Source organism: Humitalea sp. 24SJ18S-53, assembly GCF_050632385.1.
GTDB lineage: Bacteria > Pseudomonadota > Alphaproteobacteria > Acetobacterales > Acetobacteraceae > Humitalea.
This window is the reverse complement of record NZ_CP192599.1, coordinates 951,806-1,007,360: the sequence shown is the minus strand read 5'-3', so window position 1 is coordinate 1,007,360 and position 55,555 is coordinate 951,806. Positions and strand designations below refer to the sequence as shown.

The 55,555-nt window shown below is 68.5% G+C and carries 52 protein-coding genes (1 of these 52 only partly in view); 25 read left to right on the top strand and 27 right to left on the bottom strand.

Annotated elements, in window-relative coordinates:
• The 6 genes from ACQW02_RS04910 to ACQW02_RS04885 all read left to right on the top strand — a co-directional run.
• Positions 1-220, top strand: the 3' end of a protein-coding gene (locus tag ACQW02_RS04910) for a DUF983 domain-containing protein (RefSeq protein WP_431284153.1). It extends 242 nt beyond the left edge of the window; 220 of the gene's 462 nt are visible here — the last part of the coding sequence; the start codon falls outside the window, past its left edge; it ends in the stop codon at positions 218-220.
• Between the two features lie 7 nt (positions 221-227).
• Complete coding sequence (locus tag ACQW02_RS04905; RefSeq protein WP_431284152.1) at positions 228-698, top strand: UPF0262 family protein; 471 nt, start codon at positions 228-230, stop codon at positions 696-698.
• 14 nt (positions 699-712) lie between these two features.
• Positions 713-1,798, top strand: a complete 1,086-nt coding sequence (gene mtnA / locus ACQW02_RS04900; protein WP_431284151.1) for an S-methyl-5-thioribose-1-phosphate isomerase — start codon at positions 713-715, stop codon at positions 1,796-1,798.
• 24 nt (positions 1,799-1,822) lie between these two features.
• Complete coding sequence (locus tag ACQW02_RS04895; RefSeq protein WP_431284150.1) at positions 1,823-2,782, top strand: hydroxymethylglutaryl-CoA lyase; 960 nt, start codon at positions 1,823-1,825, stop codon at positions 2,780-2,782.
• Between the two features lie 49 nt (positions 2,783-2,831).
• Entirely contained in the window at positions 2,832-3,716 is an 885-nt protein-coding gene (locus tag ACQW02_RS04890; protein ID WP_431284149.1) for an alpha/beta fold hydrolase, read from the top strand.
• Positions 3,717-3,828: 112 nt separating this feature from the next.
• The gene (locus ACQW02_RS04885; protein ID WP_431284148.1) at positions 3,829-4,464 is read left to right on the top strand and encodes a hypothetical protein; all 636 of its coding nucleotides are present in this window, start codon (positions 3,829-3,831) and stop codon (positions 4,462-4,464) included.
• Between the two features lie 18 nt (positions 4,465-4,482).
• Here the strand turns inward: ACQW02_RS04885 and ACQW02_RS04880 are convergent, their stop codons facing one another.
• From ACQW02_RS04880 to ACQW02_RS04855, 6 genes are all read right to left on the bottom strand, one after another.
• Positions 4,483-5,754: a hypothetical protein gene (locus tag ACQW02_RS04880; RefSeq protein WP_431284147.1), complete on the bottom strand. Its 1,272-nt coding sequence runs from the start codon at positions 5,752-5,754 to the stop codon at positions 4,483-4,485.
• A gap of 183 nt (positions 5,755-5,937) precedes the next feature.
• The gene (locus ACQW02_RS04875; RefSeq protein ID WP_431284146.1) at positions 5,938-6,549 is read right to left on the bottom strand and encodes an EF-hand domain-containing protein; all 612 of its coding nucleotides are present in this window, start codon (positions 6,547-6,549) and stop codon (positions 5,938-5,940) included.
• 155 nt (positions 6,550-6,704) lie between these two features.
• Positions 6,705-8,105: a M20/M25/M40 family metallo-hydrolase gene (locus ACQW02_RS04870; protein ID WP_431284145.1), complete on the bottom strand. Its 1,401-nt coding sequence runs from the start codon at positions 8,103-8,105 to the stop codon at positions 6,705-6,707.
• A 73-nt stretch (positions 8,106-8,178) separates the two neighbouring features.
• Positions 8,179-8,535, bottom strand: a complete 357-nt coding sequence (locus ACQW02_RS04865; RefSeq protein ID WP_431284144.1) for a hypothetical protein — start codon at positions 8,533-8,535, stop codon at positions 8,179-8,181.
• A 59-nt stretch (positions 8,536-8,594) separates the two neighbouring features.
• Positions 8,595-9,221: a maleylacetoacetate isomerase gene (gene maiA / locus ACQW02_RS04860; protein ID WP_431284143.1), complete on the bottom strand. Its 627-nt coding sequence runs from the start codon at positions 9,219-9,221 to the stop codon at positions 8,595-8,597.
• On the bottom strand, positions 9,218-10,372 hold the full coding sequence (locus tag ACQW02_RS04855; protein WP_431284142.1) for an acyl-CoA dehydrogenase family protein: 1,155 nt from the start codon (positions 10,370-10,372) through the stop codon (positions 9,218-9,220). The genes maiA and ACQW02_RS04855 overlap by 4 nt, the downstream gene beginning before the upstream one ends.
• Positions 10,373-10,501: 129 nt before the next feature.
• Between ACQW02_RS04855 and pdxA the strand changes: the two genes are divergently transcribed.
• Both pdxA and ACQW02_RS04845 read left to right on the top strand, forming a co-directional pair.
• Positions 10,502-11,488 (top strand): 4-hydroxythreonine-4-phosphate dehydrogenase PdxA, encoded by a 987-nt coding sequence (gene pdxA, locus ACQW02_RS04850; RefSeq protein ID WP_431284141.1) that lies wholly within the window; start codon positions 10,502-10,504, stop codon positions 11,486-11,488.
• Complete coding sequence (locus tag ACQW02_RS04845; protein WP_431284140.1) at positions 11,488-12,213, top strand: pyridoxine 5'-phosphate synthase; 726 nt, start codon at positions 11,488-11,490, stop codon at positions 12,211-12,213. Before pdxA ends, ACQW02_RS04845 begins: the two co-directional genes overlap by 1 nt.
• A 264-nt stretch (positions 12,214-12,477) precedes the next feature.
• On the opposite strand, the gene ACQW02_RS04840 is transcribed toward ACQW02_RS04845, so the two are convergent.
• Positions 12,478-12,852 carry a hypothetical protein gene (locus tag ACQW02_RS04840; protein WP_431284139.1) on the bottom strand — a complete coding sequence of 125 codons (375 nt, stop codon included), beginning with the start codon at positions 12,850-12,852 and terminating at the stop codon, positions 12,478-12,480.
• A 317-nt stretch (positions 12,853-13,169) separates the two neighbouring features.
• Between ACQW02_RS04840 and ACQW02_RS04835 the strand changes: the two genes are divergently transcribed.
• The 3 genes from ACQW02_RS04835 (at position 13,170) to ACQW02_RS04825 (ending at position 19,981) form a co-directional block, all read left to right on the top strand.
• Complete coding sequence (locus ACQW02_RS04835; RefSeq protein WP_431284138.1) at positions 13,170-15,032, top strand: autotransporter assembly complex protein TamA; 1,863 nt, start codon at positions 13,170-13,172, stop codon at positions 15,030-15,032.
• A 23-nt stretch (positions 15,033-15,055) separates the two neighbouring features.
• Positions 15,056-18,673, top strand: coding sequence for a translocation/assembly module TamB domain-containing protein (locus ACQW02_RS04830; protein WP_431284137.1), 3,618 nt, complete (start codon positions 15,056-15,058; stop codon positions 18,671-18,673).
• Between the two features lie 192 nt (positions 18,674-18,865).
• On the top strand, positions 18,866-19,981 hold the full coding sequence (locus ACQW02_RS04825) for a glycosyltransferase family 61 protein (RefSeq protein ID WP_431284136.1): 1,116 nt from the start codon (positions 18,866-18,868) through the stop codon (positions 19,979-19,981).
• A 77-nt stretch (positions 19,982-20,058) separates the two neighbouring features.
• Here the strand turns inward: ACQW02_RS04825 and ACQW02_RS04820 are convergent, their stop codons facing one another.
• Complete coding sequence (locus ACQW02_RS04820) at positions 20,059-21,288, bottom strand: polysaccharide pyruvyl transferase family protein (protein ID WP_431284135.1); 1,230 nt, start codon at positions 21,286-21,288, stop codon at positions 20,059-20,061.
• Positions 21,289-21,754: 466 nt separating this feature from the next.
• On the opposite strand from ACQW02_RS04820, the gene ACQW02_RS04815 reads away from it, so the two are divergent.
• Positions 21,755-22,960, top strand: coding sequence for a polysaccharide pyruvyl transferase family protein (locus tag ACQW02_RS04815; RefSeq protein WP_431284134.1), 1,206 nt, complete (start codon positions 21,755-21,757; stop codon positions 22,958-22,960).
• A 250-nt stretch (positions 22,961-23,210) separates the two neighbouring features.
• Positions 23,211-25,340 (top strand): sodium-translocating pyrophosphatase, encoded by a 2,130-nt coding sequence (locus ACQW02_RS04810; RefSeq protein ID WP_431284133.1) that lies wholly within the window; start codon positions 23,211-23,213, stop codon positions 25,338-25,340.
• Positions 25,341-25,342: 2 nt separating this feature from the next.
• Here ACQW02_RS04810 and ACQW02_RS04805 read toward each other — a convergent pair whose 3' ends face one another.
• The 6 genes from ACQW02_RS04805 to ACQW02_RS04780 all read right to left on the bottom strand — a co-directional run bounded on the left by ACQW02_RS04805 (position 25,343) and on the right by ACQW02_RS04780 (position 31,988).
• Entirely contained in the window at positions 25,343-27,577 is a 2,235-nt protein-coding gene (locus tag ACQW02_RS04805) for a putative bifunctional diguanylate cyclase/phosphodiesterase (RefSeq protein WP_431284132.1), read from the bottom strand.
• Between the two features lie 194 nt (positions 27,578-27,771).
• Positions 27,772-28,374, bottom strand: coding sequence for a protocatechuate 3,4-dioxygenase subunit alpha (gene pcaG, locus ACQW02_RS04800; RefSeq protein ID WP_431284131.1), 603 nt, complete (start codon positions 28,372-28,374; stop codon positions 27,772-27,774).
• On the bottom strand, positions 28,371-29,084 hold the full coding sequence (locus ACQW02_RS04795) for a protocatechuate 3,4-dioxygenase subunit beta (protein WP_431284130.1): 714 nt from the start codon (positions 29,082-29,084) through the stop codon (positions 28,371-28,373). Before ACQW02_RS04795 ends, pcaG begins: the two co-directional genes overlap by 4 nt.
• Positions 29,081-30,523, bottom strand: a complete 1,443-nt coding sequence (locus ACQW02_RS04790; protein ID WP_431284129.1) for a mandelate racemase/muconate lactonizing enzyme family protein — start codon at positions 30,521-30,523, stop codon at positions 29,081-29,083. Before ACQW02_RS04790 ends, ACQW02_RS04795 begins: the two co-directional genes overlap by 4 nt.
• Positions 30,520-31,122, bottom strand: a complete 603-nt coding sequence (locus ACQW02_RS04785; protein WP_431284128.1) for a fumarate hydratase C-terminal domain-containing protein — start codon at positions 31,120-31,122, stop codon at positions 30,520-30,522. The genes ACQW02_RS04790 and ACQW02_RS04785 overlap by 4 nt, the downstream gene beginning before the upstream one ends.
• A complete protein-coding gene (locus ACQW02_RS04780) occupies positions 31,119-31,988 on the bottom strand; it encodes a fumarate hydratase (protein ID WP_431284127.1) in 870 nt (289 codons plus the stop codon). The genes ACQW02_RS04785 and ACQW02_RS04780 overlap by 4 nt, the downstream gene beginning before the upstream one ends.
• Positions 31,989-32,052: 64 nt before the next feature.
• On the opposite strand from ACQW02_RS04780, the gene ACQW02_RS04775 reads away from it, so the two are divergent.
• Genes ACQW02_RS04775 through ACQW02_RS04740 form a run of 8 tightly spaced genes read left to right on the top strand, consistent with a single transcriptional unit; the run spans position 32,053 to position 38,896 of the window.
• The gene (locus tag ACQW02_RS04775; protein WP_431284126.1) at positions 32,053-32,796 is read left to right on the top strand and encodes a GntR family transcriptional regulator; all 744 of its coding nucleotides are present in this window, start codon (positions 32,053-32,055) and stop codon (positions 32,794-32,796) included.
• 53 nt (positions 32,797-32,849) lie between these two features.
• Complete coding sequence (locus ACQW02_RS04770) at positions 32,850-33,455, top strand: glutathione S-transferase (RefSeq protein ID WP_431284125.1); 606 nt, start codon at positions 32,850-32,852, stop codon at positions 33,453-33,455.
• Positions 33,448-34,662 (top strand): CaiB/BaiF CoA transferase family protein, encoded by a 1,215-nt coding sequence (locus tag ACQW02_RS04765; protein ID WP_431284124.1) that lies wholly within the window; start codon positions 33,448-33,450, stop codon positions 34,660-34,662. Before ACQW02_RS04770 ends, ACQW02_RS04765 begins: the two co-directional genes overlap by 8 nt.
• Positions 34,662-35,252, top strand: a complete 591-nt coding sequence (locus tag ACQW02_RS04760; protein WP_431284123.1) for a carboxymuconolactone decarboxylase family protein — start codon at positions 34,662-34,664, stop codon at positions 35,250-35,252. Before ACQW02_RS04765 ends, ACQW02_RS04760 begins: the two co-directional genes overlap by 1 nt.
• Positions 35,249-36,214, top strand: a complete 966-nt coding sequence (locus ACQW02_RS04755; RefSeq protein ID WP_431284122.1) for a Bug family tripartite tricarboxylate transporter substrate binding protein — start codon at positions 35,249-35,251, stop codon at positions 36,212-36,214. The genes ACQW02_RS04760 and ACQW02_RS04755 overlap by 4 nt, the downstream gene beginning before the upstream one ends.
• Positions 36,211-37,170, top strand: coding sequence for a Bug family tripartite tricarboxylate transporter substrate binding protein (locus ACQW02_RS04750; protein ID WP_431284121.1), 960 nt, complete (start codon positions 36,211-36,213; stop codon positions 37,168-37,170). The genes ACQW02_RS04755 and ACQW02_RS04750 overlap by 4 nt, the downstream gene beginning before the upstream one ends.
• Positions 37,167-38,126: a Bug family tripartite tricarboxylate transporter substrate binding protein gene (locus tag ACQW02_RS04745; RefSeq protein ID WP_431284120.1), complete on the top strand. Its 960-nt coding sequence runs from the start codon at positions 37,167-37,169 to the stop codon at positions 38,124-38,126. Before ACQW02_RS04750 ends, ACQW02_RS04745 begins: the two co-directional genes overlap by 4 nt.
• Positions 38,123-38,896, top strand: coding sequence for an enoyl-CoA hydratase/isomerase family protein (locus tag ACQW02_RS04740; RefSeq protein WP_431284119.1), 774 nt, complete (start codon positions 38,123-38,125; stop codon positions 38,894-38,896). Before ACQW02_RS04745 ends, ACQW02_RS04740 begins: the two co-directional genes overlap by 4 nt.
• A gap of 3 nt (positions 38,897-38,899) precedes the next feature.
• Here ACQW02_RS04740 and ACQW02_RS04735 read toward each other — a convergent pair whose 3' ends face one another.
• Positions 38,900-39,886, bottom strand: coding sequence for a Bug family tripartite tricarboxylate transporter substrate binding protein (locus ACQW02_RS04735; protein ID WP_431284118.1), 987 nt, complete (start codon positions 39,884-39,886; stop codon positions 38,900-38,902).
• Positions 39,887-40,072: 186 nt separating this feature from the next.
• On the opposite strand from ACQW02_RS04735, the gene ACQW02_RS04730 reads away from it, so the two are divergent.
• Positions 40,073-40,948 carry a YihY/virulence factor BrkB family protein gene (locus ACQW02_RS04730; RefSeq protein WP_431284117.1) on the top strand — a complete coding sequence of 292 codons (876 nt, stop codon included), beginning with the start codon at positions 40,073-40,075 and terminating at the stop codon, positions 40,946-40,948.
• A 3-nt stretch (positions 40,949-40,951) separates the two neighbouring features.
• On the opposite strand, the gene ACQW02_RS04725 is transcribed toward ACQW02_RS04730, so the two are convergent.
• The 6 genes from ACQW02_RS04725 to argC all read right to left on the bottom strand — a co-directional run bounded on the left by ACQW02_RS04725 (position 40,952) and on the right by argC (position 44,998).
• On the bottom strand, positions 40,952-41,578 hold the full coding sequence (locus tag ACQW02_RS04725) for a hypothetical protein (protein WP_431284116.1): 627 nt from the start codon (positions 41,576-41,578) through the stop codon (positions 40,952-40,954).
• Positions 41,579-41,626: 48 nt separating this feature from the next.
• Positions 41,627-42,193 (bottom strand): hypothetical protein, encoded by a 567-nt coding sequence (locus ACQW02_RS04720; protein ID WP_431284115.1) that lies wholly within the window; start codon positions 42,191-42,193, stop codon positions 41,627-41,629.
• A 25-nt stretch (positions 42,194-42,218) separates the two neighbouring features.
• Positions 42,219-42,812: a hypothetical protein gene (locus ACQW02_RS04715; RefSeq protein ID WP_431284114.1), complete on the bottom strand. Its 594-nt coding sequence runs from the start codon at positions 42,810-42,812 to the stop codon at positions 42,219-42,221.
• 106 nt (positions 42,813-42,918) lie between these two features.
• Entirely contained in the window at positions 42,919-43,479 is a 561-nt protein-coding gene (locus tag ACQW02_RS04710; protein ID WP_431284113.1) for a hypothetical protein, read from the bottom strand.
• A 29-nt stretch (positions 43,480-43,508) separates the two neighbouring features.
• Complete coding sequence (locus ACQW02_RS04705) at positions 43,509-44,033, bottom strand: gamma carbonic anhydrase family protein (protein ID WP_431284112.1); 525 nt, start codon at positions 44,031-44,033, stop codon at positions 43,509-43,511.
• Entirely contained in the window at positions 44,030-44,998 is a 969-nt protein-coding gene (gene argC, locus ACQW02_RS04700; protein ID WP_431284111.1) for an N-acetyl-gamma-glutamyl-phosphate reductase, read from the bottom strand. Before argC ends, ACQW02_RS04705 begins: the two co-directional genes overlap by 4 nt.
• Positions 44,999-45,239: 241 nt before the next feature.
• On the opposite strand from argC, the gene ACQW02_RS04695 reads away from it, so the two are divergent.
• Positions 45,240-45,767 (top strand): Spy/CpxP family protein refolding chaperone, encoded by a 528-nt coding sequence (locus tag ACQW02_RS04695; RefSeq protein ID WP_431284110.1) that lies wholly within the window; start codon positions 45,240-45,242, stop codon positions 45,765-45,767.
• 100 nt (positions 45,768-45,867) lie between these two features.
• Here ACQW02_RS04695 and ACQW02_RS04690 read toward each other — a convergent pair whose 3' ends face one another.
• The 3 genes from ACQW02_RS04690 to rplM all read right to left on the bottom strand — a co-directional run bounded on the left by ACQW02_RS04690 (position 45,868) and on the right by rplM (position 48,501).
• Complete coding sequence (locus tag ACQW02_RS04690) at positions 45,868-47,427, bottom strand: alkaline phosphatase D family protein (protein ID WP_431284109.1); 1,560 nt, start codon at positions 47,425-47,427, stop codon at positions 45,868-45,870.
• 70 nt (positions 47,428-47,497) lie between these two features.
• Complete coding sequence (rpsI, locus tag ACQW02_RS04685) at positions 47,498-48,004, bottom strand: 30S ribosomal protein S9 (protein ID WP_431284108.1); 507 nt, start codon at positions 48,002-48,004, stop codon at positions 47,498-47,500.
• Between the two features lie 2 nt (positions 48,005-48,006).
• Entirely contained in the window at positions 48,007-48,501 is a 495-nt protein-coding gene (gene rplM, locus ACQW02_RS04680) for a 50S ribosomal protein L13 (protein WP_431284107.1), read from the bottom strand.
• A 171-nt stretch (positions 48,502-48,672) separates the two neighbouring features.
• On the opposite strand from rplM, the gene ACQW02_RS04675 reads away from it, so the two are divergent.
• Both ACQW02_RS04675 and ACQW02_RS04670 read left to right on the top strand, forming a co-directional pair.
• On the top strand, positions 48,673-49,851 hold the full coding sequence (locus tag ACQW02_RS04675) for a M20 aminoacylase family protein (RefSeq protein ID WP_431284106.1): 1,179 nt from the start codon (positions 48,673-48,675) through the stop codon (positions 49,849-49,851).
• A 2-nt stretch (positions 49,852-49,853) separates the two neighbouring features.
• A complete protein-coding gene (locus ACQW02_RS04670) occupies positions 49,854-50,030 on the top strand; it encodes a hypothetical protein (RefSeq protein WP_431284105.1) in 177 nt (58 codons plus the stop codon).
• 118 nt (positions 50,031-50,148) lie between these two features.
• Here ACQW02_RS04670 and ACQW02_RS04665 read toward each other — a convergent pair whose 3' ends face one another.
• From ACQW02_RS04665 to ACQW02_RS04655, 3 genes are all read right to left on the bottom strand, one after another.
• Positions 50,149-52,521: a sensor histidine kinase gene (locus ACQW02_RS04665; RefSeq protein ID WP_431284104.1), complete on the bottom strand. Its 2,373-nt coding sequence runs from the start codon at positions 52,519-52,521 to the stop codon at positions 50,149-50,151.
• A gap of 291 nt (positions 52,522-52,812) precedes the next feature.
• Entirely contained in the window at positions 52,813-54,006 is a 1,194-nt protein-coding gene (locus ACQW02_RS04660; protein WP_431284103.1) for an amidase, read from the bottom strand.
• Positions 54,007-54,170: 164 nt separating this feature from the next.
• The gene (locus ACQW02_RS04655; RefSeq protein WP_431284102.1) at positions 54,171-55,544 is read right to left on the bottom strand and encodes an esterase-like activity of phytase family protein; all 1,374 of its coding nucleotides are present in this window, start codon (positions 55,542-55,544) and stop codon (positions 54,171-54,173) included.
• Positions 55,545-55,555 lie beyond the last annotated feature (11 nt).

Sequence of the window (55,555 nt, the reverse complement as noted above, 5' to 3'; positions counted from 1 at the left end):
CATCGTGCTGTGGATCGAAAAGAACCATCCGATGCCGATGTGGCTGAATATGGTGATCTGGCTGCCGGCCTTCACCATCATCTGCATGGCCCTGCTGCGCCCGGTGAAGGGCGCGGTCGTCGGCTGGATGATGAAGCTCGGCATGACCGGCACCGAGCACGGGCCGGAGGTGCCGGCGCACCCGTCCCTCGCCCCCGCCGCGGCCAGGCCCGATCGCTGACCTGGTCATGACGCAGCAGGTCCTGGTCAGGCTGGTCTTGCCGGACAGCGCGCCGCTGCCATCCGCCTATGCCGAGGCGGATCGCAGCCAGGCGGTGGCCGACCTGCTGGCGGGCAATCGCTTCGACCCACCGGGGCTGGAGCCAGGCCCTTATGCGCTGCACCTGTGCCTGCGCGACGGGCGCCTGGTCTTCGACATCCGCACCCCGGACGACATTCCCCTGCACGCGCTGGTCCTGGCGCTCGGCCCGTTTCGGCGGTTGATCAAGGACTACGCGATGGTCGTGCAAAGCCATGAACAGGCGGTACGCGAGGGGGCCGCCGAGGCACGCATCCAGGCGATCGACATGGGCCGGCGCGGGCTGCACAACGAAGGTGCAACGCTGCTGAGCGAGCGGTTGGATGGGCGCATCGTGCTGGACTTCGAAACCGCGCGACGATTGTTCACGCTGGTCTGCGCGATGCACCAGCGTATCTGAAGGGTGTTTGACCGATGAAGATCGAGGGCATCGCCTATCGCTCGATACGCCATGACGGCGACAGCATCCTGATCCTGGACCAGACACGGTTGCCCTGGCGGATCGACTGGCTGCGGCTGACGGATGCGGCGGGTGCCGCGCATGCGATCAAGACCATGCAAGTGCGCGGCGCACCGCTGATTGGCGCGGTCGCGGCCTATGGGCTGGCGATGGAATTGCGCGCCGATCCCGCCGGGCTGGAGTCGGTCGCGGCGATGCTGGGCGACACGCGCCCGACCGCGATCAACCTGCGCTGGGCGCTGAACCGGATGCTGCTGCGGCTACGCCCGCTGCCGGTGGCGCAACGCGCCGCTGCCGCCTGGGACGAAGCCGTGGCCATCGCCGAGGATGACGTCGAAACCTGCCGCGCCATCGGCGCGCATGGCCTGCCGCTGATCCAGGCCATCGCGGCCAAGAACCCGGGGCGCCCGGTCAATATCCTGACCCATTGCAACACCGGCTGGATCGCGACGGTCGATTACGGCACCGCCTTGTCGGTGGTCTACCAGGCGCATGACGCCGGGATTCCCGTGCATGTCTGGGTGGATGAAACCCGCCCGCGCAACCAGGGCGCCTTGCTGACGGCCTGGGAATTGGGCGCGCATGGCGTGCCGCATACGGTGATCGCCGACAACGCCGGCGGGCACATGATGCAGCATGGCCAAGTGGACATCGTGCTGGTCGGCACCGACCGCGTGACCCGGCGCGGCGATGTCGCCAACAAGATCGGCACCTACCTCAAGGCGCTGGCGGCGCAGGACAATGGCGTGCCCTTCTGGGTCGCCTGCCCGCATTCGACGCTGGATTGGTCGGTGGATGACGGCGTCGCCGAAATCCCCATCGAGGACCGGGACGAGGCCGAGGTCACCCATACCACCGGACTGCTGCCCGATGGCACGCCTGGCGCCATCCGCACCGCGGCCCCCGGCAGCCGTGCGGCCAACCCGGCCTTCGACGTGACGCCGGCGCGGTTGGTGACGGGGTTGATCACCGAACGCGGGCGCTGTGCCGCGTCGATCGATGGGCTGCGCACCCTGTATCCGGAACGCGACGCGGCCTAACCTCTCGACTGGAGGAACCAACCGATGACCGACCTGCCGACCCGCGTCGAAATCGCCGAGGAAGGCCCGCGCGAGGGATTCCAGATCGAGCCCGGCCCCATCGCCACCGCCGAAAAGGTCAAGTTGATCGATGCGCTGTCGGCCACGGGGCTGACGCATATCCAGGTCTGTTCCTTCGTGAACCCCAAGCTGGTGCCCGGCTGGGCGGATGCGGAGGCCACCGTCGCCGGGTTCACGCCGCGCGCGGGGGTGCATTACACGGCGCTCTGGTTCAACGCCGCCGGGCTGGACCGGGCGCTGGTATTCCACGACCGGCTGCATCTGTTCGGCTCCATCTCGCTGGCGGCGTCGGAGGCGTTTTCGAAAAAGAACCTGAACCGCGACCGACAGGGCCAGATCGACGCCATGCGCAAGGTGACCGCGGCGCATCTGGCGGCCGGCGTACCGGTGACGCGGATCGGCGTGCAGGCCGGTTTTGGTTGCAACTACCAGGGCGATATCTCGGCCGAGCAGGTCGTCGCCACCGTGGCGGATGGCATGGCCGTCGCGGCTGAAGTGGGGGCCAACATCACCGACGTGACCTTGGCCGATACCATGGGCTGGGCCACGCCGCCGCGCATCGAACGCACCGTGGGTGCGGTGCGCGCGCGTTGGCCGGATGTGCGGCTGACCTTGCATCTGCATGACACTCGGGGCCTCGGCATTGCCAATGCCCATGCCGGGCTGCGCATGGGTGTCGCGCGCTACGACGCGACCGTGGGTGGCTTGGGCGGTTGCCCCTTTGCCGGCCAGCCCGGCGCGCCGGGGAATATCGCCAGCGAGGAACTGGCCCTGCTCTGCCAGGAAATGGGCATCGAGACGGGCATCGACCTGGACGCGCTGATCGAGGCGGGGCGCCTGGCCGAAACCATCATCGGCCGGCGGCTGCCGTCGGCCGTGCTGCGCGGCGGCGCGCTGTCGGGGTTCCGCGCCAAGGCGGCCTGACCGACGGCCGGGAGCATCCAACAAGAGCGCGAAAAGGGCCGGAGCCAGCATGTTCGAAGGTTTTGAATCGAAGACCATCGCCACCTCCGGCGGTGCCAGCATCTTCTGTCGTCATGCGGGCAGCGGCCCGCCGCTGCTGCTGCTGCACGGCAATCCGCAGACCCATGCGATCTGGCACCTGATCGCGCCGCGCCTGGCGGAAAAGTTCCACGTCATCGCCGCCGATCTGCGCGGCTATGGCGACAGCACCGGGCCGGGCGACCCGACCCGGGCGGTTTACCCGACCGAGGACTACACCTTCCGCGCCATGGGCCAGGATATGGTGGAGGTGATGTCCGCCTTCGGCCATGAACGCTTCAACATCTGCGGCCACGACCGCGGCGGGCGCACGACGCATCGCCTCTGCCTTGATCAACCGGAGCGGCTGATCAAGGCCGCGATCCTGGACATCCTGCCGACGCGGCATGTGTGGGAAAACGTGAACGCCGCCTGGGCCGCGAAATCCTGGCACTGGATCTTCATGCCGCAGGAAGGCGGCTTGCCGGAGGCGATGATCGAGGGCGTGCCTGCTGCCTTCTACATGGAACGCAAGATCGGCAAGCCCGGCATGGGCATGGGGATCTTTGCCCCCGAAGCCTTGGCCGAATACGTGCGCTGCTTCACGCCAAAAACCATCCGCGCGTCCTGCGCCGATTACCGCGCGGCGGCGACCCTGGACCTGGAGATGGACCGCGCCGACACGGGGCGGCTTTCGACCGTGCCGACCCTGGTGCTCTGGGGGGCGAAAAGCCACACGCAGGCGATGTTCGCGGCGCCGCTGGATATCTGGCGCAACTACGTCGCCGACGTGCAGGGGCAGGGCATCGTCAGCGGCCACTACATGGCCGAACACGCGCCGGAGGAAGTCCTGGCGGCGCTGCTGGGGTTTTACTAGGCGCGCCAGGATGCGCGGTCACGCGCCGCGCCTCCCATCGGATTGATGGTCGTGCATTGCTCATTCACGAAAGTTACAATTAAATAGGAGAAACGGTCGAGGACGCGCGCTCGTGATCAATGCTGGCCTCAAGAAATCTGATCTGCACGCGGACTTCCGGCCCTTCTTCGCCGACAGCAAGTACCAGGTCGTGATCATTCCGCGTGGCATGCGACTGTGGAAGCTGACGGCCTATTCGATCCCGAAGGTCGGCGAAACGAATTGGAAGGGCGAGAAAGCCACCGTCTCGCCGTGGTGGGCGAATGTCTACCCGTTCCAGCAGGACCGGAAGGGCATCCATGCGCGGATCGAGGAAGCCAAGCTCAACAAGGTCGGGTTCAAGGACTACATGCGTTTCGTCGCCGCCGTGCGGATCGACTGGAACATGCTGTCGAACTATCAAGAAATCACGTTGAACGATGAGTGCCTGGCGTTCTGGGGCCTTTTCGGGCCGACCGGCGTATTGAGCGCGGCCAGCGAGGTCGCGGACCGTGGCAGGGCGAGTTGGGAAAATGCGCGCGACGTGCAGCTTCCGGCCGTGCAGAAACGCATCGAACTCCCATCGCTGCTCGGCGGCCTGGACGATGCCTTTCAATTGTACATTCCCGGCATCTATCCGGAGATGCTGACCCAGGCCTTCTCGAAGAACCTGCACGACAAGGGGACCATTCAGATCTCAGCCTTTGGCGCGCACGTCGTCGGCGGCTGAGCGCAGGGCCATACTGCTCTATCGCATCATCGCCCCGACCGGGGCCGGGACATTCGGCCGGCCGTTCACCCCGCCCACGCGCCCCAGGGCGGGGTTGGTGACCGACGGCAGCATGTCGAAGCTCCGGGCGGTCAGCTTGTCGATCCCGCCCGCGGCATTGATGGCGGCGATCATGTTTGGCCAGAGATGCTGGCGCGACTGGCATTCGCGGCAGCGGTCCTTTCCGGCATGCCCATGCGCCGGCATGCCCTTGCTGCGCGGCTGCCAATGGCTTGCGAGGAAGCGGTAGTCCGGCGCATTCGTCCGCGCCGCCGCATTGCCGCCGAGCGTGGTCGCGACCTCATGGCGCCCCAGCGGCGTATCGCCCGGTCGCGCCGGCCGGTTGAAGCCGAAGACGCCCTGGCCGCCGAAACTGTTGAGCCGGTCGAGGAACTGCCGGCCGCTCTGCGGGAATATGTTGAAGCCTGAAACGATCAGCCGCTTCATGTCGACGCCAAGCAGGGCGAGGGTTTCGACCGCCAGGGCCAGGTTGTTGGCGCCCGGCTGGAAATGCCCGCTGTTGTTGTTGATCTGGACGACGACACCCTGCTCCATCTTGATCTCGCCGGCGCAACGCACCGCGTCCCCCGCCAGGTAGGAGGAATGGAAGCGACCGTTCTTCTGCAGGTTGGTGCCCGCCCAATGCGGGCCGGAGTAGAAATCCCCGCCCTGGCTGACGACGTAGCCGGAAAACCCGGCGGCGATCACGGCCGCCTGCCGCGCATCGCGTTCGATGCTGTCGGCCAGGACCAGTTCCGTGCTGTTGGCCCACCATTTCTGCCGGAAGGCGAGGCCGCGCACGAAGACCAGCCTGTAGATCGCGGCCTTTTTCGGCTCCATGTACTCGCCGGCGCGATCGCGCAGGTCGACATCCGCGCCATGCGCGCCCATCGCCCGGCCGAAGGTCGCCTCCAGCCAATTCGGCAGCAGGTTGACGGGGACGCGGGTTTCCTCGGTCAACCGGGCCACCAGCTTCTTGTAGAATTCGTAGACGGAGGAACGGCGGCGGGTGTTGATCTCGGCCGAACCGCGATCGCAGAGCTTCAGCCAGGTGTCGGTGGCGAAGTACAGCCGCCCCAGCACGATCACCCGGTTGGCGTCGTTCCTGGTGCGGTGGAAAATATCCAGCAGCCCGTCGATGACATTGATGGCCGTGTCCCCGGCGCGGCGTCCGCTGGTCACCATGGTCAGGTCGGTGGCGGATTTGAATTGCGCGGCGGTGGGCAGCGGCGTGAAGACGAGCGCTGGCATGAAACCTCCGGTCTTTTTCGTTCGACCTCGGGGTACGAGCCAAAGGTAAAGAAACCTTACACCGCGCCCGGCGTTCAGCAATTCTTACACTTGGCTTTAGATGAGGCGCGGCCTCAATAGTCGGTGATCGATCGTAAAAATGCAGGACGCCGGAGGGCCCTGAAGGCCCTCCGGCTGCCGGCTTCAGCCAGGGCGCGGCGCGTCGGGCGCCGGCGGACGACCACCCGGGCCGCCCGGACCACCAGGGCCGCGGGGGCCGTGGTGATGCATGCCGCGCCCGCCGCGCGGCATCACCTCGGCCACCGCCAACTGGCCGCTGGAGTCGCGGTCCATCGCGCGGAACATGGCCCCCGCGATGACCTGCAATTCGGCCAGGGTTACCTTGCCGTCGCCATCGGCATCCACGGCGCGGAAGATCGCCTCACCACGCTGCTGCATGCGCTCCGGCATCGGGCGGTCGCGGCCCGGCATATTGGCGGGGCGATAGACGCGGAATTCCTCGATCGTCACGCTGCCGTCGCGGTTCACGTCGATTTCGGCGAAGCGCGCGGCGACGGCGGCCTGGAATTCCTCACGGCTGAGCTGGCCGTCGTTGTTGCGGTCGGCCATGGCGAACATGCGCCCGGCCTCAAAGGCCATGGCACCGCGCTGTGGTCCGCCGGCACCAGGTGCAGCCGGTGCGCCGGGTACGGCGGCTTGCGGCGCGCTGGGGGCTTGGGCCGCCGGCTGGGCCATGGCGGCACCGGTGCCGGCAAGCCAGGTCGCCGCCATCAGGGTCCAGATCGTGTTACGCATATGTCGATACTCCGTGAAGGGATCGCGATGCGGGCAACCGGGGCTGCCCGTGGACGCAATATGATCCCCGCCGGTAACGCGTTGGTGTCGGTCGCGCCGGTTTTGCGTAAGAAAATGTCACCCAATCATGGCGCGACTGCCCAAAAGTGGCGCGGCTACGCCCGCTTCGGCACCCCCGCCTCGCCCAGGTCCCAATACATGCCGGTGAAGGCCGCGATCCCTTCCCGCGCCACGCCGGGCAAAAGATGCTCGTCCGGGCCGTGCTGCTTGCAGCCGTTGTAGGAGTGCGGCACCCAGATCAGCGGCACGCCCAGGTGGTCGACAAACACATCCCCCGGTAGCCCGCCCGAGGAATTGGGGATGATCTGCACGCGCTTGCCCAGGGTCTGGGCCATGCTGGCCTGCGCCCAGCGCACCCAAGGGTGGTCGGTGTCGGTGCGGCTGGCGGGCATGCGCAGGCCGGGGTTTTCGATCACGACTTCAGGGAAGCCGGCGGCGTCCAGGTGAGCGCGGATCGCGGCCTCGAAACCGGCGGTGTCGGTATCGACCGTGTAGCGGATCTGGCAATGCGCGACGGCATCGGGTGCCACGGCATTCACCGGGTTTTCCGGCCGGCCCGAGAGCATCGCCAACACGATGAAGCTGTTCCAGCCGTAGATTTTTTCCGCCGCCGACAGGCCGGGTTCGCCCCAGTCGGCATCGATGGTCGCCCCTTCTCCGCCACCATCGACCGGGCAGCCGGCCAGCACGGCACGGACGCGGTTCGGCACCACGCGGCCCGCCGGCAGCAGCCCATCGACCATGATGCGGCCGTGGCGGTCCATGATGCTGGCGATGGCATGGGCCAGAACGACCGCCGGGTCGGTGGTCAGCCCGCCCCAATGGCCGGAATGGACCCCGCCCTGGCGAAGCCGCACCGCCAGGGTGCAATGCCAGGTGCCGCGGGTGCCGGTGGCGATGGTCGGGACCTCAGGCGCCACGCGTGGCCCGTCGGAGGCGATCAGCACATCGGACTTCAGCAGGTCCTTGTTGGCCGCGACGAAGGCGCGCAGCCCCTTGCTGCCGCGTTCCTCGCACATCTCGATCAGCAGTTTCACGTTGAAGCCGATGGTGCCGCCGCGTTCGGCGATCACCGCCTCCAGCGCCGACAGGTTCAGCGCGTGCTGGCCCTTGTTGTCGGCGGTGCCGCGGCCATACCAGCGGCCGTCGCGTTCGGTCAGCACCCAGGGGGCCAGGCCTTCCGACCATTGGTCCGCCAACCCGCGCACCGTATCGCCGTGGCCGTAGAGCAGCACGGTCGGCAGGGCCGGGTCTTCCATCCGCACCCCGGTCAGGATCGGCGGGAAGTCGGGGTCGGGGTTGGGGTGGATCTGGCAGGTGAAGCCCAGGCGGCCGAGCCAGGGCAGCAGCGCCGCCTCAAGGTAACGGCGGCAATCGGCCTCATGCCCCGGGTCCTGGCTGGTCGAGGGGACTGCGACCAGATCGGTCAGCAAGGCGCGAAACCCCTGGTCGAAGAAGGTTTCGGCGCGTGCGATGGCACCGGCGCGGTCGGGCATGGAATGGGGCTCCGTGGTCAGGGCCGCGGAGGATGCATCCGGGTGCCGCGGGCGGATACCCCGGGGTCGCGATTCAGCGCGTTTGCGCGGGACCGCTGCTGCCGCCGCCGCTGCTGCCGGGCAGCCCGGCGCCCAGAAGGGCCGCCGCCAGCACGGGCAGCAAGGCCGCGGCCGCCGGGGCCGCGAGCGGCATGACCGAGGCGCTGGACACCACCAGAGGCGCCGGGTTGGCCGGCGCCGGGGCCACGGCACGGGGGGCGGGTGCGCGGGGCGCCACGCTGGGCGGCGCGATCATGCGCGGCTGGCTGCGCGGCGGCATGACGACGCCGCCATCGGCCGGCGGGACCGTGATGAACTGCATCTGCGCCAGCGCCGGCTGGCTCGACAAGACGGCGCAGAGAGCCACGATGTTGCGAAAGCGAAAGGCCATGTGCAATTTTTCGCGCCAACAACCGCAGATTGCAAGGAATTTTCGCATAAATAAGCCGGCTATTCCGCGTCGGGCTGGTTTTCCGGGGCGGCGGCCACGAAGGCGGGCAGGATCGCGCAGGCTGCCTCGGCCGCCAGCAGCCTCGGCATGCCAGTCAGATCCACGCCGAAGCGACGCGCATTGCCGAGTTGCGGGACCAGGCAGAGGTCGGCCAAGGTCGGCGTCGCGCCGAAACAGAAGGGGCCAGGCGCGACCAGGGCTTCGACCGCCGCCAGCCCCTCGGCGATCACCTCCCGCGACCAGGCCTGCACCTCGGGTTCCGCGTGCCCCATCGCGCGCAGGCGCGCCATGATCTTGAGGTTCTGCACCGGGTGGATGTCGCAGGCGATGGCCAGGGCGACGGCACGGATGCGGGCGCGGTGCAGCGCGTCGCCGGGCAGCAGGGGTGGGGTCGGATGCGTCTCCTCCAGCCATTCGATGATGGCGAGGGATTGGGTCAGCACCGCGCCACCCTCGGTTTCCAGCGCCGGCACCAGGCCCTGTGGGTTCAGTGCCAGGTATCCCGGCGCGCGCTGTTCGCCGCGCCGCAGGTGATGCGCGGCCTGTGTCGCCGACAGCCCCTTCAGCCCCAGCGCGATCCGCACCCGCCAGGCGGCCGAGGACCGGAAATACCCATGCAGGATCATCGTGGCGCCGCCAGGTACCGGGCGATGATCACCCGCATGATTTCATTCGTGCCTTCCAGGATGCGATGCACCCGCAGGTCGCGCACCAGTTTCTCCACGCCGTAGTCGGCGAGATAGCCGTAGCCGCCGAGCAGTTGCAGCGCCTCATCCGCCACGCGATGGCCGGTGTCGGTGACGAAGCGCTTGGCCATGGCGCAGAAGGTGGGTGCATCGGGCGCGCCCGCGTCCAGCTTGCCGCAGGCGCGCCAGAGCAGGCTGCGCGCGGCTTCCAGTTCCGTCGCCATATCCGCCAGGCGGAACTGCGTCGCCTGGAAATCGGCGATGGTTTTGCCGAAGGCGCGGCGTTCGCGGACATAGGCGAGCGCGATATCCAGCGCGCGCTGCGCCCCCCCCAGCGAACAGGCCGCGATGTTCAGGCGCCCGCCATCCAGGCCGGACATGGCGAAGCGAAACCCCTGCCCCTCCGCGCCCAGCAAGGCGCCCGCCGGCACGGCGGCGTCCTCGAACACCACCATCCGCGTCGGCTGTGCGTTCCAGCCCATTTTTCGCTCGTTGGCGCCGAAACTGAGGCCTTTGGTCCCGCCAGGCACCAGCATCGCCGAAATGCCGCCCGGCCCGTCGCCGCCGGTGCGGACCATGGTCAGGTACAGGTCGGCCGCCCCGGCGCCCGAGATGAACTGCTTGGATCCGTTCAGCAGCCAGCCTTCGTTGCTGCGCGTCGCCCGCGTCCGCAAGGCCGCGGCATCGCTGCCCGATCCGGGTTCGGTCAGGCAATAGGCGCCGATGCGCTGCATCGTCAGCAGGTCCGGCAGCCATTCCGCGCGCTGCGCGTCATCGCCGTAGCGGTCCACCATCCAGCCCACCATGTTGTGGATGGACAGGAAGGCCGAGACCGTCGGGCAGCCGGTGGCCAACGCCTCGAACACCACCGCGGCGTCCAGGCGGGTCAGCCCGGCGCCGCCCGAGGCCTCACGCACATACAGCCCCGCCATGCCGAGGGCGGCGGCCTGGCGCAGTTCGGCGATGGGAAAGTGCTTGTCCCTGTCCCAATCCAGCGCCTTGGGCGCCAGCACATCGCGGGCAAAATCCTGGGCCAGGGACTGGAGTTCGCGGGTGGCCTCCGGCAGGTCGAACGCGGCATCGAGCGGCATGGCGGTCATCCTCCGGGACGTGTTTGCGCCATCATCTGCCCGCCAGGCGGCCTGCGGCAATGCGCCAGGTGCGGCTTTCGCCCGGCGCCGTTGCGGCTACCCTGCGCGCTTCCAACTTCGCGAGTTCGCATGACTGCCCTTCCGCTGGCCCTGACCATGGGTGAACCCGCCGGCATCGGTGGAGAGATCGCCGCCGATGCCTGGCGGGCGCTGCACGCCACCGGCCCGGTCTTCGTGCTGCTGGACGATGCCGACCGCATCCGCGCCCTGCCGAACGCGCCGCCCGTGGCCGTGGTCGCAGGTCCGGAGGAGGCCGCCGCCTCCTTTCCCACCGCATTGCCGATCCTGCACCGGCCGCTGCCCCTGCCCACCGTGCCCGGCGCCCCCAACCCGGCCCATGCCCCCGCCGTGCTGGGCGCGATCGCGGAGGCCACGCGCCTGGCCATGGCCGGGCGGGTCGCAGCCGTCGTCACCAACCCGATCCAGAAAGCAAGCCTGACCGCCGCGGGCTTTCCCCACCCCGGCCATACCGAATACCTGGCCGAACTGACCGCCGGCGGCCCGCCGGTGATGATGCTGGCCTGCGAGGGGCTGCGCACGATCCCCGTCACCATCCACGAACCCCTGCGCACGGCCATCGCACGGCTGACCACGGCGATGATCCTGGATGTGGCGCTGGTGACCGCGGCCGCGCTGACGCGCGACTTCGGCATCGTAGCACCTCGCCTGGCCATCGCCGGGCTGAACCCGCATGCCGGCGAGGCCGGCACTTTGGGATCGGAAGACGCCGAGATCGTCGCCCCCGCCGTCGCGCAGTTGCAGGCGCGCGGCATCGCCGCGACCGGACCCTGGCCGCCCGACACGATGTTCACCCCGACCGCCCGCACCCGCTACGATGCGGCGATCTGCATGTACCACGACCAGGCGCTGATCCCGGTGAAGACGCTGGACATGGCGGGGGGCGTGAACGTGACACTCAACCTGCCGGTCATCCGCACCAGCCCCGACCACGGCACCGCGCTGGACCTGGCCGGCACCGGCCGGGCCGATCCGGCCAGCCTGATCGCCGCCCTGCGCATGGCCGCCACCATCGCCGCCCATCACCGGAGACCCTGATGCGCCTGTCCGTGAACATCGACCATGTCGCGACCCTGCGGAACGCGCGCGGCGGCACACACCCCTGCCCGATCGCCGCCGCCCATGCCGTGCTGGCGGCCGGGGCCGATGGCATCACCTTCCATCTGCGCGAAGACCGCCGCCACATCCGCGACGCCGATGTGGCGCGGCTTTTTGCCGAGGTGGACACCAGGCTGAACTTCGAAATGGCCGCGACCGAGGAAATGGTGCGCCTTTGCGCCGGCTACCGCCCGCAGGCCTGCTGCCTCGTCCCCGAAAAGCGCGCCGAGCTGACCACCGAGGGCGGGCTGGACATCGCCGCCGGCGGCGCCCCCCTGCGCGACGCCGTCGCACGCCTGGCCGGCTTGGGGATCGAAGTCGCCCTGTTCATCGAACCCGAGGCCCGCGCGGTCGAAGCCGCCCACGCCATCGGCGCCCAGGCGGTGGAATTCCACACCGGGCGCTACGCCGAAACCGGGGATGCCGATCTGCGCCGGTCAGAACTCGACCGGCTGCGCACGGCGGCGGCCCTGGCCGAAGCCGCGGGGCTGCTGTGCCACGCCGGCCACGGCCTGACCTACGACACCGTCGGCGCCATCGCGGCCATCCCGCAGATGGAGGAAGTCAGCATCGGACACTTCCTGATCGGCGCGGCCGTGATGGAAGGCCTGCCCGCCGTGGTCCAACGCATGCGGCGCGAAATCGCGGTGGGGCGGGGGGGCTGACATGATAGAGGTTGCGCAGTGGAAGGGGCTTCGCCCCCTCCACGCCTCCCCCACCAGGGGCCGCCGCCCCTGGACCGGCGGAGTATTGGTAAAATAAAGCGAGGGGCAGGACGCGCCCTCGATCCATCGAACGCCCTATGAAGCCCCTCGCTTTATTTTACCAAGTAGCGTGGGTTCCCCAAGGAAACATTTGGGGGCCACGGCCCCTTGGTGGGGAGAGCTTGAGAGGGGCGAAGCCCCTTTCAAAGCGCCCCCCTCAATTATTCAGGCCCCAGCCGCCCGCGCGATGCGATGGTCTTCGTTCGCCGCCGCCGGGATCGGCTGGACGCCACGGGCCCAGGCCGTCGCTTCGGTCAGGATGCGGTCAGCATCGGAGGTCGGCAGGAGTTCGACGTATTCGCGTGCGGTCACGGCCTGCGGGTCCCAGTTGTGGGCGATCTGGGAAAGCCAACCCTGCGGCGGCGCCTGCATCTGCCCCAGGTCGTGCAGGACGCCGACCCGGCGGACCATCACGATCACGCGCTTGGCGGCATCGAGCCGCATACGCTCGGCGAATTGGCCGGTCGCCAGGTCGGTCACCGTGGCGAGCGCGGCACCGCGCAGTTTCGACGCAGGCATATCGAGGCCCTGATCGGGCATGGGACGTCAGCTCCTTCAACGCGGCCAGCCATCCGGCCGCTGGGTCCATGGGGCAAGCCGCCACTGGACAACGAGAGTCCACCTAAGAAGGTTTCGGGACCGTTCAAGCACAATGGCGCGCCGATGTGCCCCGCCGGCTCGGGGTGCCGCATTGCAGCCTGCGCATGGCGCGGCGCGGGGGCGGCGGGACGTGCATGGCCGGGGCGGGTTTGGCGCAGCACGGTTTCCGGCCGCCGCCGGTTCGGGGTAGGAGAACGCGGGTGGAAACTCGGCCGACCGCCCCACCCCAAAATGTCGCGGCTTGGCGAGGCCTGCGTTTGGCGATCCTTGTGCTCGGGCTGCTGTTGTCGGGCCTGGGGGCGGAGTCCCAGCCCGCGCCGCCGGACCCCGCGGCCGCGCCGGCGACCTCGCTGACCTATACGGTCACCATCGCGCCGACCGGCGACGACGCGCTGGATGCGGCGCTGGCCGCGACCTCCCAACTCAGGGCCTTGCAGGACGCCCCGCCCGAGGATGGCCCCGGGCTGATCGCGCGGGTCACCGAGGATCTGCGCCGCCTGCCCGATGCGCTGCGGGCGGAGGGCTATTGGGGCGGCGGCATCGGGGCCGAGATCGCCGGCCTGGCGCCGGACAGTGCCGCCCTGCCCGCGGTGCTGACTGCCGCCTTGCGCGACGGGTCGCCCGTCGCGGTCCGGCTGCTGCCGCACGCCGGGCCGCGCTACAAGTTCGGCGCCATCGCGGTGCGCCCGGCGCCGGGCGCCGACCCCGATGCTGTGGCCATCGCCGCCGCCCGCGTCGGCATCGCCACCGGCGAACCCGCGCTGATCGCCCCGGTGCTGGCGGCCGAGACCGGGCTGATCACCACCTTGCGCGACACCGGCCACCCGCTGGCGACCGTCGTGGCGCGGGAGGCCATCCTGGACTACGACCGCCAGGTGCTGGACGTGACCTGGCGGCTGTCGCCCGGCCCGGTCGCGCGGTTCGGCACCCCGGTCGTGACCGGCGAACAACGCACCCGCGCGGCCTTCCTGAACCGTATCGCCGGGCGCCTGGCCGGGGAGACCTATTCCCCCGCCGCCGTCGAACGGGCGCGACAGGCCTTGTCGGGCCTGGGTGTGTTCGCATCGGTCCGCGCCCAGACGGGCAACGCGGTATCGGCCGATGGCACCCTGCCCATCACCTTCACCGTGCAGGAACGGCCGCTGCGCAGCCTTGGCGTGTCGGGCGCCTATGAGACGAACTACGGCCTGTCCGGCCGCGTCTGGTGGGAACACCGCAACCTGTTCGGTGGCGCCGAGCGGCTGCGGCTGGAGGCGGAAGTGTCGCGCCTGGGCCTGGCATCGCCGGATGACCTGAACTACCGGGTCTCGGCCGGGATTCGCAGCCCCTATGTGTTCGGCCAGCCGATCACGCTGACCACCGACATCGCGGCCCTGCGCGAAAGGCTGACGGTCTACGACCGCGATGCCGTGACCGCCCAGGTCGGGCTGGAACGCATGATCGGGACACGCTGGACCCTGCGCGCCGCGGTCGGCGCGGAAATCGGGCGGGCGGCGCCGGATGGCGAGCCCTTCACCGACTACGAAATCCTGTCCTTGCCGCTGTCGGCCCGCTGGGACGCGACGGACAACCTGCTGGACCCAAGGCGCGGCGCGCGGGTCACGGTGCTCGCCACCCCTGCCTATGAGCTATTGGGTGCACAATCCTATGCCATCCTGAAGGCCACCGGGACGACCTACCTGGACATCGTGGGTGAGGGCCGCGGCGTGCTGGCCCTGCGGGGCGTGATCGGTTCGCTGGCCGGGGCGACGGCGACATCGGTGCCGCCGCAGCAGCGGTTCTATGCCGGTGGGGCAGGGTCGGTGCGTGGCTACGACTACCTGTCGATCGGGCCGACCGGGCCGACCGGCCAGCCGACCGGGGGGGCGAGCCTGCTCGAAGCCTCGGTCGAATGGCGGCAACGGCTGGTCGGCCCCTGGGGCATGGCGGTTTTCGTCGATGCCGGCGCGGTCGGCGAGACATCGACGCCCGAGGCACGGAATCCGCGCATCGGGGCGGGGGCCGGCGTGCGCTACACCACGGCGATCGGCCCGATCCGGGCGGATGTGGGCTTTCCGCTGGTGTCGCAGGAAGGGTCCGGCAGTTACGGGCTCTATATCGGGCTGGGGCAGGCGTTCTGATGCGGTGGTTCCGGCGCCTCTTGATGATCGTGGTGGCTTTGGCGGTCGTGCCGGCCGCGCTGCTGCTGGTGGCGAATACCGCACCGGGGCGGCATGGGCTGGAACGGATCGCGGCCGCGGCCGTGCCGGGGCTTGTGATCGAAGGGCTGGCAGGGCCCCTGCCCGGCCGCATCGCCGCCAGGCGCGTGACCATGGCCGATGCGGAGGGGGTGTGGCTGGAACTCGTGGATCTGGACCTGCGGCTGGACTGGCTGGCGCTGGCGCGGCGGACGGCGCGGGTGGAGCGACTGGCCGCGAGCCGGCTGGTGCTGCACCGCCTGCCGGCCAGCGAACCGGCGGTGGAAGAGCCCGGCACGGGCGAGATCTTGCCGTCACTGCCATCCTTGCCCCTGCCGGTCGAACTGGATGCTTTGAGCCTGGCCGAACTCGTCCTGGCGGAGCCGGTGCTGGGCGTCGCGGCCCGGCTTTCGGTCGAAGGCTCCGGCCGGTTGCGCGCGCAGGACGCGACCGCGCGGATCGCGCTGCGCCGGCTGGATGCCCCCGGGGATGCGGGGCTGGTGCTGGATTGGCGGCCGGCGACGGGCCATCTATCGGCCAGCCTGACCCTGGACGAACCGGCCGGGGGCCTGGCCGCCACGCTGCTGGGGCTGGCCGATGCGCCCGCGCATCTGGCGCTGTCGCTGGATGGCCCGGTGGAGAATGCGCCCTTCCGGCTGGACGCCCGTCTTGGCGCGGCGGCCCAGGCCAGCGCCACGGGCACCGTCGGCATTGCCCCGGACGGCACGACCACGCTGTCGCTGACGGCGAATGCGACGGCCCCCGGCCTGCTGCCGGCGCCGGTTGCGGAGATGGCGCTGACCGCGGGGCTGCGCATCGCGCCCGATGGCGGGATTGTCATCACCGAGGCGACGGCCAAGACCCCCGCGGCCGATGTCACCCTGTCGGGCACGCTGGCGGCATCGGGTGCGCTGGCCGTGGCCTGGCGGGCCAGCACGGGGCCGCAGGCGATGGCCCTGCTGCCGCCGGGACCGCGCTTTTCCGGCGCCGAAGGCAGCGGGCGGGTGACCGGCACGTTGGCGGCGCCGGTTGTCGAAGCGAACCTGCGCGTGGCCGATCCGCGCAGTGGGATCGCCGCGGTCGAACCCCTGCTCGGCGCCGCCGCGACCCTGGAGATGCGGGCCACCATGGCCGGTGCCACCGGCACCGTGGCCGGCGGGGCCGCCCAGGCGCATTTCGATGTGACCTGGGACCCGGAGTTGGCGGGGCGGGTCGGCGTGACCCTGCCGGATCTATCGGTGCTCGGCCCCGGTTTTTCCGGGGCGATGCGGGCGAACGCGAGCCTGGCGGGGGGGATCACCGAGGGCGTCGCGACACTGGATGCCTCGGGCGACGGCGTGACCTGGACGCATACGCGGCTCGACACCCCGAGGCTGACAGCGAGGCTGCGCCTGGCCGGTGGCCGCCCGGCCGAAGTTCATGCGGATGGCACCGCGACCTATGGCACCATGCCGCTGACCCTGCGCGTGCAGGCAGCGCCAGAGGGTGACCTGATCCGCATCGCGGCGGTGCGCGCCTCGGCCGGTGATGCGGTGCTGGAGGGCAGCGGCAGCATCGACCCGGCGAGTTTGCTGGCCGAGGGGACCGCGCGCCTGGCCGTGCCGGACATCGCCGCCCTGGTGCCCGGCGCGCCGCCCGGCCGCATCGCCGCCACGCTGGAGGCCAGCCTGCCCGAGGGCCGGCAACATCTGGCCCTGCGCACCGAGGCAAGTCTGCGCGACGGCACCACCGCCACGGCCAGCGCCATCGGCGGGCTGGACGTGCTGGCGCTGGAGGCACGGGCCAATGGCGCGGGGTTGCGTGCATCGATGCAAGGCACGGCGCGGGTGCAGGACCGCGTGCTGGACCTGGCGGCGCTGGAGATCCTGCGCGCGGACACGCCGCCGCTGCGCCTGCTGCGCCCGGCCCGGCTGCGCGCCGGCGAGGACGGGCCGGTGCTGGAGGGGTTGCAGCTTGGCTTCGGCAGCGGGCGGATCGAGGCCGCGGGCAACCTGCTGCGGCGCGTCGAGGTCACCTTGCGCGCCCTGCCCATCGACAGCCTGGCCCCCGCGACCGGCCGCATCGACGGCACCATCACGGTCGAGGGCGCCGAACGCGCGCGGTTCCAGGTCGCGGCAACCGGGCTCGGCAGCCCGATGGCGGCGGGGCTGCCGCCGGCGAGCCTGCGGATCGAGGGCGATGCCACCGCGACCGGCGCCAACCTGCGCGGCACGGCCGAGGCCGGGGCGGCGGGGCGCTTCGACCTGACCGCGCGGCTGAGTGGGTTTGGCGGCAATGATGCGCTGGAGGGCACCTTGCGCGGCACCATGGATGCCGCGCGCCTGGCAGCGCCCTTCATCGGCGGCGGCGCCGACCGGGTGGCGGGCCGAATCGCGGTGGATATGCGGGTGGGGGGCACGCTGGGCGATCCGCGGCCCGAGGGCACGGCGACCTTGTCGGCCGGGTCGTGGCGCAATGCGTCGATGGGCGGCGCGCTGAGCGATATCGCGGGGCGGCTGCGCTTTGCCGGGACCACGCTGCACGTCGAAAGCCTGACCGCGAAGACCGCGGGCAATGGGAGCTTTGCCCTGGACGGGACCGTCGAGCCGTTCCAGGCGGGGGTCCCGGTGGCGCTGCGGCTGGTCGCGCGCAACGCGCGGCCGATCACCGGGCCGTTCGGGACCGGTATCTTCGACGCCGACCTGGCGCTGGATGGGCCGCTGCTGGGGGCGGCGGACCTGACGGGGCGGGTGCTGGTCCAGCGGGCGGATCTGCGGGTGCCGGATTCCCTGCCGGCGTCGGTGCCGCAATTGCCCGGGGTGCGGGCGCGCGGGACCAGGCCCCCCGGTGCGGCGCCCCTGCCGCAGCCCCGGCCGCCGGGGGGTGGCGGCCCCGACTGGGCGCTGGCGGTGCAGTTGGATGCGCCGCAGCGGGTGCTGATCGCCGGGCGCGGGCTGGATGTGGAATTGGGCGGCAGCCTGACGCTGCGCGGCACCTTGGCGGCGCCGCAGACCGATGGCGAGTTGACCTTGCGACGCGGCACCGTGTCGTTGCCGACGCGCAGGCTGGCGTTCCAGCGCGGCACCCTGAAGTTTTTGGGCGACCCGATCCCGGAGGTGAATTTGGTCGCCGGCGCCGAAACGGGTGGCTACAGCGTCGCGATCGAGGTGACGGGGCCGGCGACATCCCCGCGGATCGCCGTCACGTCAAACCCCACGCTGCCGCCGGAGGAAGCGATGGCACTGCTGCTGTTCGGCCGCAGCGGGCAGCGGCTGTCGGCGACCGAAGCGGTGCAGGCGGCGCAGGCGCTGGCGCAGCTTTCGGGGCTGCCGGGCTTTGCCGACGGGGGCGTGCTGGGGCGGCTGGGCCGGAGCCTGGGGCTGGACAGGCTGGGCGTCGGGACGAGTGAAAGCGGGGCCGCCGGGGTGGATGCGGGGCGGTATATCGCGCCGGGGCTGTATCTGGGGATCCGGCCGGGGACGGATGGGACCTTGCCGGGGGTGGCGGCGCAATGGGATTTGACGCCGCGGTTGCGGTTGGAGGCGGAGACGAGCCGGGGTGCGGGTGGGGAGCGGGTTGGATTGGCGTATGAGTTGGAGTATTGATACGAAAACGGATCGACTAGCGACGATCTTCCCCTGCATTCGGTCGCGCAACGGGTGGCGCCCTTCTCGGCTCTCTCCATCACCGCTACCTTCATCTCCTGAATCGGAGAAAGAGGTATTTTGGCTCCATGAAGGGCCGGCGAAAGCGGCGGCGAGGTTCTATGCATTTCGTCATCAGGAGTCATTCTCATCATGAGTGAAAATCAAGACGACGAAATGTTTATCTCGTTTTCTCGTGCGATCACCCAAAAGGCCTTCAGCCAGGAGTCCTTTTCGATCCATATGATCGCCGAATCGGACATGTTGAAGACGAACCGGCCAAAGAAGACGTTGTTCAGCGAAGCCGCGACGAAATCACATCATTTTCCTGTATTCAGGAAGACAAATCGACAGAACGCCCCACTTTACGTTGCGCGAATCGCAAATGCCAGGATTTTCTCGCGCCTTTGGTATGTCGCCAATCAGCAAAATATGATTATTTCCGAAAGTCTCCCACAAAAATATCGCAATCAAATCTCGATTTCCGAGATATCGAACAAGATTTTCGCTCAAAATTTTACGCCGCTGGATGGCTCGTATATTCTATCAGGGCACGAATCGACGGATAATTATTTTCATTGGCACATCGATTGTCTTTCGGCGATTTTATTGTCCCTGGATGAAAATCCGAAGGCCAAGATCCTTTATGAAAAGCTGAACCGTTGGCAGCGTGCATCGCTGAGCCATCTCGGGATCCGCGATGACATGCTTGCCGAGATGCCAAACCGGGCCGTCGCCGTCAGCGAACTGCTCTGGGCATCGCCCCTACGTCGTGATCAGTTTCTGATGAATGATATCGTCTGCAAGGTTTTTTCGAAGATAAAGGAATCGGTGTCTCGCTCGCCGGGCGTGACGACGAGCGGTGCCGAGAAAATCTACGTGGCCAGGACGGATTCAAAAAACAGAAAACTCCTCAACGAAGACGCCCTGATCGAGAAGCTCAGCAGCATAGGCTACAAGATACTGGTTCCCAGCCAGGTATCCTATGAAGATCAGGTGATGTGTTTTGCGAACGCGAAGAACGTCGTGGGGCTTCACGGAGCAGGATTAACAAACATCGGATTCACACCAAAAGAATGCAACTTGATTGAAATTTTTCCCGATTCCTACATGAATACCGGCTTCTATGGGATGGTTCAGGTAACGCAGAATCCGTATTATTTCTACTCTAAATCCTCAACGAGCGGCCCCATCAAGGCCAATCATCAGCCCGATTATTGGACGATAGATATCGATGATTTCATACAGGAGTACAAGGATATCCTGTAATTTAAATATCGGATCGTTCTGCCCGCAGTCTGCTGAATTCGTGCGCCCAGACTGACGTGACAGTCGCATGATATGCTCTATATAAAAATTGTACTCACCGATTTACTGAAGTCGCCATTAGATGTCGGTCTGAACATGATGGCATGATCGAATATCGCTACGTTACTCAGTACCGACCACCCTTTCCACAACATCAATTTTTCCTGCCCGCGCAGCAATCCCATGTGACGCCGATCGCAAACCGACAACATGGCAATATGCTTGTTCTCCTCCATGAAGCTGAGCATGGTCGATTTCAGGTTGTCTGAAAGCTCCAACTCATCTTTTTTTATAATTGTGGATGGACGCTCGGCCCAATTCACATATCGCTTGTGAAGAAATTTTCGAAACTCAGCGGATACTTGCTTCGCATCATCTTCCTCCAAATCATCGGAACGGCATACGGTATCGAACAGGTTAGGAAACGCAGAAACAACGTCAGGCGATAGGACCCGCACCCTTTCGAAATTCACAAAATCTGGCTTGATTTCAACGACAGCACCGGTGGCAGGGAAAGCATTGATAAGATCTGCGTCGCTGACATTCACCTCCCTCACTTCAGCCCGCGAAAAATCCGCCTCCGTAAAATCGCCGAAGAGCAGGGGGGATGCCGGAGGATTAATTACGTTCGTATACCAATCACGGAACTTGAAATTCCAAAGATCCTCATCTCGCGAATGAAGCCAAATCGTCGGCTTCCCCAGCGCCTCCGCAAAAATCAACCCATGCAAACTCTGAGAAATTACGATCTCCGATTCACAAATCGCCTTTATGGGATTGAGACTATTGTCCCTCATATCAATCACCGTGAACTCAGGGCTGTCGGCGTATTTTTTATAAAATCGATGATTCACTTGCGCCCAATGCGGAATAAAAGCCGCCTTGAATCGACACCCGTTTATTTTTGAGTTTTCGACCCACTGCCTAACCGTAGAAATATTGCGAATCAATACGCCGGCATCGCCCAAAGGAACATCCGCAACCGCATATCCACGATCACGGACCGCAAGCATCGAATTTTTTCCTCGGAGCGCGGAAATTTTCGTTGGGTCAACTACGACATCCTTTGACGGATCGATGATCCCGCTACTCCAGACATATGAATTTGTATTCGCCATAAACAAAATACTGCCGATACACAGAATATGATCGACATTTCTTCCAACCAAAACGGGTTCGTATTTCAGAACATCCTTGATGATATACGACGAAATGCTGTCACCGCAGTTACGAACCGCGTTCCAGTACCTGATACCAACTCCATCCATTCAAATACTCCGATTCACCAACTGCGAAAATACTCTCAGGGTCGATTGGATGCAACTGAAAAGACCAGACCCAGCGTCGGTTAACTCTTTGAAACACCAATGTGTTTTACCAACGGACCGTCGAGGCTGCGTCCGCCACGGATACCTGCACGCATCGCGCGTTTCGCCGCCCCGCCCCGCAAGTTCGGCACGGCTTTGGCCGATCCGAGACAGAGGATGAGCATGAACTAAATGTGATTTTCATCACGGACCGACGCACGTGGGCCGTAGCCCGAGCCGGATCCCATCACAGCAAACCCGCGTGCAAGGGCGCTTCCGGCAACCCCAAGCGCCAGAAAGGCGAAAGGTTCCCGAACTTCCAACGAAGGGGCCGCGATTGACCGCCACCCACACGCATGAGTTGCCGAAAAGACCGCCGGCTGTATGGTAGAGTCAGGCATTCAGTCTGGGGTTTAGGGTAAAGCGGATGATGAAAATTGCCGTTGTCGGAGCATATAATCCCGGCCGAAATACCGGAATGCTAACGGTCGACCTTGCATTTCACTCGATTGTTGAAAAATATTCTCAAGAAAATAGAATCAGCGCAACACTCCTCAACGTTGAAGATAATCAAGACTTCAATGATCAAAAAACCGGAACAAAACTAATATCGAAAAAATTGAACAACATTGAAGAATTAGAAGAATTCGACAAAATCGTATATTGGGGTGATTTTCTTCATTCCAGGACGTACTTCAAAAAAGATCTTCGATTTCGCCACGGCCGTCGCGTCGGTGACGATCAAATAGAAGAATATCTTAAATTCGCTTACGGTCTTCTTATGCTGGAAGATGCCGACGACCAGATGCTATCCAATGTCATTTGCTTTGGCAGCTCACTCATCATCAACACCCATTTCGATGATGCAGACAAGCGGTATCGCGCCTCGATAAAGCGACTCTACGAGAACTCGCGGCTGGTCTTGTTGCGGGATCCATTGTCGGCGGCCTTCGCGTCCCGATACGCCAACGATATGTCCGCCTCGACGCTCGGCGTTGACTGCGCATTTTTGCTGCGCCCGTTTGACCAGTTTCAGTGGACCAGGCGTAGCCCGGCGAAGCGGACCCCGACCAAACGGGTGGGCTTCGCTTTCGGCCGCGCCATTTCCAAGATACCCGAGCTCATGGAGGCGTCTCGCAAATTCGTGGACGCGCTCGCCAAGCAGATGGGTGCGACCGAAATTGTGGATATCGAGTGGTGGAAGGTCGACCGGCGAAGCCCGCTGAATTCGGTGGCCGAAAAGCTGTCCCTTTTGGCGAGCTGTGATTTCGTCGTAACGGACATCTATCACTGCTCGGTCAATTCATGGCGCGAGGGCACTCCCGCCCTGTGCATCGGCATGGGCGCGGAATTCCCCGGCGGCACCCTGACCGAAAAGAAGAAAGAGATGCTCTTCGGCATGTTCAATCTTCGAAGGTACTATGTTTTCGTCGAGAACCTCATGGCCGACGCGAGTTTCGCGCGCAGTGTCGAATCCAGCCTGAGGGCCCTGAAGGACACTGATACGATCGAGTCCCTGTGGTCGGGCATTCTCGACGACGCAAAATCCGCGGAGCGTCGCCTTGCCCTGGCGTTGGGCATGCGGCCGATGCTCGAAGATGCCCGCGAACCTGAACCCGTACTCGAGGCTTAGCAGGTCGCTCCTGGTCGGCGGGCTTCGGTCCCCGTCATCACGCGGCCACAGAATTTTCCCGGTCTGCCCCCGGCATCCATGACCTGCCCAGACGTCGCCGGTTCGGCGGGTGATCTCGGCCTTCCCCTGTCACCCATGTTGCAGCGCAGCCCGCCGCCTGCCACGTTTCACTCCCGTGCGGAAAAATCCCCGCGCGCGCAATACCAGACGAAATCGTCGAATCACCGTCCAGGTAAAGGGAGACGTGGCCTTGCTGACCTTAGCCTTGCTGTTGGTCATGCTGCTGGGGGGCGCATCGATCGCCTACAGCGTCGTGACGTCAAAGGATGTTCTCGCCCGCGATCCGGGCTCGCCCCGCATGCAGGAAATCGCCCAAGCGATCCAGGAAGGCGCCCAGGCCTATCTGAAGCGCCAATACACCACCATCGGCGCCGTCGGGGTCGTGCTGTTCATCCTGGTGGCCTGGCTGCTGGGCCTGGCGGTCGCGATCGGCTTCCTGATCGGCGCGGTGCTGTCGGCGGCCGCCGGCTTCATCGGCATGAACGTCTCCGTGCGCGCCAATGTCCGCACCGCGCAGGCCTCGGCCACGGGCCTGGCGGAGGGGCTGGATGTCGCGTTCAAATCCGGCGCCATCACGGGCATGCTTGTCGCGGGCCTCGCCCTGCTGGGGGTGACCGTCTACTTCTTCATCCTGGTGATCCTGGGCGGACATCCGCCGACGTCGCGCCTGGTGATCGACAGCCTGGTGGCCCTCGGCTTCGGCGCGTCGCTGATCTCGATCTTCGCCCGTCTCGGCGGCGGCATCTTCACCAAGGGTGCGGATGTCGGCGGCGACATGGTCGGCAAGGTCGAGGCCGGCATCCCCGAGGATGACCCCCGCAACCCCGCGACCATCGCCGACAACGTGGGCGACAATGTCGGCGATTGCGCCGGCATGGCGGCCGACCTGTTCGAAACTTATGCCGTGACCCTGGTCGCGACGATGGTGCTCGCCTCCATCGCCTTCCAGGATGATGCGCTGCGGGTGGCGGGAATGCTGTTTCCGCTGACGATCGGTGCGGTCTGCGTCATCACCTCCATCGCCGGCACGTATTTCGTGAAGCTGCCGGCCAGCCAGAACATCATGGGCGCGCTGTATCGCGGGTTGATCGTCACGGCGCTGCTGTCGCTGGCCGCGACCCTGCCGCTGACGGGCCTGGTCTTTGGTGGGTTCACCAACCAGATCACGGCACAGGGCACGACCTTCACGCCCTTTGGCTTGTGGCTGTGCGGGGTCGTCGGCATCTCGGTGACGGCGCTGCTGGTGGTGATCACCGAATACTACACCGGCACGCAGTTCGCGCCGGTCAAGGCGATCGCCGAAAGCAGCCAGACCGGGCATGGCACCAACGTGATCCGCGGCATCGCGGTCAGCATGGAGGCGACCGCCATCCCCGCGCTGATCATCATCGCGGGCATCCTGTTCAGCTACAGCATCGCCGGGCTCTACGGCATCGCCATCGCGACCACGACGATGCTCGGGGTCGCCGGCATGATCGTGGCGCTGGATGCCTTTGGTCCGGTCACCGACAATGCCGGCGGCATCGCCGAAATGGCCGGGTTGCCGCCGGAGATTCGTCACACGACGGATGCGCTGGATGCGGTCGGCAATACCACCAAGGCGGTGACCAAGGGCTATGCCATCGGTTCGGCGGCCCTCGGCGCGGTGGTGCTTTTCGCGGCCTATACGCAGGATTTGAACTACTTCATCGCCAATAGCGCGTCCTATCCCTTCTTCGCCGGGATCGGGCCGCTGACCTTCTCTCTCTCCGACCCCTATGTCGTGGTCGGGCTGCTGTTCGGCGGCATGCTGCCCTACCTGTTCGGCGGCATCGCGATGACGGCGGTCGGGCGCGCGGCGATGAGCGTGGTGGAGGAAGTCCGCCGCCAGTTCCGCGAAAACCCCGGCATCATGACCGGCGAGACCCGGCCCGACTACGGCCGCGCGGTGGACATGCTGACCAAGAGCGCGATCCGGGAAATGATCATCCCCTCGTTGCTGCCGGTGCTGTCGCCCATCGTCTGCTTCGCCGTGATCCTCTGGGTCGGTGGCAAGGCGGCTGCCTTCTCATCCCTCGGCGCGATGCTGTTGGGCGTGATCGTCACGGGCTTCTTCGTCGCGGTCAGCATGACCACCGGCGGCGGCGCCTGGGACAATGCCAAGAAGTATATCGAGGAAGGCAACTACGGCGGCAAAGGCAGTGAGGCCCACAAGGCCGCGGTGACCGGCGACACCGTGGGCGATCCGTACAAGGACACCGCGGGCCCCGCGGTGAACCCGATGATCAAGATCACCAACATCGTCGCCCTGCTGTTGCTGGCAGTGCTGGCGCACCAGTAGCGTTATCCCGCCGCCGGGATCCTGCGGGATTCCGGCGGCACCAGGATTTCGGCCCGCACCGGCTGCCCGGTCAGCCAGCCCTGGATGATCGTGCAACCCTCCCGCCGCACGGCAAAGGCCTCGGCCTCCGTCTCCACGCCCTCGGCCAGGACCTCGATCCCCATGCCGCGGGCCAGGGCCACCGTCGCGCGCAGCACGGCGCGGTTGCCGGGTGAGCGGTCCAGCCCCGCGACGATGCTGCGATCCAGTTTCAACCGTTGCACCGGCAGCCGCACGACATGCTGCAGCGACGACAACCCGCCGCCGAAATCATCCAGCGCCAGCCCCACCCCGATCGCGCGCAGCCGCGCCAGGGTCGCCTCGATCGGGGCGATGTCGCGCACCGCCAGGTCCTCGGGGATCTCGATCTCCAGCGCTGACGGCGCGACGCCGTGGCGCAGCAGCGCGCCGGCGATCCGGTCGGCAAAGCCAGGGTCGCGCAGCGACAGCACGGTCGCGTTCACCGCGATGACCGCGGGCGCGCCCTGCACCCCGCGCCAGGCGGCGGCCTGGCGCAACGCGGCCTCCATCACCCAGGCGTCGATGGCGTCGAGCAGGCGTGCGTCGCTCGCCGCGGGAAAGATCTCCGATGGCGGCACCGCACGGCCAAGCCGCGATGAATTCCACCGCAGCAACGCCTCGGCCCCCACCATCGCCTGGGCCGAGACATTCCACTGCGCCTGGAACTCCAGGTGGAACTCGTCCCGCTCCAGCGCCATGATCAAGGCTTCGCGCATGGCGTCGCGGCGGTCCACCGCTTCCCGCAACGCGGGGCGGAAGACCAGGGCGGCGTTCCGCCCGGCCTGCTTGACGCCGAACATCGCAAGGTCGGCGGCGCGCTGCAATTCATCCGCCGTCCGGCCATGGGTCGGCGCGATGGCGATGCCGATGCTGGCCGAAAGGGTCAGTTCCGCGCCATCACGGAGCAGCGGCATCCGCATCGCCCGTTGCAACCGCGCGGCGATGGCGCGTGCGCCGGCTTCCTCGGCCCCCGGCGCGATCACCGCGAACTCATCGCCGCCGACGCGGCAGCAGACATCACCGGGGCGCACGCAGGCGGCCATGCGCTCCGCCACCGCGACCAGCAGCGCGTCGCCGGCGACATGGCCGAAGCGGGCATTGGTCTGCTTGAACTGATCGAGGTCGATCGTCACCAACGCGCCGCCACCACCGCCTTCGATCACCAGGGCTTCCAGTGCCGCACGGAAACGCGCGCGATTGGCCAGCCCGGTCAGCGGGTCATGCTCCGCCAAATGTTCGGCCTGCGCCTGCGCCTGCTTCAGGGGCGTGATGTCGATCACCGTCAGCACGCAGCGATCGCCATCGCCGAGCCAGGGCGATGCCGCGATCAGCAGGCGCTTTTCGCCGCCATCGGCCAGCGGCAGCCCGACCTCGACCTCGCGCCCGGTCGGGAAGCCGAAGGGTCCGGCGGGATCGTCGGGGAAGGTGCGGCGAAACCCCGCGTCGTCGAGCCTGGCCGGCGGCAACTCGCCCGGGAAAAGCCGCGCGAGCCGGGCATTCGCCGAGCGGGTACCGCCCGCCTTGTCCAGTTCCCAGATGCCGATCGGCGCGCTTTCCAGCAGCAGCCGCGCCTGGGCTTCGCTGTCCTGCAGGGCACGTTCGCGCTGCTTGATCGCGGTGATGTCGATGGTCATGCCCGCGACCTGGCCGCCGGGCAGCCGCTGCTTCACGACCCGCATCCAGCGACCATCGGGGTACAGGCGGTCGAAACCTTGCGGTGCCTCGCCTTCATGCTGTTCGACGCGGCGGGCGACCTCCGCCTCGATCCCGGCGGATGCGCCGGGCGCGGTGGGATCGGGGAAGATGGTCCGCACCACGGCCATGCGCATCAGGTCATCGTAGCGCACCGGCCGGTCGCCGGCCGCGGTCAGGGCCTCGGCATGCAGGGCGCGGTAGCCGTCGCTGGCGACGAGCAGCGTCCGGTCCGGCGCGAAAACGGCGAAGTTGCAGGGTATGCCATCGATGGCGTCGGCCAGCAGGCCGCCGGCGGCCTCGGCACGGGCCGCGCGGCGGGCGGCAAGCCAAGCCAGGGCCCCCGGGGGCACGGCCGCGGCGACAACGGCCGCCGTGGCGGGAAGCCCGAACCAGACACCCGCCCCGAGCGCCACCGCGCCCGCCGTCGCCATGCTTGCGATCAGCGGCAGGGGGCCGGATGCGGGCCGGTCGTGCGGCCGCATCAGCGGTTTGCGGTCACGACGGGTTCACGTCGGCCCCATCTGTCCTTGGCCCGCTGCAAGGTGCCCACGCGTCTGTCGCCCGATGATGATGTCAAGACCAGCGCCAGCCTGTGGCTGAACCGGATCGGTGCAGACTAGCAATACATTTCAAGAAAGGGCCAGCAGGATCGACCACCATCGGTTGCAATCCACCGTCAGCCCTCTTCGAAGAACGGTGTTTCCTCATGCGGCTCGCCGCGCAGGCGCAGATCGAAGCGAAATGCGCGGCTGCCGTCCTCGATCCCGTCGGGCAGCGCGACCAGATGCGGCCAATGCGGCGCCGGCACGGCGGAGAGCACGGGGTCCGCGGCGTTCAGCGCCGGGAAGTCGGGAAAGAACACGGTCGTCTGCAACCGTCGCATCAGCCCGGCGCCCATGATGGTCAGGTTCACATGCGGGGCCCGCTGGCCCGTCGCATCGGCATAGGCCCCGGGCAGCAGGGTGGTGAAGCCGTAGCGCCCATCGGCATCCGTCCAGGCGCGGCCCCAGCCGAGGAAATCCGGATCGGCCAGATGCGCCTCCGGGTCCTCCGGGTGGGCGAAGCGGCCGGCGGCATCGGCTTGCCAGGCTTCCAGCACGCCGTTCACCACGGGCACGCCACCCTCACGCAGGACCTGGCCGCGCAGGATGATGCGTTCGCCGCGCATGCTGGGCGCGGCCTCGGCCGTCAGGCGGGTCAGGTCGTTGTCGGCCGGCTGGAAGAAAGTGCGGGGGAAGAAGGGCCCGATGGTGTGCTGGGAGGTGGGGGGCAGGCTCATGCCGGCGGGGTCGCGTTGCGGCCACGCAGCACGATGTCGAAGCGGTAGCCGAGGTGCTGGTCCCCGACCTCGGCCGGGTGCAGCGGGCGTGCGATCAACCGGTCGCGGGCCCCGGCATCGGGCACGGATTGCAGGATGCGGTCCAGATCGTTCAGCGGATCGCCGGGGAAATACATCTGCGTCACCAGGCGCGACAGCGTCGCCGGCCCGTGCACGCCGAAATGCACATGCGGCGGGCGCCACCAGATATCCTTGACCGGCACCGGATAGGCACCGGGGCGAATGGTGAAGAAGGCGTAGGTGCCGTCCTGCTTGGTGCGGACGCGGCCATTGCCGACGAAATTCGGATCGAGCGGTGCTGCGCGCTGGTCGATCGGGTGGAAGTAGCGCCCGGCCGCATTGGCCTGCCAGAGTTCCACGACGGCGCCGGCGATGCCGCGACCTTCCTCATCCAGCACGCGGCCGGCGATGTGGATCAACTGGCCCTGCGCGATGCGGTCGGGGGCCAGCATGGCCAGGTTGTCGTCACCGCAGGGCAGCTTGCCGGCGAGGTGCATCGGCGCGGTCAGGTCGGTGCGCGTGATCGGGCGCCGATGCGGCGGTTGCTTCGGCGTATGGGTCCAGGTGTTGGGATAGCCTTCGATCGGCACGACGGGTTCGATGCCGGGGGGCCAGGGCCGAGGGGAGAATTGATCGACGCGCAGGCTCATCGCAGCATCACCACTTCGGCTGTGGACAGGGCGGCCAGGCGCGCCGGGTCGGGCACGATGCCAAGCCCCATGCCCTGGGGTGGGTGGATGTGCCCATCCTGCACCAGCAGCGCGTCGGGCGCCACGATATCGGCGGCCAGCAGCGGCCAGCCGCAATCCATCGGATGCGGCGTGTCCAGGTCGAGCGCCGCGGCGATATGGATATTGGCGGCGGTGCCGATGCCGGTTTCGTAGAACGAATGCAGCGCCGGCGTCAGCCCGCAATGCCGCGCGACCGAGACCATGTCGCGCAGCCCCGCGACCCCGCCCCAGTAATACAGGTCGCCCAGCACCACATTCGGCCCGGCGCCGCGACGATAGCGTGCGGCGAGATGTTCCGGGGCGATGATCGACATGTTGGTGGCCAGCGGCGTGCGCAATTGCGCGGCCAGGCGGGCGGCGCCTTCCAGGCCATCGGTCGGATCCTCGAAGAACTCGATGCCCAGTGGTTCGGCGGCGACGCAGAGGCGGCGCGCGGCCTCGGTCGAATAGGCGCCGTTGGGGTCGATGCGCAGGCGCGCATGTGGCAAGCGCTGCCGCAGGGCGCCGAGGGCGGCCAGGTCCCATGCGGCACCACTGGCGGCGGATTTGTATTTGAAGGCGCTGACGCCCCAGGCCTTGGCGATGTGTTCGGCCAAATCGGCGACGCGCGTGGCGTTCGCGGTATCGGCCATGTGGGTCGCCAGTTCCGCCGGCGTCACCACGCGCCCCGGCACGGCCGCCGGCAGCGGGCAGGCGATGGGCAGGGGGCGCGTCGCCTGTTCGGCGCCCAGCATCGCAGCAAAGGGCACATGCAGGTGCCGCGCCGCGGCATCCCAGGCGGCGAGGTCCACGGCGGAAAAGGCCGCGAGCCCATTGCGGCCATGCCGGTTGTCGAAGCCGATGCGCGCGAATTTGCGGCGCAGCGCCGCGCGATCCGCGACGGCGCAGCGGCCGATCCAGTCCTTCGCGTTGGCCGTGACGCGGGCGGCGCAATCGGGCGTGCCATTGGTCTCGCCCCAGCCGATGCTGCCATCGTCCAGATGCATCTCGACCAGGGTGCGCGTCTGCTTGTCGGTCAGATACATGGCCGAGACGTAGAGGTCGCGCAGCGGCAGCGCGATGCGATGGATCCGGATCTCGCGGATGCGGGCACCCGGGCGCGCGGCGGCGATGATGGGCGGTGCCGCCTGCGTGACCGCCGCACCGATCGCGCCGGCGATGCCGCCGGGGTCGTCGCGCAGCACCAGGGTGACGTCGAAGGCGCGCGCCAGGGCACCGATCGCGGCAGACCCTTCGGCCACCACCAGCGTCGTGCCTGGATCGAGGATCGCGGCCACCGGATCGGGTGCGGGGGGAAGATCGGTCGGGATGACGTCAGGTGTCGCGGCAAGGCCGCCCAGGCGTTCGGCCGGTGTCACCGTGCAGAGTCCAATCCAGCGAGAATGTCAGGCAGCCGCGCCCGCGCCTGCGCGGCGAGGTCGGCATAGAGGCTATTGCCATGGGCATCGATGCCGACGGTGACGGGGCCCAGATCCTCGACCCGCAGGGTCACCAGCCGGAAATGCGCGACCAGGTCGGGCCAATGCACCGACACGACGCCGCGCATCGCATCCGACAGCAAGGGCGCGCCCCCACCGAGGAAGGAGAAGTAGACGCAGCCGACCTCCTTCATCGCCGCCGCGCAGGCCGCATCCAGCCCGCCCTTGCCGCCGACCGAGGTCAGGCCGATCTCGCGGATGAAGCGCGGCATGTAGCCGTTGAAGCGCGTGCTGGTCGTCGGGTTCATATAGCGGATGTCGAAGCCCGCATCGGTTTCCTCGCTGTAGGAGCCGAGGTGGAACAGGGCCTGGCCGCGCAGGTCACGCGGGAGGGGACGCCCTTCGTCGAGGTATTGCGCGATACGCGCATGGGTCGGCAGGCCGGCGGTGATGGTCATCTCGCCCGACAGGGTGACCATTTCGCCCAATTTCAGGCTGCGCGCGTCATCGGGCGACAGCGGCAGTTGCATATGCCTCATTCGACGCGCTCCACCGTTCCATCGGCGTGGATGATGGCCTTGGTGCGACGGCTGATCCAGCAATTGAAGCAGACCGCCACGGGGGTGAAACCGTGGCCGGCGGCGTAGTCGATGTGGACGGACAGCGCGGTGGTGTCGCCGCCCGTGCCCATCGGGCCGAAGCCAGTCTTGTTCACGGCGGCCAAGAGCCGTTCCTCCATCGCCGCCAGGATCGGTTCAGGGTTCACCGTGCCCATCGGCCGCAGGGTCGCGACTTTCGCCAGCTTGGCCGCGTGATCGAAGGTGCCACCGATGCCGACGCCGATGGTCACCGGCGGGCAATGCTGCGACCCGGCCTTGAGCACGCAATCCATCACATAGGCTTCGATCTGCGCCAGCGTCGGCGCGACAAAGATCTCCAGCGAGGCCCAGCGCCCGCCGCCCAGGGCCTTGGGCTGGCAGGTGATCTCTGCATGGTCGGCGCCCCCGATGAAATCCCAGGTGACGATCGGCATGTCCTTGCCCGCGTAGCTGCGCGCATTGGTCAGCGGATTGGCCACGTGCTTGAGCAGGGGCGGGTTGGAGGTCGCGACCAGTTCGGCAAAACCATCGACAATGGCGGCCTTGATGTCGCCGTCGATCCGCATCGCCGTGCCGATTTTTACGAAGTAGACGGGGATGCCGCTGTCAGAACACACGAGGCGATTGGAGGATTCCGCGGCGCGGGCCGAGCGCAGCATGATGCCGAGCGTGCGCTTGGCGACGTCATGGGTTTCAGTGCCCTCGGCGCGTTCCAGCGCCGCCAGCGCATCCGCCGGCACCTTGCGCAGCGACCAGCCGTAGAGGTCGGAGGTCACGCGCTTCATGATGTCGTAGGTCAGCGCCATGGTCGCTCCCGTAAAGGCCAATTGGCTGGCCTTTTGATCCCGGGCCGGTTATACGAACCCGTCCATGAGCGCGCAATCCTTACCTCCCGACCTGACCCGCAGCGCCGTGCCGCGCTACATCCAGTTGGCGACGCTGTTCCGCGCCCGCATCACCCAGGGCGTCTGGCAGACCGGCGCCCGCATCCCGACCGTCGACGAGTTGGCAGCCGAATGCGGCGTCGCCCGCGCCACCATCCGCCAGGCGCTGGATGCGCTGGCCGAGGATGGGCTGATCGAACGTTTTCGGGCCAAAGGCACCTTTGTCCGCGCCGGCCAGCCGGAACGGCTGTGGTGCGAAGTGCAGACCGATTGGAACGGGCTGCTGCGATCACGCGAAGGCGCGCGGATCGAGGTCCTGGCCAATGATCCCGCGGCGGCGGCGCCCTTCCTCGATCCCTCCCCCGGTCGCCCGGCACCGGAATACCGGCATCTGCGCCGGCGGCATTGGCGCAATGGCCAGGCCTTCCTTCTGGCCGATGTGTATCTGGACGAACGGCTGTGGCCGAAGGTCACGGAATCCGATCTCGCCACGCGCACGTCGCTGAAGCTCGTCGCCGGGCTGCCCGGTGTAAAAATAGCCGATGCGCGGCAGACCCTGACGATCGGTTCGGCCGATGTGGCGGTGGCGGCGGCGTTGGGCGTCGCGCTGAATGCGCCGGTCGCCTTCGTCCGGCGGGTCGCGGTGGACCGGCGCGGCACCGTCGTCCTGATCGCGGACGGGATTTATCGCGGCGATGTCGTGCGGCTGGACATGGCGCTGGCGACGTGATCAAAAGGCCATAAGACTAGCCTATCTAAGACGGGCCTTTCCGGGAGAAAACAATGCGACTTCACTGGTCCCCACGCTCGCCCTTCGTGCGCAAGGTGATGGTGTTGGCGCATGAAACCGGGCTGGTGGATCGGCTCGAGACGGTCCGCACCGTCGTCGCCATGTCCGCCACCAATGTTCCGCTGCTGGCCGACAATCCGCTGGGCAAGATCCCGACACTGGTGCTCGACGATGGCACCTGCCTCTACGACAGCGTCGTCATCTGCGAATATCTCGACAGCCTGCACAACGGCCCGAAACTGTTTCCCACCGATGCCACGCGGTGGGTCGCCCTGCGGCGCCATGCGCTGGGGACGGGTTGGCTCGACCTGCTGATCCTATGGCGCAATTCGCGCGAACAGCCGGTGCCGCCCAAGACCTGGATCGACGGCTTCGTGCTGAAGAACGACGCGACCCTGGCGGCGCTGGAGGCCGAGGCCCCGGCGCTCGGCGACGGTCCCATCACCATCGGCCATGTCGCGATCGGCTGTGCGCTGGCCTATCTCAACTTCCGCTTCGCCGACATGGGCTGGCGCAATGGCCGCCCCGCCCTGTCCGCCTGGTTCGACGGCTTCGCCGCCCGCCCTTCGATGCTCGCGACGGAGGCGGTCGATGCCTGAGGGCCCGCTGTCCCACATCCGGGTCCTCGACCTGTCGCGCATCATGGCCGCCCCCTGGTCGACGCAGATCCTGGCCGACCTGGGTGCCGACGTGATCAAGGTGGAACGCCCGGGGCTGGGCGATGACACCCGCGGCTGGGGCCCCCCGTTCCTGAAGGCGGCCGATGGCACGCCGACGACCGATGCGGGCTACTTCCTGGCCTGCAACCGGGGCAAGCGTTCCGTCACGCTGGACCTGGCGCATCCCGATGGGCAGGCCGCGGTGCGGCTGCTCGCCGAGAAAAGCGATGTGGTGGTCGAGAATTTCAAGGTCGGCGCCCTCGCCCGCTACGGCCTCGACGCCGCCTCGCTGCGCGCCACGAACCCGCGGCTGATCTATTGCTCGGTCACCGGCTTCGGCCAGGACGGGCCGCGCGCCGAACAGGCGGCCTACGACTTCATGATCCAGGCCATGGGCGGGCTGATGGGCATCACCGGCCGGCGTGAGGATGAGCCCGGCGGCGGCCCCCAGAAAGTCGGCGTGCCGATCGTGGATTTGATGACCGGCATGTATGCCACTGTCGCCATCCTGGCCGCCGTCGCGCGCCGTGCCGAGACCGGCCAGGGCGAGACGATCGACCTCGCCATGCTGGACGTGCAGGCGGCCTTCCTGGGCAACCAGTCGATGAACTGGCTGCTGTCCGGCCGGGCGCCAAAACCCGGCGGCAATCGCCATCCCAACATCCAGCCGCAGGATGTCTTTGATGCGCAGGACGGCGCCTTTGTGCTGGCCGTTGGCAATGACGGGCAATTCGCGAAGCTCTGCGTCGCGCTGGACCGGGCGGAGTGGGGTGCCGATCCGCGCTTCATCCGCAACGCCGACCGCGTGCGCAACAGCGCCGTGCTGACGCCGCTGCTGGCCGGGCGGTTCGCCGAATTGCCGCGCGAAAAGATCATCTCCGCGCTTGAGGCAGCGGGCGTGCCCTGCGGGCCGATCAACAGCATGCCGGACGTTTTTGCCGAACCGCAGTTGCAGCACCGCCAGATGCTGCGGCACCTGCCCCATCCCGTTGCCGGCACCGTGCCGCAGGTGATCAGCCCGATGCGCTTTGCCGAATCCCCGCTGTCCTTCGACCGCGCGCCCCCGACCCTGGGGCAGCATACGGAGGAGGTTCTGGCCGGGTTGGGCCTGGATGTCGCCGACCTGCGCGCAAGGGGGGTCTGCTGATGACCCGCATCCCCCTGCCCGACCGCGACGGGTTGAACGAGGCGCAGGCCGCCGTCTGGGACCGTGTCGTCGCCGGCCCGCGCGGCCGGGTCATCGGCCCCTTGCGCGCCGTGATCCATGCGCCGGACCTCGCCGCCCGCTGGTCGGCCTTTGGCGAGGGCCTGCGCTACGGCACCACCATCCCCAAGCGCCAGAAGGAACTGGCCATCGCCATCACCGGCCGGCGCTATTCCGCCCAGGTCGAATGGTGGGTGCATGGCGGCGGCGCGCGCGATGCCGGCGTGCCGGAGGCTGCGCTGGACGCGATCCGCGACAATACGCCGCCCGCATTCGACGATGCCGATGACGCCATCGTCTATGCCTTCGCCCGTGCGCTGCACCTGCATGGCCGCGTCACCGATGCTGAGCATGCGGCCATCGTCGCGCGCTGGGGCGTGGTCGGCGTGGTCGAACTGACCGCCGTGATCGGTTACTACACCATGGTCTCGATGATGCTGAATGCACAGGAGATCCCGATGCCCGAAGGCATGGCACCGCCGCTTACGGCGCCCGCCACCGGGCTCGCGCCACTACCGGAGGAACGCCAATGATAACCCGCCGACTGGCGCTTGCGGCGGCTGCCGTGGCCGCCGCATCGCCCGCGATGGCGCAAGCCTATCCCGACCAGCCCATCCGGCTGATCATTCCCTTCGCCCCAGGCGGCCCCGCCGACCTGATCGCGCGGCTGATCGGCGCGCGCATGGGCGAAAAGCTCGGCCGGCCGATGGTGGTCGAAAGCCGCTCCGGTGCCGGCGGCACCATTGGCGTGGACGCCGCGGCCAAGGCGCGACCCGATGGCTATACGCTGGTGCTGGCGAGCACGGGGGCCATGGCCATCCTGCCCCACATGATGCCGAGCATGCCCTACGATCCGCTGCGCGACCTGACCCCCATCGGGCTGGTGCTGGCGGTGCCGCAGGTGCTGGCGATCGCGCCGGGCCTGCCCGTCAACAACGTCGCGGAACTGGTGGCGCTGGCCAAGGCGCGCCCCGGCACGCTGGCCTATGGTTCGGCCGGGACCGGGTCGTCGCTGCACCTGGCGGGCGAGTTGTTTCGCCTGCGCGCGGGCATCGACATCACCCATGTGCCCTATCGCGGCGCGGCGCCTGCCGTGACCGACCTGCTGGCCGGGCGCATCCAGATGCTGCTGGCCGATGTGCCCATCCTGCTGCCGCAGGTGCGTGGCGGCACCCTGCGCGCGTTGGCGGTGACGGGGCGCGAACGGTCGGACGTGCTGCCCGACCTGCCCACCATGGCGGAAGCCGGCGTGGCCGGTGTCGTGTCGGAGACCTGGTATGGCCTTCTCGGGCCCGCCGGCATTCCCGCCGACCGCGTTGCCATCCTGCAAACCGCCCTGGCCGCGACCTTGCGCGAACCGGCGACGCGCGAGGCCCTGGCCGCCCAGGGCGGCCGCATCGCCGACATGGATGCCGCGGGCTTTGCCGCCTTCATCCGCGCCGATCACACCCAGTGGGGTGAGATCGTGCGCACAGCCGGGATTCGCATGGAATGATCGCCCGTCGCACCCTGCTCGGCAGCGCCATCGCGCTGCCGGCACTCGCCCAGGCCCCGTGGCAGCCGACCCGCCCGTTGAAACTGGTCATCCCGCTCGCCCCCGGCGGCACCGCCGACACCTTGGGCCGGATCGTGGCCGAACCCTTGGGCGCGGCGCTCGGCCAGCCGGTCATCATCGAAAACCGGCCCGGCGGTGGCACCTCGATCGCCGCCATCGCGGTCGCGCGCGCGCCGGCCGATGGGCATACGCTGCTTTACGCGGTGCCGTCGGTGCAGATCCTGAACCCGCATCTGATGCGCAACATGCCCTATGACGCGGCGGCGGATTTCACCCCGGTGATCGCGCTGATGCGGGCGCCGAAACTGCTGGTGGTCCGCAGCGATTTGCCCGCGCAGGATGTGGCGTCGCTGATCGCACTGGCGAAGGCTCGGCCGGGGGCGCTGACCTATGCCAGCTCCGGGGTGAATTCCTCCGGCCACCTGGCGGGGGCGATGTTCGCGCAGATGGCGGGCATCGACATGCTGCACGTGCCGTTCCGCGGCACCGCGCCGGCGATGCAGGAACTCATTGCCGGTCGCGTCGACATGTCCTTCGACACCATCGTCACGTTGTTGCCGCTGGTGCGCGAAGGGCGGATGCGGGCGCTGGCGGTCAGCACCGACACCCCGGCCGCGGCCGCGCCGGAACTGCCGACCATTGCCGCGACCTTGCCTGGCTTCCAGGACGCCTCGTTCAACTACCTGCTGGCGGCGGCGCGCACGCCCCAGCCGGCGATCGACCGGCTGAATGCCGAGATCAACACCATCCTCGCCTCGCCCGCCGTGCGGGCGCGGTTCGTCGGGCTTGGCGTCGAACCGCTGGGCGGCACGCCGACGGCATTGGCGAGCGAGATCACATCGGAATCCGCGCGCTGGAAACGCGTCATCGATGCGGGGGGGCTGCAGGTCGAATGATCCATCGTCGGACCTTGGGGCTGCTTCTCGCGGCCCCCGCAATCGCCCAGGCGCAAGCGCCCTGGCCGACGCGCCCGCTGCGCATGATCTGCCCCTTCGCCGCCGGCGGATCGGCCGATGCCTCCGCCCGCATGGCGGCGGATGCGCTGACGCAGGTGCTGGGCCAGCCCGTCATCGTCGACAACCGGCCGGGTGGCGGCGCCACCATCGGCGCGCAGGTGGTGGCCCGGGCGACGCCCGATGGGCTCACATTGCTCTACGGCACGCCGGGGCCGCAGATCGTGAACCCGCATCTTATGCGCAGCGTGCCCTATGATCCGGAGAAGGATTTTGCGCCGATCTCCGGCTTCAAGCGCGCGCCGAACCTGTTGGCGGTGAACCCTGGGGTTCCCGCGAATAGCGTCGCCGAACTCATCGCTTATGCCCGCGCCAATCCCGGCAAGCTGTCCTTTGCCAGTTCCGGCATCGGCTCTTCCTCGCATCTGGCGGGTGAGATGTTGAAGTTCATGGCGCAGATCGACATCCTGCACGTGCCCTATCGCGGCACCGGCCCTGCCCTGACCGATCTGTTGAGCGGCACGGTCAGCATGGCGCTGGATACGCTGTCGATCCTGCTGCCGCCGGCACGCGCCGGGAACCTGCGGGCACTGGGCGTCACCACCCCGGTACGCTCCACGCTGGCGCCCGACTTGCCGGCGCTGGCCGAAACCCTGCCGGGCTTCGATGCCGCGCCCTTCAACTACATCGCCACCACCGCCGGCACGCCGCCCGCGGTGATCGCGCGGCTGAACGCTGCGGTGGTCGGCATCCTGAATGACCCGGCGTTCCGCGCGCGGATGGAGGGGCTGGGCGAGGAACCGACACCCTCCACGCCCGAGGAATTGGCCGCGACCATCCGCGTGGAATCCGCGCGGTGGAAACAGGTGATCGAAGCGGCAGGGATACGCGTGGAATGATTGACGGCCTGACCACCATGACCGTCGCGGTCGCCGACCATGTCGCGACCGTCACGCTCGACCGCCCGCCGGTGAATGCGCAGAACCCGGCCTTCCGGCACGATATCCAGCGGGTGTTCGACACGCTGCACGACATGCCGGACGTGCGCGCCATCATCCTGACCGGGGCCGGCAAGACCTTCTCCGCCGGCGCCGATCTCAAGGCACGGCCTGGGTCGGAGCCCGGCGCTTACCCCGCCCATAATCGCCTGGTGCGCGCGGCGTTCGACTGCGTGATGGAATGCGACAAGCCGGTGATCGCCGCGGTGAACGGCGCCGCGATCGGGGCGGGCTGCGTGCTGGCGCTCTGCGCCGACATCATCCTGGTCAGCGAAAACGCCTTCCTGTCGATGACCGAGGTCGATGTGGGCCTGGCCGGCGGCGTGCGGCATGTGATGCGGCATTTTGGCCAGTCGGATGCACGGCTGATGATCTACACCGCGCGCCGGATCACCGGGCCGGAACTGCTGCGGATGAACGTCGCCTCGGCCTGCCTGGCGCCGGATGCGCTCTTGCCCGAAGCCCGGAAGATCGCGGCCGAGATCGCGGCCAAGGTGCCGCTCGCCGTCCGCGCCGCCAAGCGCGGCTTTGGCCTGACCGAGGACCTGCCCCTGGCGCAGGGCTATCGCTACGAACAGTCCAACACCGTCGCCCTGGCCCAGACCGAGGATTTTGCCGAGGCCCAGGCCGCCTTTGCCGAAAAGCGGCGGGGCAACTTCAAGGGGCGCTGAGCGTCAGTCTATTGTAATGTTGCTGGTGCGGATCAGCGTCCGGTAGGTCGCGACATCCTCCGCGATGTTCTGGCCGAAGGCGGCAGGTGTGGTCGGCGCCAGTTCGACGCCGATCGCCAGGAAACGCGCCTGCACGCGCGGATCGGCGGCGCGCTGGGCGACCGCCGCGTTGATCCGCGCGACGGCCTCGGGCGGCATGCGCGCCGGACCGACCAGCCCATTCCAGGTGATGGTCGAAAACCCCGCAAACCCCTGCTCGGCCACGGTCGGCACATCGGGCAGTTGCGGCGCGCGCGTGGCACCGGACACGGCCAGCAGCCGCACATCCGGGTTGCGCGCATGGGGCAGCGCTTCGGACAGGTTGGCGAAATAGGACGGCACCTGGCCCGCCAGCACATCCGTCATCGCCGGCCCGCCGCCGCGATAGGGCACATGCGTCGCCTCGAAGCCGGCGCGTTCCAGGAACAGCAGGGTGGTCAAATGCCCCATGCTGCCGACGCCGCCGGTCGCATAGGCGACGCGCCCCGATTGCCCGCGCCCCAGCGCCACGTATTCGGCCAGCGTCGTCGCCGGCACGGAGCGATGCACCACCAGCACGAAGGGATTGGTCGCCAGCAGCGCGATCGGGGTGAAATCAGCCACGGGGTCGAAACGCGGCGGGCCCGACGCCGCCGCCGGGGCCACGGCCAGCACCGCGACCGCGGCCATCAGCAGGGTATAGCCATCGGGGGCGGCGCGGGACACGGCCTCGGCCGCGATCAACCCGCCGGCGCCGGCGCGGTTTTCCACGACGGCGGGCACGCCCAGGACCTCGGACAGCATTTCCGCCGTCAGCCGGGCGATGGCATCGGTGTTGCCGCCGGCGGCGAAGGGCACGACGATCCGGATTGGCCGGCTGGGCCAAGGCGCGGCCTGGCCCCAGGCCACCGCCGGCGCCGCCAGCAGCCCCGCCGCCACCAATCCCCGCCGACCGAACATCGTCTGTGTCATTCCCGGCTCCGTTGCCTTGTCGTGCCGAGACTAGACCAGGTGCCGCCCGCCCCGCAGCCCGGGTGCCGGGCGTGATTCGCGCGGTCCTGTCCCGTCCTGCCCGGTTTCGTGCATGCCATGCCAAGCCTGTGGCAACTTCGCGGCAACCGATTCGTTGGGGGCATGGTGCCAGAGACAATGACGCGCATGCCCGACCCCACCGCCACGCGGTTGCTCCCGGTCCTCGGGCGCATCTGGGGGCGCGCGGTGTCGGATCGCATTTCGCTGGTTTCGGCCGGCTGTGCCTTCTACGCGATGCTGGCGCTGTTCCCGGCGTTGTCGCTGCTGGTGTCGGTCTACGGGCTGGCCTTCGACCCCAGCACGGTCGAACCGCAGTTGGATGTCCTGCGCCGCCTGCTGCCCGAATCGACGCATGACCTGATCGCAGACCGGCTGCATGAACTGGTCACGACCGAACGCCCGCGCCTGGAACTCGGCGCCATCGTCGGCGGGGCGATTGCGCTCTGGAGCGCCTCGGCCGGCACCCGCGCGATGATCGGCGCGCTGAACATCGCCTATGAGGTCGAGGAGCGGCGCGGCTTCTTCCGCTTCCAGGCCTTTGCGCTGCTGCTGACCTTGGGGGCCACGCTGGCGGTCGCGATCGGGATCGCCTGCCTGGTCTTCCTGCCCACCGTCATCTCGCTGATCGACCTGCCGGCGCGCCAGGCGTGGATGCTGCGGGCGTCATCGCTCGGGCTGCTGCTGGTGCTGGTCGGCGCGGGGTCGGCGATGCTCTACCGGGTGGGGCCATCACACCACCGGGGCAGCCGGGCGGCGCGCTGGCGCGGGATCGCGGCGGGGTCGGTCGTGGCGACCCTGCTCTGGGCGGTGGGGTCGACGCTGTTCACCTTCTACGTCAGCCATATCGCGAGCTACGATCGCACCTATGGCACGCTCGGCAGCGCCGTCGCGCTGCTGATGTGGTTCTACGTCAGCGTCTACGTCGTGCTGCTGGGCGCGGAGGTGAATGCGGCGATCGATGCGGAGGCGATGGCGGACACGGGGTTCGAAAGGCCCGGCTGACCCTCAGTAAAAGGTGCCAAGGCCGCCGGTCGTCGTCTCACCGGCACGCACGGTGTCTTCCAGCCTGACCGGGTTCGGGTCCCACCCGCCGGTCTGGTCCAGCACCTGCACGGCCTGGCGCAGATTGGCCGTCACGGTCGGCGGCAGGGCCAGCGACCCCATCCGGCCCAACAGGACCGCGGTGCCGTCCGGCCCCTGCGCGAAGGGGGCCGCCTGCAAGGCGCGCGCGCGGGCGGCCGCATCCGTCCCGGCATTGGCCGCCGTGGTCAGCGGGCCGATCACCTCCCCGGGTGGCGCATCGGCCTGGATCGACAGCGCCTGGCGCAGTTCGGCGCGGGCATTGGCCAGGTCGAAGCCAAGCTGGCGCGGCAGCGCCGCCCAGCGGGGAGAGCGGGGCACATCCGCCGCCAGCCATTCCAGCAGCGCCGCGGCGCGTGCGGCGGCGGCGGGATTGCCCTCGAACCGCCGCTGGTTGCTCCAGGCCTCGGCCGCGGCCGTGACCGCCGCGCGCGCGGGGTCGCCGACATTCGGGATCAAGGACAGCGGCGGCAGGCTGGCCATGGGGACCGGCGTGCGCAATTCGGCGCAGGCCAGCAGCGAAAGCGGAAGAAGCAGGAGGGCGATGCGCATGCGCGGAATGCTAAAGCACACCGCCCACTTGGGGAACGGCATCGGCCGCTACCGGCCCACGCGCTCCAACTGGTTGCGGTTCATTTCCCGCTGCGCGAGCGAGGCGCCCATCATCGCTTCGGGAATGGGCGGCAGGCTGCCCAGCCGCATCAGGGTCTCGGTATCCCCCGCGGTGAATACGGCGGGGTTCAGGACGGCGCGGGCCTCCGCCAGGTCGCCGATGGCCATGGCCCGGCGGACCGCGAAAAGCCCGTCGATGACGGCCTGGGGCGGTGCGTCGGGGGCCACGCCCAGGAAGGCCCGGGCCTTGGCCGCACCCTGTTCCAGCAGCACGCCGGCCAGCGGGTTGAAGCTGATCCAGCGCGGCCCGGTCGGGATCTCGATGGCGAGGAATTGCAGCCGCGCCACCGCCTCCGCCGCTTCCCCCGGCCGGTTGGCCAGGATGGCGGGGCTGCCGAAGGCATAGGCCGTGGTGATGATCGCGGCCCGGGTCGGGTCGCCCGCCCCCTCCACGCTGTCAGGCGGCAGTGCCGCAAAGGGTGGCCGCGGCAAGGCGCAGCCACCAAGCATCGCAAGCACCGCCAACGCGGCCAGACCGGACGAAGCCTGGTTCACGCGCCCGCGCCGCGCGGCCCGCCGCTTACCGCCGGCCGCCGCCGCCCATCCGGGGCTGTTCGAACATGTTCATCTGCTGCACCGCGGTGGACAGGTTGGTGGTCGCGACCGCCGCCTGCGGCAGCGGCGGCAAGGCCGACAGCCTGGCCAGGGTCGCCGCCCCGCCCGCGGGATAGACGGCCGGCGGCAGTGCTGCCTCGGCGGCCGTGCGATTGCCCGCCATCAGCGCCCGGCGCGTGGCGAACAGCGTGTCGATGACCGTCTGCGGCGCGGCGGACGGCGCGGTGCCTATGGCGGCGCGTGCCTCCGCCGCCGCCCCCGGCAGTTGCGTCGCGGCCGTCGGGTTCAAGCCGATCCAGCGCTGGCCGGTCGGGATTTCGACGGCGAGGTAGACGAGCTGCGCGATGGCCAGCGCAGCATCGGCCGGCCGGCCGGCCAGGGAGGCGGTGTTGGCGAAGGCTGCCTGGCTGCCCAGGATCGCGGCGGTCGTCGGATCGCCCGCGCCGACCACGGCATCGGGCGGCAAGGTCGCGGTGTATTGCGGCCCCGCCGCCGGTCCCTGGGCCGCGCAACCGGCGACGAGCGGGAGAAGGGCGAGCATGAGGATGTGACGGCGCATGGCAGGTGGACTCCCTGATGCCGGCCGGGCCGGCATGCTGAACATGATTCTGGGCCGGATCATTGGCCGATGCGAAGGCCTTCGCAAGCGGGGACCGCCGCGCCGATCAGTCCGGCCAATCGGCCGAGGCGTCGTCGCGGTTCATTTCCACCACGGCGCCGCGCGTCCCGGCCGTGGCGGCCGGCATGGCGGGCAAGGCGCCCAGGCGGGCGATCACCAGCCGCCCGCCGTCCGGGAAGACCCCTGCCGGCAAGGCGGCCTCGGCCCCCGGCATGTCCCCGGCGCGCAATGCGGTGCGGGCGGCGAGGAGGGCATCGATCACCGCCTGGGGCGGGGCGTTCGGCGGGATGCCGAGCGCCGCCCGGGCTTCCGCCTCACCCTGGCGCAGTTGCACGCCGATGATCGGGCTGAACTGCCGCCAGCGCGGGGCGGTCGGGATTTCGGCGGCGAGGTAGCTGAGGTTGGCCACGGCCTCGGCCGCCGCCGCCGGTTGGCCGGCCAGGCGCTCGGTGCCGCCAAAGGCCCAGGCGGTGCCGATGATCGCGGCCCGCGTCGGGTCGCCGGCGCCGATGAAGGAATCCTCCGGCAAACTGGCCGAGGGTTGCGGCGGCGTGGCGCAGGCCGCCAAGCCGATGCAGAGCAGCAGGGACGCGACACGCTGTGTCATGGCGGCAATCCCATCCTGGCAGGCCGGCGCTATCTGTCCTTGATGTAGCGCTGGGCGAGTTTGGCATAGTTTGGCGCATTGCGCGCGAAACGCGCGCGACCGGCGTCATCCAGCACGCGCACCTTCTGCGCCGGATTGCCGACCCACAATTCGTCGGCGCCGATCCGCTTGCCCGGCGGCAGCACCGAACCCGCGGCCAGCACGCCGCCGCTTTCGATCACCGCACGATCCAGCACCAGGGCGCCCATGCCGACAAAGGCACGGTCTTCCAGCGTGCAGGCGTGGATGATCGCGGCATGCCCGATGGTCACGTCATCGCCGATGATGGTGGGTTCGGCGCCGGCATTCACATGGACGATGGTGCCGTCCTGGATATTGGTGCGCGCGCCGACCCGGATGAAGTTCGTGTCGCCGCGCAGCACGCAATGATACCAGACGGAACTGCCCTCACCGATCGTGACATCGCCGATCACCGCGGCGGTCGGCGCGATGAAGGCGGTGGCGGCGATGAGGGGGGCACGCCCCTCGAACAGATACAGCGGCGGGACTGTCACGCGGCCACCTTGACGCGCGCGCCGGGCAAGGACGTCTCGACCGCGATGCCCAGCATCAGCCCCAGGCATTGCGCCGCGGCGCCGGAGGCCCCCTTGCCCAGGTTGTCGTAGCGCGCGACCAGCACCGCCTGGCGCTGTGTCGGGTGGCCGAAGACCATCAGGTCGATGTTGTTGGTGCCGTTCTGCGCCTCCGGCTCGATCTTGCCCGATGCGGGGGCGTCGATCACCCGCACGAAGGGCTGGCCGGCATAGCGCGCGGCGAGCACGGCCTGCAGGTCGGCGGGGCTCGGCGACCCCGGCAGCAGGTCCAGGTGCAGCGGGATGCTGTCGATCATCCCCTGTGCGTAATCGGCCACCGAGGGCACGAAGATCGGCCGGCGCGTCAGCCCCGAATAGCGGTGCAGTTCCGGCACGTGCTTGTGGCTGAGCGATAGGCCATACAACTCGAAATCCGGCGCCGTCCGTGCCTCATAGGCCGCGATCATCGCCTTGCCGCCGCCGCTGTAGCCGGAGACGGCGTTGACCGAGATCGGGAAGTCGGCCGGGATCAGCCCGGCGTCGACCAGCGGCCGCAGCAACAGGATCGCACCGGTCGGGTAGCAGCCCGGCACGGCGACGCGCCGCGCGCCGGCGATGGCGGTGGCCTGCTCCGGCGTCAGCTCAGGCAGGCCATAAACCCAGTCCGGGTGCTGCCGATGCGCGGTCGAGGCATCGAGCAGTTTTGGCGCGCGATCGCCCAAGGAATCGGCCATGGCGGCGGTTTCCCGCGCGGCGTCATCGGGCAGGCACATCACCACCAGGTCGACCTCCGCCATCAGGGCGCGCTTGGCCTCGGGGTTCTTGCGGTCGGCATCGGGCAGGGATCGCAGGGCGACGGCCGGGTTGCGCGCCAGGCGGTCGCGCATCTGCAAGCCGGTGGTGCCGGCTTCGCCATCGATGAACACGGTCGGAATGGATGCGGACATGGCAGGCTCCTGCGGATAGCGTGAAGGAACCGGCTGGGGCGCGGAAATGCAAGTGACGAGACGGCGCGGGCGCACGCGACCGGCGCATGGCAGCCAGGGTCGTACCAGGGATGTTTGCCCTGGCGGGCGCGCCGTCAACTGCACGTCGCTGCAACCTTGGCAGCGCCGCGGCGTTGCCCCTGGACGGATGGCTGGCCGCGGATGCCACGCGCCCATCCGTTCCTGACTTCGGAGACGTCACATGCGCAGCTTCAGTCCAGCCCGCCTCGCGACCCTGATCATCGGCCTCAGCCTGCCGCTCGGCGCCATGGCCCAGGGCACGCCGCCGCCTGATGCCGCCGCCGCCGCCGAGGCCACCCCCCCGGCGGTGACCCGGCCCGCATCCCGCCACCGGCCGGCCGCCGCCACGCCGGAGCAGATGCGGCAGAGCATGGAGCGTTACCTTACCCAATTGCGCACGCAGCTTGCCGTGACCCCGGCGCAGCAGCCGCAATGGGACCAGTTCGCCCAGGTGTCGCGCGCCAATGCGACGGAACTGCAGGACCGCTTCGCCCAGCGCGGCACCCGGCTCGGCCGGATGAGCGCCGCCGAGAACATGCAGGACTACGCCCAGATTTCCGAATTGCAGGCGCAGCAGTTGCAACGCCTGGCGACGGCATTCCAGGCGCTTTACGACGCGATGTCGCCGGACCAGCAGCGCGGCGCCGATGCGGTGTTCCGCGTGAACCGCCCGCCCACGGCCCCCCGCAACGCGGCCCGGCGCGGCTAAAGCGTGATGGCCGTAGGCGCGAATGCGCCGCAGGGCTGAATCACGCGACAAAACAACAAGCCAGACCGCGATGCGTGAGCTAAGGCGAACGCATCGCGGTCTAGACGGCCCGGGGTTCGGGCCGCCCAGGTCCCACGGCGAACCGCCCGCGATCCTCCAGCGGGGCATCCGGGCGGGTGACGAAGGGCACGGCGCGATACACCGCCTCCATGCGGTGCGGAGTCGCCTCCAGCAGCGTGTAGCCGCGGCGATTGTTGTAGAAGGCGATGTGCGGGTTGGCCGCCAGCGTGGCATCGGTATTGCCCACCGTCTCGCTGCCATTGCCTTCGCTGGTGATGGATGTGCCGACGAATTCACTCGCCACGGCCGGGCTGGCGGGGTCGTCGGGGTCCAGCCGCAAGGTGCCCGCCCAGGCGGCATGGACATCGCCGGTCAGCACCACGGCATTGGCACGCCGGTCGCGGAGGCCCGCGAGCAGGCGCGCCCGTGCCGCCGGGTAGCCATCCCAACTGTCCATCGACACGGCGCCGCCCCGCACGCGCTGCATCATCATCGCCTGCTGTCCCAGCACCTGCCAGACCGTGCCTGCCCTGGCGATGCCATCCAGCAGCCAGGCTTCCTGTGCCGCGCCCAGCATCTGCGCGTCGGGGCGGGCGACCTCGGCACAGGGTGGGCGGAAGCCGTCGTTGCAGGGCTGCGGGTCGCGGTATTGGCGGGTGTCCAGCGCGTGCAGGGTCATCAGGCGGCCGAAGCCGAAGCGGCGGTGCATGGCGATGCCCGGCCCGGGCGGGATGAAGCCGGTGCGCACCGGCATGTTCTCCCGCCAGGCCTGGAAGGCAGCGGCGCGGCGCAGCAGGAACATCGCCTCGGGGTCGCGGCGGCCGCTGTGGGTGGCGGCCCAGTTGTTCTCCACCTCATGGTCATCGAAGGTCACGATGAAGGGGTGGGCGGCGTGGGCGGCCTGCAGATCCGGTTCGGCGCGGTATTGTGCGTAGCGGCGGCGGTAGTCGGCCAGGGTCAGGCAATCGCCGCCCAGGTGATCGCGCACCCGTGGCCCCCAGCCGCGCACCCCGGGCGCGCGGGCGCCGCGTTCATAGATGTAGTCGCCATAGTGGAAGACCGCGTCCAGCGGCGCCTCGGCCGCGACATGCCGCCAGGCGGTGAAGTGGCCGTGTTCGAACATCTGGCAGCCGGCGTTGACCAGGCGTAGCCGGGCCGGCGTATCGCCCGGCGCGGGGGCCGTGCGGGTGCGGCCGACCGGGCTTTGCGCGCCCCTGGCGGTGAAGCGGTACCAATAGGGCCGCGCCGGGGCCAGGCCCGCGACCACGACGTGCGCGGCATGTCCCGTGTCCACGGTCGCGCGGGCGGTGCCGCTTTGCAGGATGCGGCGGAACCCCTCGTCGGCCGAGACCTCCCAACCCAGGTCCACCACCGCATCGCCCATGCCGCCGCCAAGCGCCAGGGGGTCGGTCGCCAGCCGGGTCCAGAGCACCACGCCATCGGGCCAGGGGTCGCCACTGGCGACGCCCAGGCTGAAGGGATTGCCCGCCACCTGCCCCCGCAACGAACCCGGCATGGCCGCCAGCGCCGCGATCGCCAGCCCGCCGCGCAAGGCACCGCGCCGGCCGAGGGCGATGATATCGCGCGCTGTGCTGTCCATCGGCCGCCCCCCAAAATGAAAAAGGGGCCGCGGTTGCCCGCGACCCCTGATCCACGTCGATCCCGAAGGATCAGCGCTTGCTGAACTGGAAGGACCGGCGGGCCTTCATCTTGCCGTACTTCTTTCGCTCAACCGTACGCGGGTCGCGCGTCATGAAGCCGGCCTTCTTGAGGATGCCGCGCAGTTCCGGCTCGAAGGCCACGAGCGCACGGCTGATGCCGTGACGCACCGCGCCCGCCTGGCCGGAGAGCCCGCCGCCCTTGACCGTGCAGCGCACGTCGAGCTGCTGGTAGCGGTCGGCAACCAGGAACGGCTGCGTGATCAGCATCCGCAGCACCGGCCGGGCGAAGTACACCGAGGCGGGGCGGTCGTTGATGGTGATCGTGCCCTTGCCGCGGCTGATCCAGACGCGCGCCACGGCGTCCTTGCGGCGGCCGGTGGCATAGGAACGGCCCTGGGCATCGACCTTGCGGACGTAGATCGGGCCGGTGGAGACGTTGTTCAGGATCTCGGCCGGGGTGCCGGCGACGAGGTCCTTGAGGTCCGCGAGGCTGCGGGTGCCCTGCTGCTCGCTCATGATCAGGCAGCCTTTTCTTGGGCGGCGGCGGCCGCGACGTTCTTGCGGTTCAGGCCCGCGAAATCGACCGTCTTGGGCGACTGGCCGGCGTGGGGGTGTTCGGTCCCGGCATAGACATGCAGGTTGCGCATCTGGGCGCGGCCCAACGGCCCGCGGGGAACCATGCGCTCCACGGCCTTTTCGACCACGCGCTCGGGGAAGCGGCCTTCCAGCCGTTCACGCACCGTGCGCTCCTTGATCCCGCCGGCGTAGCCGGTGTGCCAATAGAAGACGGACTGCTCGGCCTTGTTGCCGGTGACCTTCACCTTCTTGGCGTTGATGATGACGACATGGTCGCCACAATCGACATGCGGGGTGAACTGGGGCTTGTGCTTGCCGCGCAGCCGGTTGGCGACGAAGGCGGCCAGACGGCCGAGGACGATGCCGTCGGCGTCGATCAGCATCCAGCCTTTCGTCACCTCCGACGGCTTCAGCGAGCGTGTGATTGTGGTGAGCATGGGTTTCCATACGGAAGAGGTGTGAGGCGCGTCGTTTGGCCGCAAACCGGCCACAGGTCAAGGGAAGAAGCGCGCGGTATCATGCTACCACAGGCCCGTGACCGGGGTTCCGCCAGGCGCGATCCGGGCCTAGCCTGCCCGCAGCCCTGCCGCGGCATAAGGACCAGCCCCATGCCCGTGATGAACCGCATCGCCGAATTCCACCCCGAGATGACCGCATGGCGCCGCGATTTCCACATGCACCCCGAAATCGGGCTGGAGGAATACCGCACCAGCGCCATCGTCGCCCAGAAACTGCGCGATTTCGGGGTTGATGAGGTCGTGACCGGCATCGCCCATACCGGCGTCGTAGGCATCATCCGCGGCCAGGGCACCAGCCCCCGCGCCATCGGGTTGCGCGCCGACATGGACGCGCTGCCGATCCTGGAGGCGACCGGCGCCCCCTGGGCCAGCATCGTCCCCGGCAAAATGCACGCCTGCGGCCATGACGGGCACACCACCATGCTGCTGGGCGCCGCCAAATACCTGGCCGAAACCCGCAACTTCGACGGCACCGTGGTGTTGATCTTCCAGCCAGCGGAAGAAAACCTGGCCGGAGGCGAGTTGATGGTGAAGGAAGGCCTGTTCGAACGCTTCCCCGTCGATCGGGTCTTCGGGATGCACAACTGGCCCCAGGCGCCGGAAAACACCTTTGCCTGGAAAGTCGGCCCGGTCATGGCGGCTGTGGCGAATATCGAGATCACCATCCGCGGCAAGGGCGCCCATGGCGCCATGCCGCACCAGGGCATCGATCCGGTCGTCATCGCGGCCCAGATCGTCACGGCCTTGCAATCGGTCGTGGCCCGCACGGTCGAACCGGTCGAAGCCGGCGTCATCACCATCGGCCATATCCAGGGCGGCGACACCTGGAACGTGATCCCGGAAACCGTGCTGCTGCGCGGCACCGCGCGCTGGTTCAAGCCCGAGGTCGGCGACCTGCTGGAAAACGGCGTCCACCGCCTGGCGACCGGTATCGCCGAAGCCTTTGGCGCCACCGCCGAGGTCAGCTTCCGCCGATCCTACCCCGCCACGGTCAACGAGGCCGAGGCGACCGGCCGCGCCGCCCACGCCGCCGCCACGGTCGTCGGCGAGGCCCGGGTGGGCGAGATGGACAAGCCGACCATGGGCGGCGAGGATTTTTCCTTCATGCTGAACGAACGTCCGGGGTCCTACATCATGCTGGGCGGCGGGCGCGGCCCGCAGGAACCCCAGGTGCATCACCCCCGCTACGACTTCAACGACGCGATCCTGCCGACCGGCGCCTCCTACTGGGCGACCCTGGCCGAGCAGTTGCTGCCGAGGCAGGCGTGATCATGCTCCGCGCCGCCCTGCTGGCGCTGGCCCTGGCGGGCTGCGTGCAGGTCGTGGCCCCGCCGCCCGGGCCGGGCGCGAGCCTGGGGGCGCTGCTGGATGCGGCGATCGCGGCCAACCCGCCGTACCAGCAACCCATGCCGGGCGAATACGTGCCGCCGAAGCCGCCGGCGTACTGAGGGGCGAGGCATTGGGGCAGTGACGCCTTGCAAGCAATCGCCTTGGCTGCGCCGTGATGGCTTGGCTGAGGCCGTCGCATGATGCGGGAGCGGCCCGCAGGGGGACGCCCTGTCAAGCTCAACGCCGCGGGCAGACAGGAAAGCGAATCTCGCAGACCAGGCCCTCCGGCTCCCAACGTTTCGCGACTTCGCCTTGGATCTGGCCTTCGAAAAGCATCCTGATCAACTGGGAACCAAACCCCATCTGTTGTGGCGGCCCCTCCACCCGCGGGCCGCCGCTTTCCCGCCACAGCAGGTGCACGCGCCCGGCTTCAACCGACCAGTCGATCGTCAGCCGGCCGCCAGGCACCGATAGCGCGCCGTATTTCGCGGCATTGGTGGCCAGTTCGTGGAACGCCATGGCCAAGGGCTGCGCCGACTCCACATCGATCAGAACCTCGGGGCCGGACAGCTCCATCTCGAAGCCATCGCCGGATTCGGCAAGTTCGAAGGGCTGCAGCTCGCTCTGCAGGATCTCGCGCAACTCGGTCCCCAACCAGCGCCCCTTGCCCAGCAGCCCGATCGTACGGCTCAAGGCCCTCACCCTGCCGTCCATCACGTTCACCAGGTCCTCCGCGCTCTCCGCCTTGGTCATGCGCAACAGGCCAGACACCACCGCCAGCGCGTTCTTGGCCCGGTGCTCGACCTCATGCGCCATCAGCGCCGCCCGTTCCTCGGTGCGCTTGCGCTCGGTGATGTCGTAGGCGACGCCCATGAGGCGGGGATGCACGGCCTGCGCGGCAGCCAATTGCCTGGCCCGCGCCGCGATCCAGACTGTCTCCGTCTCGTCGGGGGACAGCGGGCGCAGGATGCGGAATTCGCAGCGGAAGGTGCCATCGCCCTTGTCCAGCGTCAGCAGGGGCCTCAACTGGCGACGATCCCGCGGATCCACGCGCGACAGCATCGCGCCCAGGCCGATCGCGCCGCCATCCGGATCGAAGCCCCAGAGTTCGGCCATCTTGCGTGAACAGGTCAGCGATCGTGTCCGGCGCAGCCATTCCCAGGTGCCGATGCCCAGGGCCTCCTGCGCCAGCCGCAGCCTGGCGTCGCTTTCGGCCAGCGCCAGTTCCGTGGCGCGCAGCGGCGTGACATCGACATGCGCGCCGCGCAGCAGGATGGCGCGCCCTGCGGCGTCGCGCGTGATCTCTCCCCGCGCGGCGATCCAACGGACCTCCCCTTCGGGGGTGATGGTGCGATAGGTCTGGGCATATTCGGTGGCGCCGCTTTCCTGCGAGAGCGCATCCCACAGGGTCTGCTCGGCACGTTGCCGATCGTCGGGATGCAGGCGCCGGGACCAGTCGTCGTGGGTCTCCTCGGTCGCAATCGCCGCGAGCCCATGCACCGACATGTATTCGGGTGATCGCCGGCTGATCCCGGTGCGCAGGTCGAATTCGAAGGTGCCGACCAGGCCGAAGCGCTTGGCACGGATCAGCCGATCCGTGCTGAGGTCGTTGTCGGTCCTGAGTTCGGCATTGCTCGCCGCCAGCCGGCGCTGGTCGCGCCAGACCCGCAGGCTGAGCAGGAACAGGCCGAGCGTCGCCGGGATGCCGAAGGCCAGGTGGGGCGCCATGATGCTCCACCAGCGGGCGGTGATCTCGGCGCCCGGGCGGATGGTGACCGCATAGACCGGAAAGCCCTCGATGCGCTGCATGGCGAGCAGCGCGGTCGTGCCCGGCATGATGGTGCGGGAGAGATACACCGCGCTATGCGCGCCCTCGGCTGCGAAGGTGTGGAACGGGCTTTGCGGCGGGATCCAGGTCAGCGGCTGGCCGGGGTTCATGGCGCCGCTGGTCGTCGTGATGCCGTACCCATCCTCCCGCACGAAGGCCATCCGGTCGGTCGGTTCCGCGAGCAGGCGGCGCATGCCATCCGCCAATGTCAGCGGGCTGACCGAGACCAGGACGACGCCATCGAACCCGTCGGCGGTGGGGGGGTTGCCGGTGTCGCGGCGACGTCGGCTGACGGAGAACAGCAGGCGGCCGTCGAAGCGACCGATCAAGACCTCGCTGATATGGACGGCCGGTGGCACAGGGCCTTTGAGCGCCTGGAAATAATCGCGATCGGCCAAGGTCGCGTCGCGCGGCACGGGAAACAGGTTGCTGGTGAGCAGGGGATAGCCGTCGCGATCGACGACATACGCAAGGTCGCTTTGGGAGAGATCGGCGCCGATGCGCCGCAATTCCTGGTGCAGGGCCTCTTCATTCTCACGAATGTCAGCGTCCGACAGGCCGCGCAAGCGGTCGTTCAGGCGCCCGGCCGCCAGGCTGTAGCTCTCGAGCGTCCTTGCGCCGTATTCGGCGGCCGTCTCGGCGGCGCGAAGGACCTGTGACCGCGCGTCGTCCCAGACCGCGCGCCAATTCAGCCAGCCGACCACGACGAGGATGGACAAAGGCACGAGGACGGCGGCCAGGGGCAACAACCCGGCCCATCGGGCACGTTCGAAGCGCGGCAAGGCGGTTGGTCGCTTTGCGGCGGCGCCCTTCGGTGACCTGGGTGGATGCAACGGGGCTCCGTTGGGAGCGATCGTGGTGTCCAACCCGTCTCCTGTCATTGGCTATGGCAAAGCCGTCGTCAGGTTCTGCCAGGGCGCTATTGGACACCGATCAGATAAACCGGGCACGATGTTGTCAAGGTGGAAGGCCTGGTCACGATTGTTCCCGACATGGCCGTCCGGTGCCGGATGATTGCCGCGATGGCCCTGGTCGCCATCGCGGCGGACGAACAGCTTGCTCTACGGCGCGGCCTAACCCGCCAGCCCCGCTTCCTCCGCGACGCGCGTCGCCAGCGCCAGCAGCGCGCGGTCTCGTCCCGGGGCGGCGACCAGCGACAATCCGACCGGGGCGCCGTCGTGGCGGGCGACGGGGATCGTCACCTCGCACAGCCCGGCCAGGCCGGCGATGGCGGTGACGCCCATGGTCGCTTCGCGGATGGTCTGTTGCACCGCGCCATCGGCATCGAGCCGCAGCGCCGATGCGGGGCTGGTCGGGTAGGCCATGACCGCGCCGCCGGCGAGCAGCGCGCGCAACCGTTCCTGCATGGTCGCGCGGAAGGCGCGGCCGCGTGCGGCGAGTGCCGGGGGCATGTCGCGCGCGGTGTCGAAGCGTTCCTGCACGCCGGGGCCGAAGCTCGGCTTGTTCGCCTCGACCCAGGCGCCGAGGGTGGCCCAGGCTTCGGCCGCCTGCGCGCAACGGAAGTTGTCGTAGAAGGCGGACAGGCCTTCGGGCGCGATCTGGATGGCCAGGGCCGGCCCGAGCACCCGTTCGGCCGCGGCCAGTCCGGGTTGCAGCGCCGTCGCGACGCCAGGCAGGGCGTTGACCCAGGCTTCCTGCACCCGCAGCAGGGGGCCGAGCGCGCCCTCCCCGCCCGGCGGCAGCAGGACGCCGCCGACCCGGGCCAGCACCGCGGCCGACCGCGCGAACCAGCCGCCGGTGTCGAAGGATGGCCCGAGGCCACAGGCGCCGGTCAGGTTCACCGCGCCCCAGGATGGGCGAATGCCGAACAGGCCGCAGTAGGAGGCGGGGATGCGAACCGACCCACCGGTGTCCGACCCCATCGCGAAATCGACCAGACCGCCCGCGACCGCCGCGGCCGAGCCGCAGGAGGACCCGCCTGGAAAACGGTCCGGCGCTGCCGGGTTGAGGGGCGTGCCGTACCAGACATTCTCCCCCGTCAGGCCGTAGGCAAGTTCGACCGTCTTGGTCTTGCCGACCAGGGTCGCCCCGGCAGCGATCAGATCCATGATGCAGGGCGCGGTGGCCGTGGCGGGCGGATGCGTGCGCGCCCAATCGGGATTGCCGTAGGTCGTGACCACGCCGGCGACGTCGTAGAGGTCCTTCACCGCGAAGGTGAGGCCCACGATGGGGCCTTCGGGCGCACCGGGCATCTTGACCCGGGGGCCGGGCATGAAGGCGCCGACGGGGTCGGTCTGGTCCATCATCGTGGGAAGCCGCTCCTGTGGTCCCCAGGCACGCGGGGGGATCGCCGCGGCGCTGTCAGACGGGTCCAAGGATGGCGGGATCGGCACGCGATGGCAACGTGGCTGATGCAACCAGACGGCGGCCGGATGAAACCCGGCCGCCGCCATTTACGCGAGTCCGTGAATTAGCGTGCGCGCAATAGTTCCGGCACGCGAAGGATGATGAACTCATTATCGTCGGCGCGGGTCAGGTGGCGGCCGGCGCTGAACGGCAGGTTGTTGTCGTTCGCCACGATGATGTGGTCCGCATCGATCATCGCCACGTCCTCGATCGTGAAGAACGGGAAGGTGAAGGTGGTGCGCGGCACGGAGGCGGCGCGGTCGCCATGGGTCCGGGCCAAGTTTTGGGGATCGGCGATGGCCATCAGGTCGATATGGCCGACCTTGCGCACGAAGCCATCGGCATCGGGCGTGGACAGGTCGACGACATAGATGCGCTTGTGCCGCGCGGGGCCGGAAAAGCAGCCCGGCGGGTTCTGGCCGGCGGCGCAGGCGAGCGAGGGATGGCCCTCGCCATTGTCGCGCTCGATGATCAGGGCGCGGTTGCCATCGATGAAGTTGAAGTCACCGATCGCGGTGGCACCCGGTTCCAGGCGGTAGCGCAGCGAGCGGCCGGTCCATTCGCCACGGGGGATGTTGAACTCGATCATGCGCAGGAAGGCGCCTTCGGCCTGGTCAGACCCGGCGGTGAAGAGCGGCTGTTCCAGCAGCGCCCAAAGCGTGGTGCCATCCGGCGAAAGGGCCATGCCCTCATAACCACCCGAACGGCGAACGCGGAAGCCGGTGGCGGCGGTGGGGGTCGCTGCGACCTGCAGGCTGTGATGGTCCGGCCCGATCAGCGGCTGCCCGTCCAGGCGGGTTTCGACGACGCGGCGCACGCGGCCCTGCAGGTCGATGTTGATCAGATAGGGGCCGAATTCATCGCCAATCCAGAAGCCGTCGGCGACGGGCTGGATGCTCTCCGGGTCGAAATCGGCGCCGGTCAGGTAGCGCGAGTCGCTGCCTTCATAGGCGATGCGGAAGGGGATCTGGCGGTTGGGGTCGGACAGGAAGATGGTCTGTTCGACGGTGACGGTCCCCGCGGCGAAGTCCGGACGCACCTTGTGGAACATCAGCAGCGCGTCGGGGCTGTTGCGGCGGTTGCCAAAACCGTTGTCGGTCAGGACCCAATAGGCACCCGGCTCGCCGGCGACCGGCTTGATGCCGGAAAATCCCTGCACGGGCTGGCCGATGAAGGGGAAGGAGATGCCCGTCGGGCGGCCGGCCGGCGCGGGGCCGGTGGTGCCCGGGGTGGCGCCGGGGCGGTCTACACGCAGGTTGCCCGGGCCGGCGAAGCGGCCGGAGACGAGCGCATCGCGCGGCGCATCGGCCGGCGGCAGGACCATGGTGAAGGCCGGCAGGATGGCGTGGCCCGCAAGGGTCGCCGGGAATTGCTGATCGGCCTGGGCATGGGCCGTCAGCGCCAGGCTGGCGACGGCGGCAAGCAGAAGGGTGCGCATGGTCTCTCCCC

Bases quoted from the DNA above. Each gene is read 5' to 3' on its own strand.
- ACQW02_RS04905 (WP_431284152.1), top strand. From the start codon at position 228: ATGACGCAGCAGGTCCTGGTCAGGCTGGTCTTGCCGGACAGCGCGCCG.
- mtnA (WP_431284151.1), top strand. From the start codon at position 713: ATGAAGATCGAGGGCATCGCCTATCGCTCGATACGCCATGACGGCGAC.
- ACQW02_RS04895 (WP_431284150.1), top strand. From the start codon at position 1,823: ATGACCGACCTGCCGACCCGCGTCGAAATCGCCGAGGAAGGCCCGCGC.
- ACQW02_RS04890 (WP_431284149.1), top strand. From the start codon at position 2,832: ATGTTCGAAGGTTTTGAATCGAAGACCATCGCCACCTCCGGCGGTGCC.
- ACQW02_RS04880 (WP_431284147.1), bottom strand. From the start codon at position 5,754: ATGCCAGCGCTCGTCTTCACGCCGCTGCCCACCGCCGCGCAATTCAAA.
- ACQW02_RS04875 (WP_431284146.1), bottom strand. From the start codon at position 6,549: ATGCGTAACACGATCTGGACCCTGATGGCGGCGACCTGGCTTGCCGGC.
- ACQW02_RS04870 (WP_431284145.1), bottom strand. From the start codon at position 8,105: ATGCCCGACCGCGCCGGTGCCATCGCACGCGCCGAAACCTTCTTCGAC.
- ACQW02_RS04865 (WP_431284144.1), bottom strand. From the start codon at position 8,535: ATGGCCTTTCGCTTTCGCAACATCGTGGCTCTCTGCGCCGTCTTGTCG.
- maiA (WP_431284143.1), bottom strand. From the start codon at position 9,221: ATGATCCTGCATGGGTATTTCCGGTCCTCGGCCGCCTGGCGGGTGCGG.
- ACQW02_RS04855 (WP_431284142.1), bottom strand. From the start codon at position 10,372: ATGCCGCTCGATGCCGCGTTCGACCTGCCGGAGGCCACCCGCGAACTC.
- pdxA (WP_431284141.1), top strand. From the start codon at position 10,502: ATGACTGCCCTTCCGCTGGCCCTGACCATGGGTGAACCCGCCGGCATC.
- ACQW02_RS04845 (WP_431284140.1), top strand. From the start codon at position 11,488: ATGCGCCTGTCCGTGAACATCGACCATGTCGCGACCCTGCGGAACGCG.
- ACQW02_RS04840 (WP_431284139.1), bottom strand. From the start codon at position 12,852: ATGCCCGATCAGGGCCTCGATATGCCTGCGTCGAAACTGCGCGGTGCC.
- ACQW02_RS04830 (WP_431284137.1), top strand. From the start codon at position 15,056: ATGATCGTGGTGGCTTTGGCGGTCGTGCCGGCCGCGCTGCTGCTGGTG.
- ACQW02_RS04825 (WP_431284136.1), top strand. From the start codon at position 18,866: ATGAGTGAAAATCAAGACGACGAAATGTTTATCTCGTTTTCTCGTGCG.
- ACQW02_RS04820 (WP_431284135.1), bottom strand. From the start codon at position 21,288: ATGGATGGAGTTGGTATCAGGTACTGGAACGCGGTTCGTAACTGCGGT.
- ACQW02_RS04815 (WP_431284134.1), top strand. From the start codon at position 21,755: ATGATGAAAATTGCCGTTGTCGGAGCATATAATCCCGGCCGAAATACC.
- ACQW02_RS04805 (WP_431284132.1), bottom strand. From the start codon at position 27,577: ATGCGGCCGCACGACCGGCCCGCATCCGGCCCCCTGCCGCTGATCGCA.
- pcaG (WP_431284131.1), bottom strand. From the start codon at position 28,374: ATGAGCCTGCCCCCCACCTCCCAGCACACCATCGGGCCCTTCTTCCCC.
- ACQW02_RS04795 (WP_431284130.1), bottom strand. From the start codon at position 29,084: ATGAGCCTGCGCGTCGATCAATTCTCCCCTCGGCCCTGGCCCCCCGGC.
- ACQW02_RS04785 (WP_431284128.1), bottom strand. From the start codon at position 31,122: ATGAGGCATATGCAACTGCCGCTGTCGCCCGATGACGCGCGCAGCCTG.
- ACQW02_RS04780 (WP_431284127.1), bottom strand. From the start codon at position 31,988: ATGGCGCTGACCTACGACATCATGAAGCGCGTGACCTCCGACCTCTAC.
- ACQW02_RS04775 (WP_431284126.1), top strand. From the start codon at position 32,053: ATGAGCGCGCAATCCTTACCTCCCGACCTGACCCGCAGCGCCGTGCCG.
- ACQW02_RS04770 (WP_431284125.1), top strand. From the start codon at position 32,850: ATGCGACTTCACTGGTCCCCACGCTCGCCCTTCGTGCGCAAGGTGATG.
- ACQW02_RS04765 (WP_431284124.1), top strand. From the start codon at position 33,448: ATGCCTGAGGGCCCGCTGTCCCACATCCGGGTCCTCGACCTGTCGCGC.
- ACQW02_RS04760 (WP_431284123.1), top strand. From the start codon at position 34,662: ATGACCCGCATCCCCCTGCCCGACCGCGACGGGTTGAACGAGGCGCAG.
- ACQW02_RS04755 (WP_431284122.1), top strand. From the start codon at position 35,249: ATGATAACCCGCCGACTGGCGCTTGCGGCGGCTGCCGTGGCCGCCGCA.
- ACQW02_RS04750 (WP_431284121.1), top strand. From the start codon at position 36,211: ATGATCGCCCGTCGCACCCTGCTCGGCAGCGCCATCGCGCTGCCGGCA.
- ACQW02_RS04745 (WP_431284120.1), top strand. From the start codon at position 37,167: ATGATCCATCGTCGGACCTTGGGGCTGCTTCTCGCGGCCCCCGCAATC.
- ACQW02_RS04740 (WP_431284119.1), top strand. From the start codon at position 38,123: ATGATTGACGGCCTGACCACCATGACCGTCGCGGTCGCCGACCATGTC.
- ACQW02_RS04735 (WP_431284118.1), bottom strand. From the start codon at position 39,886: ATGACACAGACGATGTTCGGTCGGCGGGGATTGGTGGCGGCGGGGCTG.
- ACQW02_RS04730 (WP_431284117.1), top strand. From the start codon at position 40,073: ATGCCCGACCCCACCGCCACGCGGTTGCTCCCGGTCCTCGGGCGCATC.
- ACQW02_RS04725 (WP_431284116.1), bottom strand. From the start codon at position 41,578: ATGCGCATCGCCCTCCTGCTTCTTCCGCTTTCGCTGCTGGCCTGCGCC.
- ACQW02_RS04715 (WP_431284114.1), bottom strand. From the start codon at position 42,812: ATGCGCCGTCACATCCTCATGCTCGCCCTTCTCCCGCTCGTCGCCGGT.
- ACQW02_RS04710 (WP_431284113.1), bottom strand. From the start codon at position 43,479: ATGACACAGCGTGTCGCGTCCCTGCTGCTCTGCATCGGCTTGGCGGCC.
- argC (WP_431284111.1), bottom strand. From the start codon at position 44,998: ATGTCCGCATCCATTCCGACCGTGTTCATCGATGGCGAAGCCGGCACC.
- ACQW02_RS04695 (WP_431284110.1), top strand. From the start codon at position 45,240: ATGCGCAGCTTCAGTCCAGCCCGCCTCGCGACCCTGATCATCGGCCTC.
- ACQW02_RS04690 (WP_431284109.1), bottom strand. From the start codon at position 47,427: ATGGACAGCACAGCGCGCGATATCATCGCCCTCGGCCGGCGCGGTGCC.
- rpsI (WP_431284108.1), bottom strand. From the start codon at position 48,004: ATGAGCGAGCAGCAGGGCACCCGCAGCCTCGCGGACCTCAAGGACCTC.
- rplM (WP_431284107.1), bottom strand. From the start codon at position 48,501: ATGCTCACCACAATCACACGCTCGCTGAAGCCGTCGGAGGTGACGAAA.
- ACQW02_RS04675 (WP_431284106.1), top strand. From the start codon at position 48,673: ATGCCCGTGATGAACCGCATCGCCGAATTCCACCCCGAGATGACCGCA.
- ACQW02_RS04670 (WP_431284105.1), top strand. From the start codon at position 49,854: ATGCTCCGCGCCGCCCTGCTGGCGCTGGCCCTGGCGGGCTGCGTGCAG.
- ACQW02_RS04660 (WP_431284103.1), bottom strand. From the start codon at position 54,006: ATGATGGACCAGACCGACCCCGTCGGCGCCTTCATGCCCGGCCCCCGG.
- ACQW02_RS04655 (WP_431284102.1), bottom strand. From the start codon at position 55,544: ATGCGCACCCTTCTGCTTGCCGCCGTCGCCAGCCTGGCGCTGACGGCC.